This is a genomic window from Acidovorax sp. (assembly GCF_046339755.1).
Classification (GTDB): domain Bacteria; phylum Pseudomonadota; class Gammaproteobacteria; order Burkholderiales; family Burkholderiaceae_C; genus Acidovorax.
In genome coordinates, this window is the sequence record NZ_JBKDTZ010000222.1 from 1 (window position 1) to 40,813 (window position 40,813).

General features: G+C 68.5%; 40 protein-coding genes and 1 pseudogene. 31 read left to right on the forward strand and 10 right to left on the reverse strand.

The window, feature by feature from the left end; all coding sequences use genetic code 11:
- Positions 1 to 172: 172 nt before the first annotated feature.
- The 3 genes from ACK59X_RS18550 to flgA form a co-directional block, all read right to left on the reverse strand.
- Positions 173 to 559, reverse strand: coding sequence for a hypothetical protein (locus ACK59X_RS18550; RefSeq protein ID WP_409959570.1), 387 nt, complete (start codon positions 557 to 559; stop codon positions 173 to 175).
- Positions 560 to 610: 51 nt separating this feature from the next.
- Positions 611 to 940 (reverse strand): flagellar biosynthesis anti-sigma factor FlgM, encoded by a 330-nt coding sequence (gene flgM, locus ACK59X_RS18555; protein WP_409959572.1) that lies wholly within the window; start codon positions 938 to 940, stop codon positions 611 to 613.
- A 92-nt stretch (positions 941 to 1,032) separates the two neighbouring features.
- The gene (gene flgA, locus ACK59X_RS18560) at positions 1,033 to 1,773 is read right to left on the reverse strand and encodes a flagellar basal body P-ring formation chaperone FlgA (protein WP_409959574.1); all 741 of its coding nucleotides are present in this window, start codon (positions 1,771 to 1,773) and stop codon (positions 1,033 to 1,035) included.
- A 214-nt stretch (positions 1,774 to 1,987) separates the two neighbouring features.
- On the opposite strand from flgA, the gene ACK59X_RS18565 reads away from it, so the two are divergent.
- The 13 genes from ACK59X_RS18565 (at position 1,988) to ACK59X_RS18625 (ending at position 14,907) form a co-directional block, all read left to right on the forward strand.
- Positions 1,988 to 2,479 carry a flagellar basal body rod protein FlgB gene (locus ACK59X_RS18565; RefSeq protein WP_409959576.1) on the forward strand — a complete coding sequence of 164 codons (492 nt, stop codon included), beginning with the start codon at positions 1,988 to 1,990 and terminating at the stop codon, positions 2,477 to 2,479.
- Between the two features lie 32 nt (positions 2,480 to 2,511).
- Complete coding sequence (gene flgC, locus ACK59X_RS18570) at positions 2,512 to 2,916, forward strand: flagellar basal body rod protein FlgC (protein ID WP_409959578.1); 405 nt, start codon at positions 2,512 to 2,514, stop codon at positions 2,914 to 2,916.
- Between the two features lie 18 nt (positions 2,917 to 2,934).
- Positions 2,935 to 3,588 carry a flagellar hook assembly protein FlgD gene (locus ACK59X_RS18575; protein ID WP_409959580.1) on the forward strand — a complete coding sequence of 218 codons (654 nt, stop codon included), beginning with the start codon at positions 2,935 to 2,937 and terminating at the stop codon, positions 3,586 to 3,588.
- A gap of 60 nt (positions 3,589 to 3,648) precedes the next feature.
- Positions 3,649 to 4,929, forward strand: coding sequence for a flagellar hook protein FlgE (gene flgE, locus ACK59X_RS18580; RefSeq protein ID WP_409959582.1), 1,281 nt, complete (start codon positions 3,649 to 3,651; stop codon positions 4,927 to 4,929).
- Between the two features lie 31 nt (positions 4,930 to 4,960).
- Entirely contained in the window at positions 4,961 to 5,701 is a 741-nt protein-coding gene (flgF, locus tag ACK59X_RS18585; protein WP_409959584.1) for a flagellar basal-body rod protein FlgF, read from the forward strand.
- 30 nt (positions 5,702 to 5,731) lie between these two features.
- Positions 5,732 to 6,514: a flagellar basal-body rod protein FlgG gene (gene flgG / locus ACK59X_RS18590; protein ID WP_409959586.1), complete on the forward strand. Its 783-nt coding sequence runs from the start codon at positions 5,732 to 5,734 to the stop codon at positions 6,512 to 6,514.
- Between the two features lie 44 nt (positions 6,515 to 6,558).
- Positions 6,559 to 7,275, forward strand: coding sequence for a flagellar basal body L-ring protein FlgH (locus ACK59X_RS18595; RefSeq protein WP_409959588.1), 717 nt, complete (start codon positions 6,559 to 6,561; stop codon positions 7,273 to 7,275).
- An 86-nt stretch (positions 7,276 to 7,361) separates the two neighbouring features.
- Complete coding sequence (locus tag ACK59X_RS18600; RefSeq protein WP_409959590.1) at positions 7,362 to 7,991, forward strand: hypothetical protein; 630 nt, start codon at positions 7,362 to 7,364, stop codon at positions 7,989 to 7,991.
- A 144-nt stretch (positions 7,992 to 8,135) separates the two neighbouring features.
- On the forward strand, positions 8,136 to 9,290 hold the full coding sequence (locus ACK59X_RS18605; protein ID WP_409959592.1) for a flagellar basal body P-ring protein FlgI: 1,155 nt from the start codon (positions 8,136 to 8,138) through the stop codon (positions 9,288 to 9,290).
- A 2-nt stretch (positions 9,291 to 9,292) separates the two neighbouring features.
- Positions 9,293 to 10,222: a flagellar assembly peptidoglycan hydrolase FlgJ gene (gene flgJ / locus ACK59X_RS18610; protein ID WP_409959594.1), complete on the forward strand. Its 930-nt coding sequence runs from the start codon at positions 9,293 to 9,295 to the stop codon at positions 10,220 to 10,222.
- Positions 10,223 to 10,238: 16 nt separating this feature from the next.
- Entirely contained in the window at positions 10,239 to 12,167 is a 1,929-nt protein-coding gene (gene flgK, locus ACK59X_RS18615; RefSeq protein WP_409959596.1) for a flagellar hook-associated protein FlgK, read from the forward strand.
- Positions 12,168 to 12,345: 178 nt separating this feature from the next.
- Positions 12,346 to 13,605 (forward strand): flagellar hook-associated protein FlgL, encoded by a 1,260-nt coding sequence (gene flgL, locus ACK59X_RS18620; protein WP_409959598.1) that lies wholly within the window; start codon positions 12,346 to 12,348, stop codon positions 13,603 to 13,605.
- 69 nt (positions 13,606 to 13,674) lie between these two features.
- Positions 13,675 to 14,907 carry an HDOD domain-containing protein gene (locus ACK59X_RS18625; RefSeq protein ID WP_409959600.1) on the forward strand — a complete coding sequence of 411 codons (1,233 nt, stop codon included), beginning with the start codon at positions 13,675 to 13,677 and terminating at the stop codon, positions 14,905 to 14,907.
- A 129-nt stretch (positions 14,908 to 15,036) separates the two neighbouring features.
- On the opposite strand, the gene cls is transcribed toward ACK59X_RS18625, so the two are convergent.
- Both cls and ACK59X_RS18635 read right to left on the reverse strand, forming a co-directional pair.
- Positions 15,037 to 16,488, reverse strand: a complete 1,452-nt coding sequence (cls, locus tag ACK59X_RS18630; RefSeq protein WP_409959645.1) for a cardiolipin synthase — start codon at positions 16,486 to 16,488, stop codon at positions 15,037 to 15,039.
- Between the two features lie 98 nt (positions 16,489 to 16,586).
- On the reverse strand, positions 16,587 to 18,053 hold the full coding sequence (locus ACK59X_RS18635) for a PLP-dependent aminotransferase family protein (RefSeq protein WP_409959602.1): 1,467 nt from the start codon (positions 18,051 to 18,053) through the stop codon (positions 16,587 to 16,589).
- A gap of 138 nt (positions 18,054 to 18,191) precedes the next feature.
- Here ACK59X_RS18635 and ACK59X_RS18640 point away from each other — a divergent pair, with 138 nt between their 5' ends.
- The 11 genes from ACK59X_RS18640 (at position 18,192) to ACK59X_RS18690 (ending at position 27,030) form a co-directional block, all read left to right on the forward strand.
- Positions 18,192 to 18,806 carry a LysE family translocator gene (locus ACK59X_RS18640; RefSeq protein ID WP_409959604.1) on the forward strand — a complete coding sequence of 205 codons (615 nt, stop codon included), beginning with the start codon at positions 18,192 to 18,194 and terminating at the stop codon, positions 18,804 to 18,806.
- A complete protein-coding gene (locus tag ACK59X_RS18645) occupies positions 18,803 to 19,717 on the forward strand; it encodes a DMT family transporter (RefSeq protein WP_409959606.1) in 915 nt (304 codons plus the stop codon). Before ACK59X_RS18640 ends, ACK59X_RS18645 begins: the two co-directional genes overlap by 4 nt.
- A 34-nt stretch (positions 19,718 to 19,751) precedes the next feature.
- A complete protein-coding gene (locus ACK59X_RS18650; protein WP_409959608.1) occupies positions 19,752 to 20,081 on the forward strand; it encodes a DHCW motif cupin fold protein in 330 nt (109 codons plus the stop codon).
- Positions 20,082 to 20,166: 85 nt separating this feature from the next.
- Entirely contained in the window at positions 20,167 to 21,378 is a 1,212-nt protein-coding gene (locus ACK59X_RS18655; RefSeq protein ID WP_409959610.1) for a PLP-dependent aminotransferase family protein, read from the forward strand.
- 5 nt (positions 21,379 to 21,383) lie between these two features.
- A complete protein-coding gene (locus ACK59X_RS18660; protein ID WP_409959612.1) occupies positions 21,384 to 22,010 on the forward strand; it encodes a glutathione S-transferase in 627 nt (208 codons plus the stop codon).
- Between the two features lie 28 nt (positions 22,011 to 22,038).
- Positions 22,039 to 22,899 carry a PhzF family phenazine biosynthesis protein gene (locus ACK59X_RS18665; protein WP_409959614.1) on the forward strand — a complete coding sequence of 287 codons (861 nt, stop codon included), beginning with the start codon at positions 22,039 to 22,041 and terminating at the stop codon, positions 22,897 to 22,899.
- 141 nt (positions 22,900 to 23,040) lie between these two features.
- A complete protein-coding gene (locus tag ACK59X_RS18670; RefSeq protein ID WP_409959616.1) occupies positions 23,041 to 23,919 on the forward strand; it encodes a PhzF family phenazine biosynthesis protein in 879 nt (292 codons plus the stop codon).
- On the forward strand, positions 23,916 to 24,641 hold the full coding sequence (locus tag ACK59X_RS18675) for a VOC family protein (protein ID WP_409959617.1): 726 nt from the start codon (positions 23,916 to 23,918) through the stop codon (positions 24,639 to 24,641). Before ACK59X_RS18670 ends, ACK59X_RS18675 begins: the two co-directional genes overlap by 4 nt.
- Before the next feature lie 4 nt (positions 24,642 to 24,645).
- Positions 24,646 to 25,284, forward strand: a complete 639-nt coding sequence (locus ACK59X_RS18680) for a LysE family translocator (protein ID WP_409959619.1) — start codon at positions 24,646 to 24,648, stop codon at positions 25,282 to 25,284.
- Positions 25,281 to 26,270 (forward strand): threonine dehydratase, encoded by a 990-nt coding sequence (locus ACK59X_RS18685; protein WP_409959621.1) that lies wholly within the window; start codon positions 25,281 to 25,283, stop codon positions 26,268 to 26,270. Before ACK59X_RS18680 ends, ACK59X_RS18685 begins: the two co-directional genes overlap by 4 nt.
- 88 nt (positions 26,271 to 26,358) lie before the next feature.
- Positions 26,359 to 27,030, forward strand: coding sequence for a histidine phosphatase family protein (locus ACK59X_RS18690; RefSeq protein WP_409959623.1), 672 nt, complete (start codon positions 26,359 to 26,361; stop codon positions 27,028 to 27,030).
- Positions 27,031 to 27,057: 27 nt separating this feature from the next.
- Here the strand turns inward: ACK59X_RS18690 and ACK59X_RS18695 are convergent.
- From ACK59X_RS18695 to ACK59X_RS18705, 3 genes and pseudogenes are all read right to left on the reverse strand, one after another.
- Positions 27,058 to 27,515 (reverse strand): annotated as a pseudogene (locus tag ACK59X_RS18695) (N-acetyltransferase family protein).
- Positions 27,516 to 27,562: 47 nt separating this feature from the next.
- Complete coding sequence (locus ACK59X_RS18700) at positions 27,563 to 28,429, reverse strand: creatininase family protein (RefSeq protein ID WP_409959625.1); 867 nt, start codon at positions 28,427 to 28,429, stop codon at positions 27,563 to 27,565.
- Between the two features lie 19 nt (positions 28,430 to 28,448).
- Positions 28,449 to 28,961 carry a DUF1569 domain-containing protein gene (locus tag ACK59X_RS18705; RefSeq protein ID WP_409959627.1) on the reverse strand — a complete coding sequence of 171 codons (513 nt, stop codon included), beginning with the start codon at positions 28,959 to 28,961 and terminating at the stop codon, positions 28,449 to 28,451.
- A 52-nt stretch (positions 28,962 to 29,013) separates the two neighbouring features.
- Here ACK59X_RS18705 and ACK59X_RS18710 point away from each other — a divergent pair, with 52 nt between their 5' ends.
- From ACK59X_RS18710 to ACK59X_RS18725, 4 genes are all read left to right on the forward strand, one after another.
- Positions 29,014 to 29,766, forward strand: a complete 753-nt coding sequence (locus tag ACK59X_RS18710) for an alanyl-tRNA editing protein (protein WP_409959629.1) — start codon at positions 29,014 to 29,016, stop codon at positions 29,764 to 29,766.
- Positions 29,767 to 29,912: 146 nt separating this feature from the next.
- Positions 29,913 to 33,617 (forward strand): DUF748 domain-containing protein, encoded by a 3,705-nt coding sequence (locus ACK59X_RS18715; protein WP_409959631.1) that lies wholly within the window; start codon positions 29,913 to 29,915, stop codon positions 33,615 to 33,617.
- A 55-nt stretch (positions 33,618 to 33,672) separates the two neighbouring features.
- A complete protein-coding gene (locus tag ACK59X_RS18720) occupies positions 33,673 to 35,859 on the forward strand; it encodes a protein-disulfide reductase DsbD family protein (protein ID WP_409959633.1) in 2,187 nt (728 codons plus the stop codon).
- Positions 35,860 to 35,952: 93 nt separating this feature from the next.
- Positions 35,953 to 36,570: a thioredoxin family protein gene (locus tag ACK59X_RS18725; RefSeq protein WP_409959635.1), complete on the forward strand. Its 618-nt coding sequence runs from the start codon at positions 35,953 to 35,955 to the stop codon at positions 36,568 to 36,570.
- Positions 36,571 to 36,970: 400 nt separating this feature from the next.
- Here the strand turns inward: ACK59X_RS18725 and ACK59X_RS18730 are convergent, their stop codons facing one another.
- Positions 36,971 to 37,420, reverse strand: a complete 450-nt coding sequence (locus ACK59X_RS18730; RefSeq protein ID WP_409959637.1) for a hypothetical protein — start codon at positions 37,418 to 37,420, stop codon at positions 36,971 to 36,973.
- Between the two features lie 113 nt (positions 37,421 to 37,533).
- Here ACK59X_RS18730 and ACK59X_RS18735 point away from each other — a divergent pair, with 113 nt between their 5' ends.
- Positions 37,534 to 38,010 carry a CoA-binding protein gene (locus ACK59X_RS18735; protein ID WP_409959639.1) on the forward strand — a complete coding sequence of 159 codons (477 nt, stop codon included), beginning with the start codon at positions 37,534 to 37,536 and terminating at the stop codon, positions 38,008 to 38,010.
- A 31-nt stretch (positions 38,011 to 38,041) separates the two neighbouring features.
- Entirely contained in the window at positions 38,042 to 39,340 is a 1,299-nt protein-coding gene (locus tag ACK59X_RS18740) for an O-acetylhomoserine aminocarboxypropyltransferase/cysteine synthase family protein (protein WP_409959641.1), read from the forward strand.
- Here ACK59X_RS18740 and ACK59X_RS18745 read toward each other — a convergent pair.
- Positions 39,337 to 40,149 carry an IclR family transcriptional regulator gene (locus ACK59X_RS18745; protein WP_409959643.1) on the reverse strand — a complete coding sequence of 271 codons (813 nt, stop codon included), beginning with the start codon at positions 40,147 to 40,149 and terminating at the stop codon, positions 39,337 to 39,339. The genes ACK59X_RS18740 and ACK59X_RS18745 overlap by 4 nt on opposite strands.
- A gap of 154 nt (positions 40,150 to 40,303) precedes the next feature.
- On the opposite strand from ACK59X_RS18745, the gene ACK59X_RS18750 reads away from it, so the two are divergent.
- On the forward strand, positions 40,304 to 40,813 hold a 510-nt coding region (locus tag ACK59X_RS18750), incomplete at its 3' end, for an MBL fold metallo-hydrolase (RefSeq protein ID WP_409959048.1).

Consider the following 40,813-nt stretch of genomic DNA (forward strand, 5'->3'; position numbering starts at 1 on the left):
AGGGGGACGCAGCCAGTGCGGCGGGGCGGCCCGTGCACGGCGGCCCTGGCTTGGGCCGCGCGCTATCCACGGCCTGCTGCTCGCGCGCTTGCGCGCACTGCGCTTATGTACCAATACAAACCGAGAATTGTGGCCATACAAAGCCGCATTGCGGCGCCGTGGCGTGCGCGGATCAGCCGGCCGAGCGGTAGATCTTGGCGATGCCGGCGGCTTTTTGCTTGCCGCCCAGGCCGTTGCCGTAAGTGGCGTTGGCGGAGCTGTCCTGGGAGGGGACGAGCACGGCGGTCTGGCGGTCGGTGATGGCGGCCAGGCGGGCCAGGCTTTCGCGGTGCACCACCAGGGTTGCGGCGATGGCGTCCATGCGGGCCTTCAGGGCGGGGGTGATGCTGCTCACCTGCTGGCGGGAGAGGTCCAGCGCATACGTAAAACGGGCTGCGGCGTCGCGCAGCCCGGTGCTTGCTTGTTCGAGGGTGGGGGCATCGGCCTTGAGCAGGGCGGCAGACACCGCTTCGATATGCTGCTCTACGGTCTGCAAGGCATCTTCCAGAGGGGTGGTCACGGCAGGTCCTGGTGGATGCGGGCCTGTGACGCCTGGAAGAGGGAAGTCACGCTAGCCGCGCGAGCGGGAAAAGATCTCTTGCGCATTGGCCAGCAGCTTGTCGGCAATCGCGCCGGCGCTGACCGAGAAAGTACCCTTTTCGATGGCTGCACGCACGGCAGCCACCTTCTTCGTATCGAAATCGCTTGCTGCACGGGTGGTCTGGTCCAGGGCCCGGGCCGCAGTGGAAACCGTCACAGGCACGCCAGGGGCCGAGGCAGCCTTCATGCCTTGCGCCACTCCTTCGGGTGCCACCGGGGCTGCAGCGGGGGCCTTGGCCTGCTTGGCCTGCCCCGTCTGCGCCAGTGCGCCCGGAAGTTCCGGTTGTTGACCTATCTTCATCGCCTTCTCCAGCGCTCCGATGACACGGAGCTCGTAGCAATGTTTTCGACCTCTTGGCGCTGGACTTTAGCTATTTATGCAGGCGGGATGAATCAAAGGGTAACGTCGATCGTTCCATTTTCACCCACAATACCAGAGATTGTACGGCCATTGTCCATTCGGACTCGCACAGTCTGGCCTGCAGCACCCGCTGTGAGTGCCTGCCCCGCTGAGGTTACCGCAAAACCGGGCCCTTGCGCCACCACCCGCACCTGCGCCCCGGCCTTGAAGATGCTCGGTGCCCGAACCATGGGCTGGCGCAGGGCCTGGCCTGCCACCAGCGGGCGCGAGGCGATCTGGCCGACCCATTGGTCGGGATTGGCCACGATGGGGGCGGCATCGGCCGCCCAGTCCACCTCGGCCTCGGCGGCGTCGCTGGCGGCCAGCACCGCGCCGGAGGCGACGTTGCCCGTGAGCACCCAGGCCGGCCCCCAGGCCTTGACGGTGACGGGCAGGAACACGTTCCAGGCGCTTTGCCCTTCCACACAGCGCAGGCCCAGCCGGGTGCGGCCCCACAGGCGCGACCCCGCCGGCAGGTAGGGCTCGACCCGGGCACAGGGCGCCAGGCGCAGCCGGGTGTCCAGCGCACCGATGCTCACCTCCATGCGCAGCGGCAGGCCTGCGGGCTGGTTGCGCGCGATCGCGTCGTCCAGCCAGCGCTGGGTCAGGGCGGGCAGGTCCGCAGCCGGGTCGGCCACGGCCTGCGCCTGTGCCATGCCGGCCAGCAAGGTGCCGGCAAGGGCGGCCAGTGCGGCGCGGCCGGCGGTGGAAAAGGTGCGGAATGCGGGTGCCATGGGGCGTCTCCTGGTAGACCGGTGCGGCCCTGCAGCGCGCTGCACAGGCCAATTCTCGACCCTCACTGTAGGCCTTCGGGCGGCCGTCGATGCCCCGAACTGCGACCGCAAACGCGGGCTCTTCGCGCTTTAGAAAATCCAGGCGGTTTTCATAATCGAGCCACGCCAGAAAACCGTTTTCACTGGCGTTTCGCAACCTGGACGTGAGGCAGACATGCTTGACAAGATGACCAACCGGCTGGACTTCCACGGCAACGCACTGATACTGCGTGCCGAGCGCCAGCGCGCCATCGCCAGCAATATCGCCAACGCCGACACCCCCGGCTACGTCGCGCGCGACTTCAAATTTTCCGACGCACTGAGCAACGCCACGGGCGAGCGCTCCTCGTACACCGAATCGCCCCACCAACTGTCCACCACCACGCTGGGCAACTCCGGCTACACCAGCCAGCGGCCCACGGTCACCATCGGCACCGATCCGCGGCACATCACCGCCTCCACCGCCGACGAGGGCTCCTCGGCCGAGCTGGGGAACAAGGGCAAGCTGGCCTACTCCCTGCAGACCCAGCCCGCCCTGGACAACAACTCGGTCGACCTGGACCGCGAACGCGCCGCCTTCGTGGACAACGCCGTGCGCTACGAAGCCACGCTGCGCTTCATCAACGGCAACGCCAAGACCATGCTCAGCGCCATCCAGGGCCAGTAAGCGCCCCCGCATTCCCCAAAAGGCACACCACCATGTCCATGTTCTCCATCTTCAACGTCTCGGGCAGCGCCATCAGCGCGCAGTCCCAGCGCCTGAACGTCGTGGCCAGCAACCTGGCCAACGTCGATGCGGTGGCCGGCCCCGACGGCAATGCCTACAAGGCCCGCCAGGTGGTGTTTCGCACCACCAACATGGGCCAGGAAGGCTCGGACGGCGTGCGCGTGAGCGCCATCACCGAGAGCAATGTGCCCGGCCGCAAGATCCACGACCCCAGCCACCCCTCCGCCGACGAACAGGGCTACGTGACCCATTCCAACGTCAACGCCGTGGAGGAGATGGTGAACATGATTTCAGCGTCGCGCTCGTACCAGAACAACGTCGAGGTGATGAACACGGCCAAGTCACTTCTGCTCAAGACCCTGCAGATGGGCCAGTAACCCCGGGAGACCCTCACCATGATCCTCAGCGCCACCAATGCCGCCACGACCGCCGACACCGCCAATGCCAAGGCGACGGCGGCCAACGACCCCGCCGCCTCCCAGGACCGGTTCCTCAAGCTGCTCGTCGCGCAGCTCAACAACCAGGACCCGATGAACCCGCTGGACAACGCCCAGATGACCTCGCAGATCGCGCAGATCAACACCGTCACCGGCATCCAGCAGCTCAACACCACCATGCAGAGCATGGCCGCCCAGTTCAACTCCCTGCAGGTCATGCAGGGCACGACCCTGGTCGGACGCAATGTGATGACCGAGGGTTCGGGCATGACCGTTGTGGACAACGTGGGCAAGGCCGGCTTCGAGATCGCCTATCCCGCCACCAAGGTGGAGGTGGAAATCGTGACGCCTGGCGGCCAGGTGGTCGACACCGTGGACCTGGGCCCCAAGGAGATGGGCCGCCACAACTTCGACTGGGACGCCAGCGGCTACAAGGGCAGCAAGGAAGGCCTGCAGTTCCGCGTCAAGGCGGTCAACGGCGCCACCACGCTCGAATACACGGCACTCACCCAGTCCAAGGTCACCGGGGCGGGCGCCACCGATGGCCAGCTCGTGCTCACGCTGGCCAACGGCAAGAACATCAACTACGGCCAGATCAAGTCCATCGTCTGACGACGGACCCCGGCTGCCCCTCCCCCGATTCCCCGCACACGCCCTCTCAAGGAGAACACCATGGGTTTCCAGCAAGGCCTCTCCGGCCTGAACGCCGCCAGCAAGAACCTGGACGTCATCGGCCACAACATCGCCAACTCCAACACCGTGGGCTTCAAGGCGTCGCGTGCGGAATTCGCCGAAATGGTGGCCAATGCCATCGGCTCGGCCGGGGGCTCCAACGCCGGCATCGGCGTGGAGACGGCCGCCGTGGCCCAGCAGTTCACACAGGGCAACCTGACCATCACCGGCAACAGCCTGGACGTGGCCATCAACGGCAACGGCTTCTTCACGCTGCAGCTGCCCGACGGTTCGTCCGCCTACACCCGCGCCGGCAACTTCAAGCTGGACAAGGTGGGCAACATGGTGACCAATGACAACGCCAAGGTCATGGGCTACCCGATCGACCCCACCACCGGCCTGCGCACCGGCACCGACCCGATCCCCATGGTGTTCCCGACCTCGGAGCCGATCCCCGCCAAGCAGACCACCCGGATCGACGCCGCCTTCAACCTGGATGCGCGCGCCACCGATGCCGCCGGCGACCCGGCCGCCACCCCGCCCGTGCCCGCCACGCCACGCGCCACCTACGGCACCTCGATCAACGTGTTCGACAGCCAGGGCGTGGCCAAGCCGGTCAACCTGTACTTCCAGAAGACCGCCACCGACAACACCTGGGATGTGTACGACGCCCTGGACGATCCCACGGCCGTGCCGCCCGTGGTCGCCACGGCCATCGGCCAGATCACCTTCGACAACAACGGCGTGATCACCGGCCCGGCCGCCACGCCGCCCGCCACCGGCTTTGCGCTGACGCTGAACGTGAACCCCACGCCGCCCAACCCGAACAACCTGCCCGCCTACGACGTCGAGGTGAACCTGGACAACGTGACGCAGTTCGGCCGCAAGTTCTCCGTGTCCGACCTCTCGCAGGACGGCTATACCGCGGGCGACCTCACGGGCATCAACGTCGAGAACAACGGCATGATCATGACGCGCTACTCCAACGGCGTCACCCGCGCCGAAGGCCAGATCGCGCTGTCGAGCTTCCGCAACACCCAGGGCCTGGCCTCGGTGGGCGGCAACAACTGGGTGGCCACCTTCGAATCGGGCCAGCCCGTGATGGGCACGGCCACCGACGGCAACTTCGGTGCCCTGCGCTCGGGCGCGCTGGAGGACTCCAACGTCGACCTCACGGCCGAACTCGTGAACATGATGACCGCGCAGCGCACCTACCAGGCCAATGCGCAGACCATCAAGACGCAAGACCAGGTGATGTCCACCCTGGTGAACCTGCGCTGACACGCCCCTGACCCCCTGACCGGAAGCCGCCATGGACCGCATCATCTACACCTCCATGACAGGGGCCAACGCCGCTGCCCACCGGCAGTCGGTGCTGGCCAACAACCTGGCCAATGCGTCCACCAACGGCTTTCGTGCGGAGATGTCCACCTTCCGCTCCGTCCCGCTGCAGGGCGATGGCTCCACCACGCGCGTGTTTGCGCTGGAGGCCACCTCGGGCTACGTGGACAAGCCGGGCCCGGTGCAGCGCACGGGCCGCGCCCTCGATGCCATGGCCGTCGGCAACGCCTGGTTTGCCGTGCAGGGCCTCGATGGCCTGGAGGCCTACACCCGCAACGGCGGTTTTGAAGTCTCGCCCACCGGCGCCCTGCTCACGAACACCGGGCTGACCGTGCTGTCGGACGGCGGCGGCCCCATCGATGTGCCGCCGAACTCCGAGGTCTCGCTCGGCTCCGACGGCACCCTCACCGCCAAGACCGCGGGCCAGCCGCCCGCCGCCATCGGCCGCCTGAAGCTGGCCACACCCACCGCCGAAGACCCGCTCAAGCGCGGCGACGACGGGCTGTTCCGCGCCACATCGGGCGAACAGATCCCCAACGACCCCAATGCCCGCCTGCTCTCGGGGGCCATCGAAGGCTCCAACGTGAACGCCGTGGAAACCATGGTCGGCATGATCGCCGCCTCGCGCCAGTTCGAGCAGCAGATCAAGATGCTGCAGACCGCAGAAGCCGACGACAAAGCCGCCAGCCAGTTGCTGAGCATCAACGGCTGAACCGCCACCAGCCCCCTCTAGGAAATCGCCATGATCAACTCCCTCTGGATCGCCAAGACCGGCATGGAAGCCCAGCAGACCCAGCTGGACGTCATCTCGCACAACCTGGCCAACGTGTCCACCACCGGCTACAAGCGTGCCAACGCGGTGTTCGAAGACCTGATCTACCAGAACCTGCGCCAGGTGGGCGCCCAGACCACCGAGCAAAGCCAGCTGCCCACCGGCCTGCACCTGGGCCTGGGGGTGCGCACCGTGGCCACGGCGCGCAACTTCATGCAGGGCAGCATGCAGCAGTCCAACAACAACCTGGACGTGGCCATCAAGGGCAATGGCTTCTTCGAGGTCACGCAGCCCGACGGCACCATCGGCTACACCCGCGACGGTTCGTTCCAGCTCGACTCGCAGGGCCGCCTGGTCACCTCCAGCGGCCTGCCCATCGCCAACGGCATCACCGTGCCGGCCAACGCCACCAGCGTCTCCATCAGCGCCGAGGGCGCCGTCACGGCCACCGTGCCGGGCAACACCGCGCCGCAGCCGCTGGGCAACATCGCCATGTCCACCTTCGTGAACCCGGGCGGCCTGGAGCCGCGCGGCCAGAACCTGTTCGTCGAGACCGCCGCTTCCGGCCAGCCGCAGCAGGGCACGCCCGGCACCAATGGCCTGGGCACCATCCTGCAGGGCTACCTCGAAACCTCCAACGTGAACGTGGTGCAGGAGCTGGTGACCATGATCCAGACCCAGCGCGCCTACGAAATGAATTCCAAGGCCATCCAGACCTCGGACCAGATGCTGGCCAAGCTCAGCCAGATGTAAGCAGCAGACAGGCCACAAGCCCCATTCTTGCCAGGATTCTTCCCATGACCACGATCCTCCACGCCTTCCAGGGCGCCCGCGCGCGCCTCCTTGCTTGGCCCAGCCTGGCTGCCGCCGTGCTCAGCACCGGCTGCGCCAGCATGTCCCCGCCGCCGCCCGTGGACATCCTGCCCACCACGCCGCCGCCCCTGGCCGCTGTCGCACCGCGCACCCCGCCACCGGTCACCGGCGGCCTGTTCCACACCGCCAGCTACCGCCCGTCCTTCGAAGACCGGCGTGCACGCCTGGTGGGCGACAACGTCACCATCCAGATCGTGGAAAACGTGACGGCGAGCCAGAAGTCCTCGTCCACCGTGGATCGCACCTCCAAGGTCAGCAGCGGGGTGACCGCACTGCCATTCACCGGCCAGAAGTTCACCGACAAGCTGGGCGTGGGCGCGAATTCGGAAAATGCCTTCGAGGGCAAGGGCGGCACCGAAAGCGCCAACACCTTCCAGGGCTCGATCACCGCGACCGTCATCGACGTGCTGCCCAACGGCCACCTGATCGTGGCCGGCGAAAAGCAGATCGGGGTGAACCAGAATGTGGATGTGCTGCGCTTCTCGGGCACCGTGGACCCCCGCGCCCTGCAGCCCGGCTCCATCGTGGCCTCCACCCAGGTCGCCAACGTGCGCGTGGAATCGCGTGGCCGCGGCGCCCAGGGCGAAGCCCAGGTGACCGGCTGGCTGGGCCGCTTCTTCAACACCGTGACACCGTTCTGATACAAAATGTGACCGGGCGCCTGCGGATCGGATGCAGGCCATGCAGCCAGCGCAGCGCCCTTGTGCATTCAGACCCGAGGTTCACGATGTCCTTTTTTCGCAGCTCCCTGGCATGCGGCCTCACGGCCCTGGCCGCTGCATTTTCGCCCGTTGCCCAGGCGCAGCCCACCACCTACGCCTACTCCGTGGCGCTGAGCCTGGTGGCGCCCAAGGGCTCCGCCTCCGAGGCCGCCTCCAAGAACAAGACCCTGCCCGCAGGCATCAAGTTTTCGCCCTGCGACGCCACGGCGCTGGACCAGTTCGCCTTCACCATCAAATACGACGCCGGCAAAGCGGCGGTGGGGACCACCCCGGGCACGCTGCAGAACGTGTATGTGATCTTCCACCGGGACAACAGCTTCGTCTTTCCCCTGGTGCGCTCGCCGCTGATCACCACCGGCGCCATCTTCAAGGTCTACCTGGCACCGGGCAACATCCAGACGACGGACGCCTACACCGCCGTGGCCGACAACCTGGGCGGCGCCCAGACCGAGGTGATCCTGGGCGGCAACCTCACCCTGCAGGGGCTGGATTCCGGCGTCTGGATGGTCACGGCCATCATCGCGCCGGCGGCCACGGTCAATTTCGACGATCCGCGCACCTGGAGCGCCTGGGACACCCTGCCCTTCATGCTGCGCAAGCCCTGGAAGGGCTTCACGAACAACTACTGCGAATGATGCGCAGCGGCCTGGCACCACCGCCCGGCCGACAGCGGGGGCGCCGGTGCCGGCCAAGCCCGGAAAATGTAACCGGGCCCCACTCCCAAAAGACGGGTGAATTCGCCTCTTTTTGGGCATTCCCTTGTGCGGCGACAGCCCACAATGAAGCCCATGAAAGCCTTGCCCCTCCCCTTCCTGGCACACCCCCTGCGCACGCTGTGGCTGTCGGCCATCGCATTGGCCCTGGCGTGTGCGGCCTGGCCGGCGCATGCGCTGCGCATCAAGGAAATCGCGGCGGTGCAGGGCGTTCGCACCAACCAGTTGACCGGCTATGGCCTGGTCGTGGGCCTCGATGGCACGGGTGACCAGACCACCCAGATGCCCTACACCACGCAGGCCATGTCCAACTACCTGCAGCAGATGGGCATCAGCCTGCCGCCCGGCACGGCCTCGCAGCTGCAGCTCAAGAACGTGGCCGCCGTGATCGTCACGGCCCAGCTGCCCGCCTTCGCCCAGCCCGGCCAGCAGATCGACGTCAACGTCTCCTCCATGGGCAACTCCAAGTCGCTCAAGGGCGGCATGCTCATGGTCACGCCCCTGCGCGGTGCCGACGGCGAGATCTACGCCCTGGCCCAGGGCAACCTGGTGGTGGGCGGCGCCGGCGCCTCCGCTGGCGGCAGCAAGGTGCAGATCAACCACCTAGCCGCCGGGCGCATCCCGCTGGGTGCCCAGGTCGAACGTTCCGTTCCCACGCCCCTGAACGAGGGCGACACCATCAGCCTGGGGCTCAATGCCTCGGACTTCCAGACCGCCCGCCGCGTGGCCCAGGCCATCAACAGCCGCCTGGGCAACAACCTCGCCACGGCCCTGGACGGCCGCACGGTGCAGGTGCGCGCGCCCAGCGACCCCGGCGCCCGCGTCGGCTTCATCGCCGACCTGGAAGAGCTGCCGCTCGAAATGGCGGCCCCTGCCGCCAAGGTGGTGATCAATGCGCGCACCGGCTCCATCGTGCTCAACCAGGCGGTGACCCTGGGCCCCTGCGCCATTGCGCACGGCAACCTGTCCATCACCATCAGCTCGCGCCCCGTCATCAGCCAGCCCAACCCGCTGTCGCAGGGGCAGACCGTGGTCACGCAGCAAAGCGACATCAAGATCAACCAGGAGCCGGGCAACATCATCCAGATGCCGCCCTCGCCGCAGCTCGCCGACGTGGTGCGCGCGCTGAACACGCTGGGCGCCACGCCCGGTGACCTGCTCGCCATCCTGCAGGCCATCAAGGCCGCCGGCGCCCTGAACGCCGAGCTCGAAGTGATCTGACCATGGCCCTCACGCTGCCCTCGTCGTCCGCAAGCACCAGCACGTCGAACGCGCTGGCGGCCGACGTCAAGTCGCTGAACGCGCTCAAGTACGAGGCCGGCAACAACAATCCCCAGGCCGCGAAAGAGGCCGCCAAGCAGTTCGAATCGCTGTTCATGCGCGAGATGATCAAGAGCATGCGCGAGGCCACCATGAAGTCCGGCCTGATGGACGGCGCCCAGGGCGACCTGGGCACCGACCTGCTGGACCAGCAGCTGTCGGTGCAGATGGCCGGCCAGCCCGGCGGGCTGTCCGAAGCCATCGCACGCCAGCTCTCGCGCCAGATGGGCGGGCCCGACCCGTCCTTCTCCGTGCCTTCGACGATGAGCCTGTCGCAGGTCCAGCGTCCCGCCGCCGCCAAGGTGAGCGCCAGCCCCGCCAGCACCGAGGCCGTGGGCCAGGCGCCCAAGGGCCGCGATGGCTTCGTGCAGCACCTGAGCGGCACGGCCGAGAAGGTGGCGCAGGAAAGCGGCATCCCCGCGAGCTTCATGCTCGGCCAGGCCGGGCACGAAACGGGCTGGGGCAAGAGCGAGATCAAGAACGCCGACGGCAGCAACTCCTTCAACCTGTTCGGCATCAAGGCCGGCAAGGGCTGGACCGGCAAGGTCGCCGAGATCACGACCACCGAGTACATCAACGGCACGCCGCGCAAGGTGGTGGCCAAGTTCCGGGCCTACGACTCGTACGAGGATTCGTTCCGCGACTACGCGCGCCTCATCAAGGAAAGCCCGCGCTATGAAAAGGCGGAGTCCGTGGCGCAGTCCGGCTCGGCCATGGACTATGCCTCCGCACTGCAGAAGGCGGGCTACGCCACGGACCCCGGGTACGCCCGCAAGCTCAGCGGCGCCATCAACAGCGTGCAGCGTGCGCAGCAGCAGCGGGCGCAGGCCTGAGGACACGAGGTAAACCATGAGCCTGCTCAACGTCGGTGCCCGCGCCCTGCTCGCCAACCAGGTGGCCCTGCAGACCGCGGGCAACAACATTGCCAACGTCAACACGCCGGGCTATTCGCGCCAGACCGTGGTGCTGCAGACCGTGCAGGGCCAGTTCACCGGCGGCGGCTACATCGGCCAGGGCGTGGACGTGCAGACCATCCTGCGCAACCAGAGCGAACTGCTCACGCGCCAGTCGGCCGCGGCCGGTTCGGTGCAGAGCGGCGACATCGTGCGCGCAGAGCGCCTGCGCCAATTGCAGGACGTGTTCAGCGGCGGGGCCACCGGCCTGGGCGCAGCCATCAACGACATGATGAACGCCTTCTCGGATGTGGTGAGCGCGCCCACCGACATCACGGCCCGCACGCTGGTGCTCACGCGCATCGACGAGACCGCGTCGCGCATGCGCGCGGCCGCGGAACGTGTCGACGAGATCGAGTACACGGTGAAGGAACAGCTGCAAAGCAGCATCACCGCCATCAACAGCCTGGCCGGCCAGATCGCCGCCGTGAACGAGCAGATCGCACGCGCCAAGGGCAATGGCCAGACGCCCAACGACCTGCTGGACCACCGCGACCAGCTGATCCGCGAGGTCAACCAGTACGTGCAGACCACGCAGATCCCGGCCGACGACGGCACCGTGGGCCTGTTCGTGGGCGGCAGCCAGCCCCTGGTGCTGGGCACCACGCCCTCCGAGGTCTCGGTGGACGATGCCACGCAGTTCCCCGGCAGCGGCCAGCTCAAGCTGTTCTTCAACCGCCCCGGCGCGCCGGCCATCGAGGTGGACGAGAACATGATGGGTGGGGGATCGGTCTCCGGCCTGCTGCGCTTCAACAACACCGACCTGTCGGAGAGCCGCAACCTGCTCGGGCGCATGGCCATGGCCATCGGCATGACCATGAACGAGCAGCACAAGCTGGGCCTCACGCTGGACGGCCAGATGGGCAAGGACCTGTTCTCCCTGCCCACATCCATGCCCGGCCTGACCAACGGCGGCGGCGTGGGCAATGTGACCTTCACGGACCCCACCAAGTTCGCGGCGTCCGACTACGAGATCCGGTTCACCACCGGCACGGCCGGCCAGGTGGTGCGCCTGTCCGACGGCAAGGCCACGGCCTTCACCGACGCGGCCAACCTGGCCCCGCTGGACATCGACGGGATGACCGTCAACCTCACCACGCCCGGCGCGCCTGGCGAACGCATGCTGTTCCAGCCGTTCAACTCGGCAGGGGCCAACATCAACGCCCTGGTGTACTCGCCGCGCGACCTGGCGGCCGCCAACCCCATCAACGCGGCCATGGGCACGACCAATGGCGGCACGCTGCAGTTGGCGGGGCTCAAGTCCACCGATGCCCTGGTGACGCCGCCCATCCCCGGCGGCGTGACGCTGACCTTTGCCGCCGGCCCGCCGACCAGCTACACGGTGACGGGCTCGACCACGCCGCCTTCGGGCACGGCGGGCATACCCTACACCTCCGGCTCCACCATCACCGTCGATGGCTGGGAGATCAAGCTGCAGGGCTCGCCCAAGACCGGCGACACCGTTCGGGTGGGCAATGCGCTGGACCCGCAGTACGGCGACAACTACACGCGCAACGCCGGCAATGCCACCTCGCTGATGAACCTGCGCGACGTGAAGATGTTCGACGAGTCCACGATGGCAGACGGCTATGCCGGCCTGATGGCCCAGGTGGGCACGCGCACGCAGAGCGCCACCTTTGCCGCCGAGCTGTCGACCACCATCGCCGCCAACCTGGAGCGCGACCGCACGGCAGTCTCGGGCGTCAACCTCGACGAAGAGGCGGCCAAGCTGATCCAGTACCAGCAGGCCTACCAGGCTTCCGCCAAAATGCTGCAGATTGCACAGAGCATCTTCGATACCCTGATTCAAGGATTGACGCGATGACCTGCTCCCCCCTGAGTCGCTTCGCGCCGTCCCCCCAGGGGGACGCCCCCAGCGCGGCGGGGCGGCCCATGCGCGGGGGCGCTTGCCGTGGCCGCGCCGGTGTCGCAGGCCGCAAAGGGTGGTCGGCGCAAGGGAAAACTGAAATGACCACGTTGGAATACAGGTCCAGGAGTTCGACATGAGCAATACCCTCTACCGCCTTGGCACCGCCAACATGTACGACAACGCGCTGCGCAACCTGGGCGCGCGCCAGACCAACCTGTCCAACCTGCAGGAGAACCTGACCTCGGGCAAGCGCGTCGTGCGCGCCAGCGACGATCCGGTCTCGGCCGCGCAGGCCGAGCGCGCGCTCACCCGGCTCACCCGCATCCAGACGGAGCAGCGCGCCCTGGAGACCCAGCGCAACGCCATCGCCCAGGCGGAATCCTCGCTCGGCGACGCCATGGGCCTGGTGCAGAGCGCACGCGAACTCATGGTGAGCGCCGGCAGCCCCACCCTCACGTCCAGCGACCGCGCCACCATCGCCAACCAGTTGCAGGGCATCCGCGAACAGCTGCAGGAGGTGGCCAACCGCAAGGACACCAACGGCATTCCGCTGCTGGGCGCGCTGGGCAGTGCGCTGGCCCCCTTCCTGGGACCGCAGTCGGTCTCGCCGGACTACCTGTTCAACGGCCAGCCCGGGCAGACGGGCAGCACCGGCGTGGCCATTCCCAACACGCTGGATGGCGAGTTCGCCTTCATGTTCCAGCCCCAGCGCGATGGCGCCTACAACATCCAGGTCAACCCGGCCACCCTCAACAACAACCAGCAGCTCACGACGACCGGTGCCAAGCCGGTGGACCTGAGCCTGGTGACGGGTGACAACTACACGATCAACTTCACGTCGGTGGTCCCCGGGGCCACCATCGGCACCACCTCGGCGACCTACACCATCACCAACACCACCACCGGCGTGACGTCGGCGCCGGTGGTGGTGCCGGACTACCCGACCGACAAGCCGGTGACGATCGCCGTGACCGGCGTGCCCGGGCTGACCTTCGACATCAAGGGCAACCCGGCCACCGGGGACAGCATCACCATGGCGCCCGCCGCCAGCGTGTTCAGCACGCTGGACAGCGCGATCCGCGACATCCGCGGCGCCGTCAACAGCAACGCCGCGACCCAGGCCGTGGGGCAGGCCCTGACCAACATCGACATCGGCCTGGACCGCATCAGCAACACGCGCAGCTACGCGGGCGAACTGCTCAACCGCGCCGACCGCATCACGGGCGACCAGGAAAAGCGCTCGATCCAGCTCGAGGGCGACCGCTCGCGCGCCGAGGATCTGGATATGATCAAGGGCATTTCAGACTTCCAGAACCAGCAGGTGGGCTATGAGGCAGCGCTCAAGTCCTATGCCCAGGTGCAGAAGCTGTCCCTGTTCAATTTCATCAGTTAAAGCGGGCCTGCCCTGAGCCGCACTCCCTGGCGGGGGGACGGACCCCAACGAGACAACGCCTGAGAGCCCATGGTCCAATCCGTCCTCGGCAGCCTGATCCTGGGGTACCGCCCCCTGTGGAACCGTGCCCGCAAACTCGCTGCCATCCAGCTCTACGTCCAGAACGAATCCCCGGCCGCCGTGGTCGATACCGGCCACCTGCTGCGCACGCTGCAGGAGCTGTGGTCCGCCAGCTCGCCACCGCTGCTGCTGTCGCCCCAGACCCACCAGGTGCTGGCCGACATGCTCGAACATGCGCCCCGCGGCGCCCCCTGGATCGAGGTGCGGGGCGACTGGCTGCAGGACTCGGGCATCTATGCCCTGGTGAAGGCCGCGCACCAGCGCGGCCTGAAGCTGGTCTGGCGTGGCGACATCGGCAAGCTGCCCGAGCCCGCCGTGGCGCAGTGTTTCGACAACAGCCTGCTGAGCCTGACCCCGGCCGACGCGGTGGCCACCCTGCAGGCCAACCCCCGGCCCGGCAGCCCGGCAGCCCGGACGCCACCGCGGGCCGTGAGCCCCATCCTGGCCGGGCAGATGTACGAGAACATCCCGAGCCGCGCCCTGATGGAGCATTGCCTGGACAAGCACAATGCCCTGGCCCTGGCCGGCTGGCCGACGGAAGACGTGCTCTACAGCGTGCGCCACACGCCGCAGCAGCCCTCGCACGCCGTGATCGCCAAGCTGCAGAAGGCCATCGACGCGGAGCAGTCGCTCGAGACCTTCGAGGACATCATGGGCGAGGACCCGCTTTTGGCCTACCGCTTCATGGTGTACACCAATTCGGCGGCGCTGGGCCTGCGCACCGGCATCGACTCGCTGCGCCGCGGGCTGGTGATGATGGGCTACGGGTCCATCAACCGCTGGCTGTCGGACCAGTTGCCCCATTCCAACACCGACCCCAACATGCAGCCCGTGCGCGAGTCCATGGTGCTGCGCGCCCGGCTCATGGCACAGCTGCTGGATGCCGGCATCGAAAACGAACTGCGCCGCGAGATCTACCTGTGCGGACTGCTGTCGCAGATCGACGATCTGCTGCAGGAGCCCCTGGGCACCATCCTGCACCGCATCCCGCTGTCCGAGCGCATCTACGATGCCACCGTGCTGCGCACCGGCCCCTATGCCGCCAGCCTGCAGATGGCCTGTGCGCTGGAGAGCGGCGACGCGAGCGCCATCCGCCACCTGTGCGAGACGCAGGAGATGGACCTCGAAGAAGTCAACCGCGGCCTGCTGCGCGTGCTCTCGGACCTTGAGGTGGCACGATAACCATCCCCCTGAGGCGCTTTGCGCGGCGGTCACTGGCCTTGTGCGTGCCAGTTTCGCAGGTCAGCGGGTGAAAGCGAAGCGCTCCAGCGCATGCCATCGCCATGGCCACGGCCACATGGCCACAAGATCTCACAGCAACGGTGAGAACAGGCGCGCCGTGGCATCGCCCAGGCGCGGCAAAAAGGCCTGGCGGCGGCGCGTGGGCACGGCCCGGGCATGCCGCATGTCGGCCTCGAACTGGCGCGCCCGGGGCAGGGCCAGCGCCGGCCCGTAGACCACGGCGCAGACCTCGAAGTTCAGGCGGAAACTGCGGTTGTCGAAGTTGGCGGTGCCGATGAAGGCGCAGTTGTCGTCCACCAGCATGGTCTTGGAATGCAGCATGCCGGCCGTGTACTCCCAGACCTTGACGCCAGCGGCGATCAACTCGTCGAAGTAGGAGCGCGCCGCCGCGCTGACCACGAAGGAATCGCTGCGCCGGGGCACCAGCAGGCGCACATCCACCCCGCGCAGCGCCGCGCTGGTCAGCGCCATGAGCGCGGGCTCGCCGGGCACGAAATACGGCGTGGTGAGCCACACGCGCTCGGTGGCCACCTGGATGGCCGCCACGTACATGCGGTGGATGGCCTCGTTGGCATTGTCCGGGCCCGAGGTGAGGATCTGCACCGGGTGGTCACCGGGCTCGGTGGCGGGCAGCAGGTGCCGGCTCTCGCGCGCCACGGCTTCGGTGCCCTCGCCCGTGGTGTAGACCCAGTCTTCCATGAAGGTCATCTGCAACAGGCGCACGGCCCCACCCTCGATGCGCAGGTGCACATCGTGGTAGGCATCGCGCCGGGCGCGCTGGTCTTCCTCGTCGGTGATGTTGATGCCGCCCGTGAACCCCACGGTGCCATCGCAGACCACGATCTTGCGGTGGGTGCGGAAGTTGATCACGGGCCGCACACGCCGGCCGATGCGCGAGGCATGGAAGAAGGCCACCTGCACGCCGGCGTCGAGCAGCGGCGCCAGGAAACGCCGGCCCAGGCGCTTGGAGCCCAGTGCATCGACCAGCAGCCGCACGATCACGCCCTCGCGCGCCTTGGCCAACAGCAAGTCGCGCAGGGAAGTGCCGATGCCGTCGGGCTCGAAGATGTAGTACTCCAGGTGCACATGGTGGCGCGCGGCACGGATGGCGTCGAAGATCGCATCGAAGGTCTGGGCCCCGTCGACCAGCAGATCCACCTGCGACGCGGTGGAAACGCGCAGCTCGCAGCTGGCCTCGCCCAGCAGCACCAGCTGGCGCAGGGCCTCGGGTGCAGTGGCAGCCGTTTGGCGCAGGGCGGCGAAGTCGGCATGCGCATACAGCGCCGACTGGCTGCGCATGCGCTTCAAGCGCTGCTTGCGCAGGCGCTGCGGCCCGAAGAAGTAGTAGATGACATAGCCCACGAAGGGCAGCAGCGCCATCGACAGGATCCAGCTGAGTGTGGACACCGGGGGGCGCTTTTGCAGCACGATCCAGACCGCCAGCACCGCGATGTACAAGCTCCAGGTCACGGAGATCGCCGTCAGCAGCCCCTCGTGCCCGCCCGGAAAGAACTGCGCCATGGACTGCAGGCCCTCGGTCATGGCGGCCCAGCGCCCTTGTACGTCCATGGTTCCTTTGCGGTAGTGGGATCAGATGGCGATTGTAGGCAGTGCGCCCATCACCGGCTTTGCTTGACGATGCGCTCGAAGGTGCGCCAGAACGTCGCATCCTGCGTGGTCGCGAAGTTGATGCGCATCAGCGTGCTGGGCTTGCGCTCGGCATGGAACAAAGCGCCGGGCGCGAGCAGGTAGCCCTCGTCCAGCATGCGCTGCGACAGCGCATCGGTGTCCACGCCGGTATCCACCCAGCCGAACAGGCCCACCGGGTCGGCCGCGAAGGTGCAGCCCGCGCCCAGCGCGAGCTTGACGCTGCGCGCCCGGGCGGCATCGAGCCGCGTGCGGATGCGCTCGGCATGGCGGCGCAGCTGGCCCTGCTCGATGCACAGGGCCAGCGCCTTTTCCAGCAGTGCAGGCGTGGTCAGGGTGGCCAGCAGCTTGGTGTCCAGCAGCTGCTCCACCAGCCCTGGCGGCGCCGCCAGAAAGCCGATGCGCCAGTTCGGCGCGAGGATCTTGGCGAAGCCACTCACGTAGATGGTGCGCTGCAGGCCGTCGAGCGCCGTGAGCCGCGTCGCGTGCTCGGGCGCGATGTGGCTGTAGGTGTCGTCCTCGACGATGTGGAAATTGTGCTGGTTGGCCAGCTGCAGGATGCGGTGCGCGCTGCCCGGCGACAGGCAGTAGCCCGTGGGGTTGTGGAACACGCTCACGCTCACGTAGAGCTTGGGCTTGTGCACCTCGCAGTAGCGCGCCATGACCTCCAGGTCCGGCCCGTCGGCACGCCGCGGCACCGGCAGGATGTGCATGCCCAGGGCGGCCAGGCGCGCGAACTCCACCGCCCAGCCGGGCTCCTCCACCATCACCGGGTCCCCAGGGCGCAGCAGGGTGCGGCTCACGATGTCCAGGGCATGCGTGGCGCCCACGGTGGTGAGGATGTTCTCGGGCGCGGTGTGCACGCTCAGGGACGCCAGCTTCTTCACCAGCAGGCGGCGCAGGCCGCTGTCGCCCAGCGGCTCGCCGTACTGCAGCGAGTATTCCTGCAGCGCCCGGGTGCTGGTGACCTTGCGCACCGCGGCGGGCATGAAGGTGGATTCGAGCCACTGCGGCGGCAGCACGCCCATGCCGGGCTGGGGCTTGTCGCTGATCTTGTGGAACATGCCGCGGATCAGCGCCGTGGCGTTCACCGGCGGCGAACCGCGCCCGGCGCCGCGTGCCGCGAACCAGTGCGCCGTGGTCCAGTTGCCGCCCGCCGCCTCCATGGCCGCGACGTCCACGGCCTGCGGCGCCTCGGACCCCGCGGGTGCCACTTCGCGCACGAAGAAGCCGCGGTTCTTGCGCGCCTCCACCAGGCCCTGGGCCAGCAGCTGGTCGTAGGCCGCCACCACGGTCGAGGGGCTCACGCTGTGCTGCAGCGCGCACTGGCGCACCGAGGGCAGGCGCGCACCCGGTGCCAGCAGGCGGTTGCGGATGCGCTCGCCAAAACGCGCCGACAGCTGCTCGGTGAGCGACTGGGTGGGGGTTTTCATCAGCATGCCATGGCTCCGGTGTATTGCCGCTTCGGCCAGTACAGATGCACAACTGATCTGCCGTACTGTACTGGTCGTGTACTGGCGGTGAAGATTACAGTGAAGGCCAGACGCTGACAAGCCCACGATTCCAGAGACCGCCCCATGACCGCTGCCGAACTCACTGCCCTGCTGGTCTTCTGCACCGCGATGAGCTTTTCGCCGGGGCCCAATACCACACTGTCCACCGCGCTGGCCGCCAACCTGGGGCTGCGCCGGGCGCTGAATTTCTGCCTGGCCGTGCCCACGGGCTGGACCTTGCTGATGCTGGTGAGCGGCCTGGGCCTGGGCGCGCTGATCACCGGCGTGCCGGCGCTGCGCATGGCCGTGACCCTGCTGGGCGTGGCCTACATGCTCTGGCTGGCCTGGAAGCTCAGCCGTGCCGGCCAGCTGACCCAGGTGGACAGCACGCGCCTGTCCGTCACCTTCTGGCAGGGCGTGGGCCTGCAGTTCGTGAACATCAAGGCCTGGATGCTGGCGCTCACGCTGAGCGCAGGCTGGGTGGTGAATGCCGCCGGCCAGCCTTCGGCCAACCCGGGCGAGCGCCTGGCCATCATCTGCGTGGTGATGATGGTGTTCGCCTTCACGAGCAATTTCGTCTATGCCCTGGTGGGTTCGCTGCTGCGCCAGTGGCTGGCGCAGGGCACGCGCCTGCTCTGGTTCAACCGCGCGCTGGCACTGGTACTGGTGGTGACCGCCGCCTGGATGGTGACGCTATGAACCGCAACCAGGAGCGCGAAGCCCTGGTCTGGGGGCTGGTGGGCGTCACGCTGTTTGCTGCGACCCTGCCCATGACGCGCCTGGCGGTGGGCTCCACCGAGGCGCCCCAGCTCTCGCCCTGGTTTGTCACCTTCGGACGGGCGGCCGTCGCCGGCGTGCTGTCGCTGGCCTACCTGGGCTGGCAGCGGTCCCAGGGGCGCCTGCGTGTTCCCACGGTGCAGCAATGGCCGGTTCTGGGCGTCACGGCCTTCGGCGTGATCGTCGGCTTTCCCTTGTTCCTGGCGCTGGCGCTGCGCCACGTGCCCAGTACGCACGGCGCCGTGGTCACCGCCCTGCTGCCGCTGTCCACGGCCGTGCTCGGGGCCCTGTGGTACCGGCAGCGCCCCTCGGCCGGCTTCTGGGCCTGCGCCGTGCTGGGCAGCGGCCTGGTGCTGGCCTTCATGGCCTGGCGCGCGGGCGGCTTCTACCTGGGCGCGGCCAACATCTTTCTCATCATCTCCCTGACCACGGGCGCTCTGGGCTACATCGGCGGCGCGCGGCTCACGCCCAGCCTGGGCGCCGAGCAGGTGATCTGCTGGGTGCTGGCCTGTGCCCTGCCGCTGACCCTGCCCGTGACCTGGTGGTTCGCGCCGGCCGCACCTGCGGCCATCGGCACCATGGCCTGGCTCGGCTTTGCCTATGTGGCGCTGTTCTCGATGTGGATCGGCTTTTTCGCCTGGTACCGCGCGCTGGCCCTGGGTGCCGTGCGCGTCAGCCAGATCCAGCTGATCCAGCCGTTTCTGAGCCTGCTGTTCGCCGTGCCGCTGGTGGGCGAGCGCCTGGACCTGGTCACCGCGGCCTTCGCGCTGGGGGTGATCGCCACCGTGTTCGTGGGCAAGAAGATGCCTATTCACCAGCGCGCTCCCGCATGACGATCCTGCTGCCAACCCGAAAGACCGCCCCGCCATGCAGATGAACAACATCCCCTTCGCCGCCACCGACTGGAGCACGGTCGAACGCGTCGAAAAGAGCGCCCAGGCCGGTCAGGCCTTCTGGCAGACGCTGCAGTACGGCGCGTTGCGCGTGCGCAAGGTGGAGTACACCCCCGGCTATGTGTCGGACCACTGGTGCACCAAGGGCCATGTGCTGCTGTGCCTGACCGGCGAACTGCACACCGAGCTGCAGGATGGCCGCCGCTTCACCCTTACCCCCGGGATGAGCTACCAGGTGGCGGACAATGCGGAACCGCACCGCTCCACCGCCCCCTTGGGTGCCACACTGTTCATCGTGGACTGAAGGCACCAGGGCGCCGTGAGATGCCATTTTTTCTGATGACTTTGCAACATGGGAGGTCTTAGGGACCGCCCACAGGAGAACGAGAGTGAAACTGAACGACCTGCCCCACACCAGCCCCTGGACCCTGGCACGCCGCGCCGAGCGCATGAACCCCTCGGTGATCCGCGAAATCCTCAAGGTCACCGAAAAGCCCGGCATCATCAGCCTGGCCGGGGGCCTCCCCTCGCCCAAGACCTTCCCGGTCGAGGCCTTTGCCGCCGCATCGGCCGCCGTGCTGGCCAACGATGGCCCTTCGGCCCTGCAGTACGCCGCGAGCGAGGGTTTCGGCCCGTTGCGCGAAGCCATTGCCGAATTCCTGCCCTGGGACGTGAACCCCGACCAGGTGCTGATCACCACCGGCTCTCAGCAGGGGCTGGACCTGATCGCCAAGGTGCTGATCGACACCGACAGCCGCGTGCTGGTGGAGACGCCGACCTACCTGGGCGCGATCCAGGCCTTCACGCCCATGGAACCCAAGGTCGTGGCCGTGGCCAGCGATGACCAGGGCGTGCTGGTGGACGACCTGGTGGCCAAGGTCGGCACCGGTGCGGACAAGGCGCGCTTCCTGTACGTGCTGCCCAACTTCCAGAACCCCACGGGCCGCACCATGAGCGATGCGCGCCGTGCCGAGCTGGTGGCCAAGGCCGCCGAGCTGAACCTGCCGCTGGTGGAAGACAACCCCTATGGCGACCTGTGGTTCGACAGCCCGCCGCCCGCCCCGCTGACGGCGCGCAACCCCGAGGGCTGCATCTACATGGGCTCGTTCTCCAAGGTGCTGGCCCCGGGCCTGCGCCTGGGCTTCCTGGTGGCACCCAAGTCGGTCTACCCCAAGCTGCTGCAGGCCAAGCAGGCAGCCGACCTGCACACCCCCGGCTACAACCAGCGCATGGTGGCAGAGGTGATGAAGGGCGGCTTTCTGGACCGGCACGTGCCCACCATCCGCGCGCTGTACAAAGAGCAGCGCGACGCGATGCTGGCTGCGCTCACCAAGGAGATGCAGGGACTGTCGGTCGAGTGGAACAAGCCGGACGGCGGCATGTTCCTGTGGGTGCGCCTGCCCGAGGGCGTGAGCGCCATCGAACTCTTGCCCAAGGCCGTGGAGCGCAACGTGGCCTTCGTGCCCGGCGCCGCCTTCTACGCCGACGCGGCCGACCACCGCACGCTGCGCCTGTCGTTCGTGACCTCGACGGCCGAGCAGATCGCCACCGGCATCGCGGCGCTGGCCGCGGCCATCCGCGACCACCAGGCCAAAGGCTGAGCGGCATGCTGCACCTGTGGGGACGCATGTCGTCCATCAACGTGCGCAAGGTGGTCTGGGCCGCGCAGGAGCTTGGCATCAGCCTGCAGCGCACCGATGCCGGCGGGCAGTTCGGCCTCGTGCGCGAGGCGCGCTACCTGGCACTGAACCCCAACGGCCTGGTGCCGCTGATCGAGGACGAGGACACCGGTGTGGTGCTGTGGGAGTCGAACCCCATCGTGCGCTACCTGTGCGCCCGGCATGCGCCGGGCGGGCTCTACCCCGAGGACGTGGGCAGCCGCTTCATGGCCGAGCAGTGGATGGACTGGCAGCAGACCACGCTGAACCCGGCCGGGCGCGATGCCTTCCTGCAGTGGATACGCACGCCTGCGGAGCAGCGCAACGATGCACTCATCGCGGCCTCGGTGGCGGCCACCGAGCCGCTGCTGGAGATGCTGGACGCGCACCTGGCGCGCCAGCCCTACCTGGTGGGCGAGCGCTTCACCATGGCCGACATCCCCGTGGGCTGCGAGATCCACCGCTGGTGGGGTCTGCCGCAGGAGCGCCCGGCCCGGCCGCACCTGGAACGCTGGTACCAGGCGGTGAGTTCGCGCCCCGGAGCGCGCGGCGTGCTCGACCAGGCGTTATCCTGACAGGACCATCCGCCCGCAAGACCGCACCATGCAACCACGCCCCTTCAAACAGATCGATGTCTTCAGCGACCGCCCCGGCGACGGCAACCCCGTAGCCGTGGTGCTGCAGGCCGAGGACCTGGGCGACGCGGACATGCGCCGCTTCGCGGCGTGGATGAACCTGTCGGAAACCACCTTCCTGCTGCCGCCCACCGAAGCGGGCCGTGCGCAGGGGGCTGACTACCGGCTGCGCATCTTCAGCCCGCAGGGCGAGCTGCCGTTTGCCGGCCACCCCACGCTGGGCACCTGCCATGCCTGGCTGCAGGCTGGCCACCAGCCGCGCCAGGAGGGCCTGGTGGTGCAGGAATGCGCGCTCGGCCTGGTGCGCATCCGCCGCGAGGACCACACCCTGGCCTTTGCCGCGCCGCCGCTCACGCGCAGCGCGCCCAGCCCGGCGCTGGTGCCGCTGATCGCCAGCGCCCTTGGAGTGCGCCCGGCGCAGATCCTGGGCACGCAGCTGCTGGACAACGGCCCCGTATGGCTGGGCATGCTGCTGGACAGCGCCGAGACCGTGCTCGGCCTGGAGCCCGACCATGCGCGGCTGATGGACCTGGGCCAGTCGGTCGGCGTGGTGCACGTGGGCAAGGAGGCCAGCGATACCAGCCGCCCCGGGGTGGTGGTGCGCGCCTTTGCCGCCCCCATGGGCAACCGCGAGGATCCGGTGACCGGCAGCCTCAACGCCAGCCTGGCCGAATGGCTGATTGCCGAAGGCCTGGCACCGCACCACTACCAGGTGGCCCAGGGCGAATGCCTGGGCCGCGCTGGGCGCGTGCACATCCGCCAGGACGAGCACCAGGTCTGGGTGGGCGGGCGCTCCGTCACCTGCATCGAAGGGACGGTGCTGCTCTGAAACCGCCCTTGCCCCCGATCCGCGCCAGCGGCTGAACCGCCCGCCGGCCCACTGAACCTGGCCCAGGCCAGCCCCCTGGCGTGGCCGCGCCACCCACCACATTTTCTTGTTCAACCCACTACCTACCCGACAGGCTCTCCCATGAAACTGCGCCCCTTCCAGCAAGTCGACGTCTTCACCGCCGAGGCCTACCGCGGCAACCCCCTGGCCGTGGTGCTCGATGGCGAGGGCATCAGCACCGAGGCCATGCAGGAGTTCACGAACTGGACCAACCTGTCCGAGGCCACCTTTTTGCTGCCGCCCACGCCCGAAGGCCGCGCCGCGGGCGCTGACTACCGCGTGCGCATCTTCTGCCCCGGGCGCGAACTGCCGTTTGCCGGCCACCCTACGCTGGGCAGCTGCCATGCCTGGCTGGGCGCGGGCGGCCAGCCACAGACGCCGGGCCGCGTGGTGCAGGAATGCGGCGTGGGCCTGGTGCCGCTGCGCCAGGACGGCGCACGCCTGGCGTTTGCGGCGCCGCAGCGCCTGCGCAGCGGCCCGCTCGATGAGGCCGACGTGGCGCTGATCGCACGCGGCCTGGGCGTGGAGCGCTCCGACATCCTGCACCACGCCTGGTGCGACAACGGCCCCAAGTGGCGCGGCGTGATGCTCCAATCGGCCGAGCAGGTGCTGGCCCTGCGGCCAGATGCGGCCATCCTCGCGGGCCTGGACATCGGCGTGGTGGGCCCGCGCGGCAAGGTGGGCGTGATCGGTGCCAATGCATCGGGCGAGGACATCGCGTTTGAAGTGCGCGCCTTCTTCCCGGGCAACAACGGCCTGGCCGAAGACCCGGTGACCGGCAGCCTTAACGCGGCGCTGGCGCAGTGGCTCATCGGCGAGGGCCTGGCCCCCGCCCATTACGTGGCCAGCCAGGGCACTGCCCTGGCGCGTGCCGGCCGCGTGCACGTGGACCAGGAAGGCAGCGACATCTGGATCGGCGGCCATTCGGTGACCTGCGTGCAGGGCGAGGTGCTGCTGTGACGGCAATCGCTACGGCCTGCATAGACCACCTGGTGGTGCTGGCCCGCGACCTGGCCACGGGTGTTGCATGGTGCGAGCGCACGCTCGGCGTCACGCCCGCGGGCGGCGGCGAGCACCCGCTGATGGGCACGCACAACCGGCTGATCAACATCTCCAGTGCCGCGCATCCGCGCTCCTACCTGGAGATCATCGCCATCAACCCGCAGGGCACGAAGTCCATCCCTGCCACCGACCGGCGTTGGTTCGATATGGACGACGCCGCGCTGCAGCAGCAGGTGGCCGAGCACGGGCCGCAGCTCATCCATTGGGTGGGCTCGGTGCCCGATGTGGCGGCCAGCCTGGCCGCGCTCGCGGCCCTGGGCGTGGACCGGGGCCGTGCCATCGCCGCCAGCCGCCCCACGCCCCAGGGCTTGCTGCAATGGCAAATCACCGTGCGGGCCGATGGCCAGCGCCTGTGGGATGGCTGCCTGCCCACGCTGATCCAGTGGGGTGCCGTGCACCCCTGCGACCACCTGCCCGAAAGCGGCGTGCAACTGCAGTCGCTGCAGCTGCAGCACCCCGACGCGCAAGGCCTGCGTGCGGCCTGCAACGCGGCCGGCCTGCACGCGGTGGCAGCCCCCACGGAAGGCCCGGTGCCCCTGTTGCAGGCGCAGTTGCTCACCCCGCGCGGCGCGCTGGCACTGCAGTCGCGTCTTCTTCCCTCCACCGCTTCTCAGGAGTAGCCCTATGCTCACGCCCCAGGAACTGATGCTCTTTGCGCTCGCAGCACTGCTGCTCGTGCTCACGCCCGGGCCCAACATGGTTTATTGCGTCTCGCGCAGCCTCACCCAGGGGCCGCGTGCCGGCCTGCTCTCGCTGGCCGGCGTGCTGGCGGGCTTTGGCGTGCACCTGCTGGCGGCTTCGCTGGGTCTCACGGCCCTGCTGGGCGCCGTGCCCATGGCCTTCGATGCCATCCGCATCGCGGGGGCCGCCTACCTGCTGTGGCTGGCCTGGCAGGCCTTGAAGCCCGGCGGCACCGCGCCCGTCGAGGCGCGCGCCCTGCCGCACGACACGCCGCGCAAGCTCTTCCTCATGGGCTTCATGACCAACCTGCTCAACCCCAAGGTGGCCATGTTCTACCTCTCGTTCTTTCCGCAGTTTTTGCATCCCGAGCGCGGCCAGTGGCTGCTGCAGAGCCTCTCCCTGGGGGCCGTGCAGATCACCATCAGCGGGCTGGTGAATGCCCTGCTGGTGCTGTTCGCGGCGCGCGTGGCGCTGTTCATGAACCGCAGCCAGGGCTGGATGCTTGCCCAGCGCTATGTCATGGGCACGGTGCTGGGCCTGCTGGCCGTGCGCCTGCTCACCGAAAAGAGGCCTGCCGCATGAGTGCCCTGCCCTCCATCCCCCTGCCCTGGCTGCCGAGCCTGGCCGATATCGAGGCTGCTGCCGAGGTCGTTTACCGCGACTTCGCGCCCACGCCGCAGTACCGCTGGGGCCTGCTCAGCGAGCGCCTGGGCACGGACTGCTGGCTCAAGCACGAGAACCACACGCCCGTGGGCGCCTTCAAGATCCGCGGCGGGCTCACCTATTTCGACCAGTTGGCCCGGCGCGGCACCCTGCCGCGCGAGGTGGTCAGCGCCACGCGCGGCAACCACGGCCAGAGCATGGGCTGGGCCGCGCGCCGCCATGGCGTGGCCTGCACCATCGTCGTGCCGCGTGGCAACTCGGTCGAGAAAAATGCCGCCATGCGCGCCCTGGGCGTCACGCTGATAGAGCATGGCAGCGACTTCCAGGAAGCGCGCGAGCACGCCATGCAGCTGGCGGCCGAGCGCGGCGCGCACATGGTGCCAAGCTTCCATGCCGACCTGCTGCGCGGCGTGAGCACCTACTGGTGGGAGTTCTTGCGGGCGGTGCCGCAGCTCGGCGTAGCCTACGTACCCATAGGCCAGGGTTCGGGCGCGTGCTCGGCCATTGCAGCCAAGTTGGCACTCGGCCACGGCGTGCGCATCGTCGGAGTGGTGAGCAGCCATGCCACGACCTATGCCGATTCGCTGGCGGCGGGCCGCGTGGTCGAGGCGCCCGTGACCACCGAGCTGGCCGACGGCATGGCCTGCCGCGTGGCCGATGCGGACGCGCTGGCCCTCCTGGCGCCGCACATCGACCACATCGTGCAGGTCAGCGATGCCGAGGTGGCCGCCGCCATGCATGCGATCTACACCGACACGCACAATGTGGCAGAGGGTGCGGGGGCGGCCGCCCTGGCTGCGGCGCTGCAGGAACGCGACGCCCTGCGCGGCCTTGCAGTGGGCCTGGCGCTCACGGGCGGCAATGTGGACGCGCCCGTGTTCAGCCGCGTTTTGGCTGGCCGCTGACCCCTGCTGTCTCCAAGGCTACTGGCGCCCCGGTTCCGGTCGCTTGGGAGACAAACGGCCGGGCCGGTGCCTGCCCACAATCCGGCGCATGGGAACCCTTTACCTCGTGCGCCACGGCCAGGCCTCGTTTGGCGCAGACGATTATGACCAACTGAGCGCGCGCGGGCGCGAGCAGGCGGTGCGCCTGGGTGAGCACTGGCGTGAGCGCGGCATGGTGTTCGACGCCGTCATCACCGGCACCTTGCGCCGCCACACGCAGACGCTCGAAGGCATTGCCGAGGGCCTGCAGACCACCCCCGAGGTGCTGCAGATGCCCGGTCTCAACGAGTACGACAGCCATGCGCTGATCGCCGCCATCCACCCGCAGCCCCTGCCCAGGCCCGACACGCCCGAGCTGTACCGCCACCATTTCCGCCTGCTGTGCGATGCGCTCGCGCAGTGGATGGCGGGCGTCATCAGCCCGCAGGGCATGCCGAGCTGGAACGAGTTCAGTGCCGGTGTGCGCGCCGCGCTCGACCATGTGCGCCAGCACCATGTCGGGCACAACGTGCTGCTGGTAAGCAGCGGCGGCCCGATCTCGACCGCCGTGGGCCAGGTGCTGGGCACGGCGCCCGAGGTGACGATTGCGCTCAACATGCGCATCCGCAACAGCGCCGTGACGGAGTTCAGCATTTCCCCCAAGCGCCTGATGCTGCAGACCTTCAACACCCTGCCGCACCTGCATGCGCTGGAGCATGCCGACTGGCTCACCCATGCCTGACCGGCGGCAGGCCGCAGGATGGCACGGCTACAGGTCGAGCGCCAGAAAGCGAGTTCCCGGAACCGGGTTGAAGCTCACGGGCTCCGCGGGCAAAAACCCCAGCGATTCGTAGAGCCTTTGGGCCGCTACAAATTCCGCCAGCACATCCAGGCACATGCGCCGATAGCCCGCCTACCTGGCGGTACGCACCATCTGCTGGACCAATTGCCGCCCCAGCGCCATCCCGCGGGCCTGGGGCCGCACGTAGACGCGCTTGAGTTCGCAGGCGCAAGCATCGACCTGGCGAAGGGCGGCACAACCCACCACCCGGCCTTCGACGACGGCCAGGAGAATGCACCATCGGGCTCGGCATACTGACCGGGCAGCCCTGCGAACTCTTGCCCGTAGTCCTGGAAATCGGGATTGGCCGTCGGGCTTTGGACGTATTCACGAAAGATCGCGGTGACTTCAGCGAGATCGCTGGGGAACGTGGCGTGTCGGATCATGCTCGTTCCATGAATGCACGAGGCCGTGCACTGTGGGGCGACGGACCTCAGAAATCGGCTTGGTCACGCAAGGTGTCCAACGGCAACGCCGCCATTTCCTGCAGCAGTGCCACGAGCTGGGTGGCCGCCGCCTCCACCACGGTGCGGCCCTTGTCGGCCGTGGCAGCAGCGGCATTGCCCACGGCACCGGCGGGGTGGTAGTCCTGCATCTGCCAACCCAGCTTGGCGCTCTTGCCGTTGCCCAGGAGGGCGTACTGCTCCGAGCGGTCCTGCGAGGTGGAGCGAAAATCCTGCGCATGTTCCATGCGCACGGTGCCGGGCGCCAGGTGCAGCATCATCGAGGTCTCGATCTCGCCCGCATGGATGCCGAAGCGGTGCTCCTGTGCGCTGAACTGTCCGGCCACCGCGTCGGGTAGGGGCAGGCTGAACCAGCTGGCACTGTAGACCAGGAGGTCGCAGCGCGTGCGCAGCTCGCGCGCCACGATGTCCATCACGCTGACCTGGCCGCCATGGCCGTTGAACAGCAAGAGCTTCTTCACACCGGCGCGCGCCACGCACTCGCCCAGCTCGGTCCACAGCGCGATGATGGTGGCCGGCGAGAGCGTGAGCGTGCCGGGGTAGCGGATGTGCTCCGGGCTCAGGCCCACGTTCTGTGGCGGCAAGAACAGCACCGGCAGATCCGCCGGCAGCAGCGGCAGCGCGGCATCGATCACGCCCTGCAGCAGCGTGGCATCGACCGACAGCGGCAGGTGCGGCCCGTGCTGCTCGACGGCCGCCACCGGCAGCACGGCCACGGTCTGCGCCGCCAGGCCAGATGCCTTGCGCTGCGCGAAATCGCGCGTGCCGAGATCGGCCCACCAGCGCGGGGGCGTGGCGGCGGGCGGGGAAGAGGGAGGCACCGGTGGCTGCGTCATGCCCACCATGGTAGCGGTGTCAGCCCAGGACGATCTCGTCCTGGTGGTTCGCGATGTGGAAGGTGTGGGCACGCGCGAAGTCGGCCTTGTCCAGCGCGCCGTACGCGAAATGGGGGCGCAGCGCCCCCGTGTACGCCTGGAATCGGGCAATGGCGGACCGCAAACGCTGGGCCGCCGGCTTCCAGTCGCCCGACATGGTGAGCGCGGGCGCCGCAGGGATGGGTTCGGCCAGGCCATGCGACATGCGCCCGCGCCAGCCGAAGAAACTGAATGCCGCAGCTCCCAGGGTGCGCTGGAACAGGGCGCTGTTTTCCTTGGGAAAGCCGTCCATGCTCATCTCGATGCTCTGCGACAGGTGCTCCAGCACGGCCACCAGCGGCCAGGCGCCCGTGGTGCGGGACTGGGGCGTGGCCTCCAGCTTGTCGAGCCAGCGCAGCGCGCCCGACAGGTCGGCGACCTTGGGCTCATCGGCCCAGCCGAGGGCAGGAACCAGGACCAGGGGAGCGGCGACAAGTGCGGTGCGGCGTTTCATCCGCAGATGGTAGCGCCCTGCAGCCGCACGGCGCTGCCGCTACCATGCAGGGATGACCCACGATCTGTTCCGAGAAGACGGCTACCTGCGCGAATGCAGCGCCCACATCACCGCGATCACCGAGGCCGGCATCGTGCTCGACCGCACGGTGTTCTACCCTCTGGGCGGCGGCCAGGCCGGCGACATCGGCCAGCTGCTGCTGGCCGATGGCACGGCCATCGCCATTGCCGACACGCGCAAGGGCAAGGACGCCGACGGCAAGCCCACGGCCGACATCGTGCATGTGCCGGCCTCGGGCCAGGAAGAGCGCCTGGCCGCTCTGGCGGCCGGCATGCCCGTCACCGCGCGCATCGACTGGGAACGCCGCCACCGCCTGATGCGGCTGCACACCACCACCCACCTGCTGTGCCATCTGGTGCCGCAGCTGGTCAATGGCTGCTCCATCACGCCCGAGTACGCGCGCCTGGATTTCTCCATGACCGACCCGCTCGACAAGGACCTGCTGACGGCCGGCATCGCCGCGCTGGTTGCGGCCGCGCACCCGCTCACCGTGGCCTCGATCAGCGACGAGGAACTCGACGCCAACCCGGCCCTGGTCAAGAGCATGAGCGTGCAGCCGCCGCGCGGCTCGGGGCGCATCCGCACCATCCGCATCGGCGGCGAGGGCGATACCCCGCTGATCGACCTGCAGCCCTGCGGCGGCACGCAAGTGGCGAATACCGCGGAGATCGGGGCCATCGTGGTGACCAAGATCGAGAAGAAGAGTGCCACCACGCGGCGGGTGGTGCTGGGCTTCGGCGACTGAATCCCGAGGGCAGCCCTCGGCCAATCGTCAAAAAACATCAACCCAACCCCTGGATACACCGCGCCGCGCTGCGCGGTGGTACCTTGGGCGGCCTGCCGCCCTTGTCGGCAGGGCACTCCTGACCGCCCGCCTGTTTTCTGCTGCCCATGCCTGTTGCCAAGCTTTCCCTGACCCGCCCCTCCCTGGCAACCCTGCGCCAGCACTGCTGGGCGCGCCGTGCCACCATCGCCCTTGCGGCTTTGCTGGCCCTGTGGCTGCTGACCTGGCTGGCCGTGCCGCCCCTGCTCAAGGGGCCGCTGCAGCGCGCGGCCAGCGAGCAACTGGGCCGCGCGGTGACGGTGGGCGCCATCGATTTCCAGCCCTGGTCGCTGGAACTCACGCTGCGCGATATTGCCGTGGCCGGTGCCGGGGACGGCGCCACACCGCAGCTCACCATCGCGCGCGTGCATGTCGATGGCGAGCTGCAGTCGCTGCTGCGCCTGGCACCCGTGGTGGACGAATTCACCGTCGAATCGCCGGTGCTGCACATCGCCCACCTGGGCGAGGGCCGCTACGACGTGGACGACATCATCGCCAAAGTCACTGCCCCTCCCGCCGAGCCGAAGCCTGACACCGGCCCCGCACGCCTGGCCCTTTACAACCTGGCGCTCACCGGCGGCAGCATCGACTACGACGACCGCAGCGTGGGCAAGCAGCACACGCTGCGCGACCTGGCGCTCAAGGTGCCGTTCATCAGCACCCTGCCCTCGCAGCGCGAGGTGAAGGTGGAGCCGCACCTGGCCTTCACGCTCAACGGCAGCCGCTTCGATTCGTCCGCCCAAGGCACGCCGTTTGCCCAGACCGGCAAGACCGACGCCGCCGTGCGCTGGGAAGGCGTGGACCTGGCCCCCTACCTGGCCTACCTGCCCGCCAGCCTGCCGGTGAAGGTGCAGGGCGCGACGCTGGACGTGGACATGAAGATCGCCTTTGAGCAGGCGCCCAAGATGGCCGTGAAGCTCACGGGCAGCGTGCAGGCCAGCCAGGTGCGCGTGGCGGACCGCCAGGGCCAGGACCTGCTGGCCTACGAGCGGCTGAAGATCGACATGGCCGACGTGCGCCCGCTCGACCAGGTGGTGCGCCTGTCGCAGGTGGAGCTCATCGACCCGGTGCTCAGCGCCAGCCGCGATGCCGCAGGCCAGGTCAACCTGGCGCAGCTGGCGCCGGCCACGCCACCAGCGGATGCCGTGCCGGCCAGCGCTGCCTCCCGGCCTGCCTCGGCCAGCACCGGCAAGGCCGCTGCCGCCAAACCCTGGACCGTGGAGGTCGCCCACACCCTGGGGCGCGGCGGCACGCTGCGCTGGGCCGACCAGACCACCCGCCCCGCCGCGGCGCTGGAGGCGCGCGAATTCACCCTGGACGCCAAGGACCTGGCCCTGCCCTGGGACCACCCCGTCACCTTCGAGGGCGGCTTCAAGCTGCAGGATGGCAGCCTCGCTTTCAAGGGCGAGGCCACGGACCAGAAGGCCCAGGTGCAGGCGAGCCTGACCGCGCTGGCCCTGCCCCTGGCGGCGCCTTACCTCGCCCAGGTGCTGGAGCCCACCGTGGCAGGCCAGCTCACGGGCGACATTGGCGTGCAGTGGGCTGCGGCCGATGCGCCTGCGGCCACCGGCATCACGCTGACCGCCGGGCCGCTGGCGCTGGAACAACTGGCCCTGCGCCAGGGCAAGGTGCAGCTGGCCAGCCTGGGCCGGCTGGAGCTCAAGGGCCTGCAACTGCCGCTGGACAAGCGCAACGCCACGCTGGAGAGCCTGGCGATCACTCAGCCCAGGATCACGGTGGACCGCGATGCCGAGGGCCGCTGGATGTTCGAGCGCTGGATGAAGGCCCGGCCCGCAGCCGACGAAAGCACCGCCGCCGCGCCTGATGCCGCAGCCCCGTGGGTGCTGCGGGTGGCCGACTTCGCGCTGCAGGGCGGCGCCGTCTCCCTGGCCGACAAGGCCCAGGGCCGCCCCGTGGCGCTGGAGCTGTCGTCCCTGGGCATCATGGCCAAGAACCTGGCTACCGACGGCAGCAAGCCCGAAGCCCTGCAGCTCTCGGCCCAGGTGGCGGCGGGCGGCAAGGGCAATGCCGCTGGCAAGCTCGATTACCAGGGCACGCTGGCACTGCAGCCGCTGGCCACGCGGGGCAAGCTCAACGCCACGCGCCTGCCGCTGCATGCGCTCGACGGCTACCTGGCCAGCCAGCTGTCCATCGAGCTGCTGCGCGCCGACGTGGGTTTCCGCGGCGACCTGGCCTTTGCCCAGGGCGACAAGGGCCCCAGCCTGCGCCTGTCGGGCGATGCCGTCGTCGAGGACCTGCAGGCCAACAGCACCTCGGCCTCCACCCCCAAGACCGAGGCCCAGGTGGGCGAGGAACTGCTGGCCTGGAAGAGCCTGAACCTGCGCGGCCTGGCCCTGGCCACTGCCCCCGGCACGGCACCGCGCATCGAAGTCAAGGAAACCAGCCTGGCCGACTTCTTTGCGCGCATCACCATCAACGAGGCCGGGCGCATCAACCTGGGCGACATTGCCAAGACCCCGGCCGAAGCCCTGGCGGCCAATGCCGCGAGCGCCGCTAAATCGGTGCCGCCCGCGCCGGTACCCGCAGCATCCACCGCGTCGGCTGCCGTCTCGGCAGCGCCGGCCGATACGCTGGCACCGGTGGTGCAGTTCGGCCCGGTGAGCCTGGTCAACGGCAAGGTGCTGTTCTCGGACTTCTTCATCAAGCCCAATTACTCGGCCGACCTGTCGGAACTCACGGGCAAACTCAGCGCCTTTTCTTCCGAAGCGCCGGGCGGCGCCCCCGTGCTGGCCGACCTGGAGCTGCGCGGCAAGGCCGAAGGCACGGCCTCGCTGGAGATCACGGGCAAGCTCAACCCGCTGGCCAAACCGCTGGCGCTCGACATCGCGGGCAAGGTGCGCGACCTGGAGCTGCCGCCCCTGTCGCCCTATGCCGTCAAGTACGCCGGGCACGGCATCGAGCGCGGCAAGCTCAGCGTGGACGTGGCCTACAAGGTGCTGCCCAGCGGCCAGCTCACGGCCAGCAACCGGCTGGTGCTCAACCAGCTGACCTTTGGCGAGCCCGTGGCGGGCGCCCCCAACAGCCTGCCCGTGAAGCTGGCCGTGGCGCTGCTGGCCGACCGCCAGGGCGTGATCGACCTGGATCTGCCGCTCAGTGGCTCGCTCAACGACCCCGAGTTCCGCGTCGGCCCGGTGATCTGGAAGATCATCGTCAACCTGATCGGCAAGGCCCTGACCGCGCCCTTCAGCCTGCTGGCCAATGCCCTGGGTGGCGGCGACGAGCTGAGCAGCGTGGCCTTTGCCCCCGGCAGCGCCACGCTCACGCCCGAGGCGCAGCAGAACCTCTCCAAGGTGGTCAAGGCCCTGACCGACCGGCCCAACCTGCGCCTCACCGTGACCGGCCAGGCCAGCCTGCAGGCCGAGCGCGAGGGCCTGCAGCGCGAGCACCTGCAGCAGCTGGTGCTGGCCGAAAAGCGCCGCGCCAGCCCCGCAGACACCACGCCCGTGCAGGCCGCCGAATACCCCGCCCTGCTCAAGGAGGTGTACCGCCGCGCCGACATCCCCAAGCCGCGCAACCTGGTGGGCCTGGCGCGCGAACTGACGGTGCCCGAGATGGAAGCCCTGCTGCTGGCCAACCAACCGGCCACCGAGGCCATGGCGCAGGAGCTGGCCACCCAGCGCGGCCAGGCGGTGCGCAGCTACCTGCTGGCGCAGAAGCTGCCGGTGGAGCGGCTGTTCCTGGCCGCGCCGCGGACAGGAACCCAGCCGGAAAAATGGTCTCCCCAGGCACAGATGACCTTGGCGACACAATAGGGGCTGAATCCACGCCCAGGAACCAAATGGTTCGTGGGCGCTCACACCCTGCAACATGTTCCATCGCCCGCCCTCCCTGCTCGCCAAAGCTATTCTTTTCATAGCCTTCCTGCTGGCCGGTGCAGGCAGTTGGGCCCAGTTGCCCACGAAGAGTGCCAGCGCCGCCAGCGCGGTGGTCACTACCCCCCATGTGCGCGCCGAGCTGATCGCCCACGCCCCTCAGGGCATTGAGCCCGGCCAACCCCTGTGGCTGGGCCTGCAGATCACGCACCAGCCCGAGTGGCACACCTACTGGAAGAACCCGGGCGACTCGGGCCTGCCCATCGAGATGGCCTGGACCCTGCCGGCCGGGCTGGACGCAGGCGAGATCGCCTGGCCCCTGCCCAAAAAGATCCCCATCGGCACGCTGGCCAACTACGGCTACGAGGGCACGGTGCTGCTGCCCGTGCCCGTCACCGTGGCCAGCAGCTTTGCGCCCAAAGTGCTGTCGGGCGACGCCACGGTGCGCCTGCACGCCACCTGGCTGGTCTGCCGCAAGGAGTGCATCCCTGAAGAGGGCGACTTCACGCTCACCATTCCCGCGCGCAGCACCACGGCCATGCACGGCGCGGCTTTCGACGCGGCCCTGGCGGCCCAGCCCAAACCCGTGGAGACCCAGGACAGCCAGGCGCGCATCGAGGGCAATGCCTTGCAATTGAGCGTGCACGGCCTCCCCGAGGCGCTGCGCGGCAAGGCGCTGGAGCTGTTCCCCGAGACGCCCGAGGTCATCGAGAACGCCGCCGCCTGGACGCAGGCCTGGAAGGGCGCCGTGTGGACCGCCGAGGTGCCGCTGTCAGCCCAGCGCAGCAACAGCCCCGACCCCATGCCCGTGGTGCTGGCCGCCGATGGCCAGGGCTACCGGGCCGAACTCAAGGTGGCGGGCGCATGGCCTACCGTGGCCGCCGCGGCCACCGTGTCGCCCGCACTGGAGGCGGCTCTCAAGGCCAATGCCGCCGCTGCCCCGCCCTCAGCTACCACCACCGCGGCACCCACCGCCACGCTGGTCGCGGCCCTGCTCGGCGCGCTGCTGGGCGGGCTGATCCTCAACCTCATGCCCTGCGTGTTCCCGGTGCTGGCCATCAAGGTCGTGGGCTTTGCCCAGCATGCGCAGGACCGGCGCGCCCACCGCCTGAGCGGCATCGCCTACACGGCGGGCGTGGTGCTGTCCTTTGTGGCGCTGGGCGGGCTGATGCTGGGCCTGCGTGCGGCGGGCGAGGCCATCGGCTGGGGCTTCCAACTGCAGTCGCCGGCCGTGGTGGCGGGCCTGGCAGCCCTGTTCACGCTGATCGCGCTGAACCTGGCAGGGGTGTTCGAGTTCGGGCATTTCCTGCCCTCGTCGGTGGCCAGCCTGCAGGCGCGCCACCCGGTGGCCGACTCCTTTCTCACGGGCGTGCTCGCCGTGGCCGTGGCCTCGCCCTGCACCGCTCCGTTCATGGGCGCCTCGCTGGGCCTCACGGCCACGCTGCCGGGGCCGCAGGCGCTGGCAGTGTTCGCGGCACTGGGCCTGGGCCTGGCCCTGCCCTACCTGGCGGCCGCCTTCGTGCCTGCCGTGGCGCGCGCCCTGCCCCGCCCCGGTGCGTGGATGGACACGCTGCGCAAGTTCATGGCCTTCCCCATGCTGGCCACCGTGGTCTGGCTGGTCTGGGTGCTGGGCCAGCAAAGCGGCATCGATGGTGCGGGCGCGCTGCTGATCCTGCTGGTGGCGCTGGGCATGGTGGCCTGGGCACTGTCGCTCGCGGGCACGGCACGCCGCTTCATGGCCCCCGTCTCCGTGCTGGCGCTGGCGCTGCTGGCCTGGACTTTTGCGCCCCACATCACGAACCTGGCTGCCGCTCCTGCCGCGCAAGCCACGGCCGGCAGCACCGCCCAATGGCAGGCCTGGACCCCGGGCGCGGCCGAGCAACTGGTGGCCAGCGGCCGCCCGGTGTTCGTGGACTTCACGGCCGCCTGGTGCGTGACCTGCCAGTACAACAAGAAGACCACGCTGGCCGACGCCGGAGTGCAGGCCGACTTCGCAGCCAAGAACGTGGCCCTGCTGCGCGCCGACTGGACGCGCCGCGACCCGGCCATCACGGCCGCGCTGGCCCAGCTGGGCCGCAGCGGCGTGCCAGTCTATGTGCTGCACGCGCCGGGCAAGGCGCCCGTGGGGTTCTCCGAGATCCTGGGCGAGAGAGAGCTGCGCGCCGCCGGAGCGGGGATGTAAGACCAGCCGGTCGGCAGGGGTTCCGTCTGGAAATCCGGGGCCGCATCACCCATACTGCCCCACCACCGTCCCTCACCTGGAGATCTTTCATCCATGTTGCTGCTTCGACGTACCCTCTTCGCCCTGCCCCTGCTGCTGGCCGCGGCCGGCGCCCAGGCCGCTGCCACCGTGGGCCAGCCGGCCCCCGAGATCACCCTCAAGGACACCACGGGCAAGACCGTGCGCCTGTCGGACTTCAAGGGCAAGCACGTGGTGCTCGAATGGACCAACCCCGGCTGCCCCTTCGTGCGCAAGCACTACGACAGCGGCAACATGCCCGCCACGCAGAAGGACGCCGCGGGCAAGGACGTGGTGTGGCTCGCCGTCAACTCCACCGAAAAGGCCAGCGGCGACTACCTGGAGCCCGCCAAGCTCTCCGGCTGGCTCAAGGAGCGCCAGTCGGTACCCACCGCCATCCTCATGGACGAGGAAGGCACGGCCGGCCGCGCCTATGGCGCGCGCACCACGCCGCACATGTACATCGTGAACCCGCAGGGCCAGCTGATCTACGCGGGCGGCATCGACAGCATCGCCTCGGCCAAGGTCGACGACATCCCGCGCGCCACCAACTATGTGAAGACCGGGCTGGCAGAGGCGCTGGCCGGCAAACAGCTCACTGCATCCACCACGCGCCCCTACGGCTGCAGCATCAAGTACAAAGACCCGGCATAGAAGCGCCCCTTTGACCGCACTAACCTTGGCGTTGCCGTCGGAGGCGACTGCAGCCTCTTTCGCGTGGCCAAGTCGGTGCCGCACACCCGGGCCAGGCTCTTTTGGCTTTCCGCAAAATTCTTGGTGGCAGGCTCCACCTCCCTGGGCGCCTTTTCTCCGCCTTTGTCGATCCGCACCAAGCCTTGACGACCCTCCTGACGCAACCCCTTCGGATGTCGCCGAGGCTCTTGATCGAACGCTCCGCCGTGGCGACATCGGCCTCAACGCGAGCCACAGCGGGGGTCAGGGCAATTTGTGATGCTGAGTCTTCGTTGATGGTGCCCCAGAAATTCGAAGGGCCCGCCGAAGTAAGCCCATAACAAGAAGCCGCCCGAAGGAAGCTGAGGTGTTGAACTGACGGCTACTTCACATCAGCAATTTTGTTGCGGCAGTAACTTGCGTATAGCCTACCGAAATTTTGGTCGTCATCGCCGTCCTGCGTCACGCCGCCGATTGCATCGGCAAAGAACTTGCGGTAGCCGACATGCCCGCCAAAACCATTGCGCGGGTTAATTTCACCGCACAGAACCAGCTTTTTCTCCACAGTGTCCATGTGCACAGTCAATTTGCGAAACCTGGCACCCTCAGGGTCGTACATTCCCTCAGTGATCACGGCTTTGGACTTGGCTACAAAGGACGCATATCGCCCGGTCTGGGCAGCCGCCGGAAGCACGACCAAGGCAGACGCAATGAACAGACCGAAACAACGAAACATCGCACATCCTCTATGGAAGACCCCATGGTAGCCGCTCCTTGCTTCGGCAAGCGAGGGGGCAAAATATGTCAGGGGATGAAACGCTACCGTTTCCATCTACTACTTGGCAAGCATCTGTCAGATTGCTGCCACGGAGGACTCGTCGTCAAGCCGCGCTGGAACGCAGCCACGTCATAGACCACTCGATTGCCGTCTCCTACACTGGTGGCATGAGCACCATCAGCGAACTGCGCCACATCCTCGGAACCTGCCGCACCATCGCGGTCGTGGGCCTGTCGCCGCAATGGCACAGGCCCAGTTTCTTTTCGGCCAAGTACATGCAGGCCCATGGCTACCGCATCGTGCCGGTGAACCCCATGGCGAGCGAGATCCTGGGCGAGCGCTGCTACCCCAGCATCACCGCCGCGGCTGCGGACCACCGCATCGACATGGTGGACTGCTTTCGCAAGAGCGAGGACATACCGCCCCTGGCCGAGGAGGCCATCGCCATCGGCGCCCAGTGCCTGTGGCTGCAGCTCGGTGTGGTTCATGAGGAGGCGGCGGCGCGGGCCCGTGCGGCAGGCCTGGCGGTGGTGATGGACCGCTGCGTGAAGATCGAGCATGCGCGCCTGTTCGGCGGGCTCAACTGGGCCGGTGTGAACACGCGCGTGATCTCGGCCAAGCGCCCGCAGCAACTGCCCTACTGAACAACAGGAACACCAGCGAAACATCCACCCCATGGAAAAGGACAGAGACTACGGCTTCGGCACGCGCGCCATCCATGCGGGCGCCATCCCCGACCCGGTGACCGGCGCGCGCGCCACGCCCATCCACCAGACGACGAGCTTCGTCTTCGACAGCGCCGAGCACGCCAGCAGCCTGTTCAACCTGCAGACCTTCGGCAACGTCTACAGCCGCATCAGCAACCCCACGGTGGCTGTGTTCGAGGAGCGCATCGCCAGCCTGGAGAACGGCCGCGCGGCCCTGGCCTGCGCCAGCGGCATGGCCGCGCAGATGGCCGCGCTGCTGGCCATCCTCAAGACCGGCGACCACATCGTGGCGGCCAGCACGCTCTACGGCGGCACGGTGGGCCAGCTCGGTGTGGGCTTTGCGCGCCTGGGGATCGAGACCACGTTCGTGGACCCGGCCAACCCCGAGAACTTCGCGCGCGCCATGCGCCCCAATACCCGCGCCATGTACGGCGAGACCATCGGCAACCCGCTGGTCAATGTGCTCGACATCGCGGCCGTGGCCGACGTGGCGCACGCCCACGGCCTGCCCCTGGTGATCGACAACACGGTGGCCAGCCCCTACCTGTGCAACCCGCTGGCCTTCGGCGCCGACATCGTGGTGCACAGCGCCACCAAGTACATCGGCGGGCATGGCACGACGATGGGCGGCGTGGTGGTCGAGGGCGGCAAATTCCCCTGGGACAACGGCCAATTCCCCGAGATGGTCGAACCCAGCCGCGCCTACCACGGCGTGAAGTTCTACGAGACCTTCGGCGACTTCGGCTACACCATGAAGGCGCGCATGGAGATCAACCGCACCTTCGGCGGCGTGCTCTCGCCCATGAACGCATGGCAACTGCTGCAGGGCGCCGAGACCCTGCACCTGCGCATGCGCGAGCACTGCCGCAACACGCTGGCCGTGGCGAAGTTTCTGCAAAGCCACCCCAGGGTGGCCTGGGTGAACTACCCGGGCCTGGCCGATTCGCCGTACCACGCGCTGGCGCAAAAACAATTCCGCGCGGTGGACGGCGCACCGGGCGCGTCGGGCATCCTGACCTTCGGGATCCAGGGCGGCGCTGCGGCGGGCGAGAAGTTCATCGACGCCTGCGAGTTCCTGAGCCACCTGGCCAACATCGGCGATGCCAAGACCCTGGTGATCCACCCGGCCTCGACCACGCACCGCCAGCTCAACGACGAGGAACTGGCCCGCGCCGGTGTGAGCGCCGACATGGTGCGCCTGTCGGTGGGCATCGAGGACCTGAACGACATCCTCTGGGATATCGACCAGGCGCTCTCGAAAACCTAGCGCTCGCCGGCCTGTGCGGCGCCCAGCCGCTGCGACAGGCTGCGTGCCGTGTCGCGCAGGTGGCCAGCCGCCGCACTGTCCGGTCCGGTGCGCAGCGTGGCACTGGGGCCGATCACGGCCAGGCACAGCACCAGCTGGCCGAAGCCGTCGAAGACCGGCGTGGCCAGGGCGCTGATGCCGGGCAGCAATTGGTCGGTGACCTCGGCCACCTGGTGGGTGCGCACGGCCTCCAGCTCCGCGGCGAAGGCGGGATCGTCGAGCGCCCCCGCATGGCCGTCGGCCACGAGGGCCGCCGCGATGCGCTCGCGCGGCCCGAAGGCCGCAAACACCTTGCCCGTGGCTGTGTGCCGCACCGAGGCGGTGGTGCCATGGCGCATGGCCACGTAGACGGTGGTCGGCCCCTCCTCCACGCGGATGATGGTGGGCCCGTTGTCCCCCCAAACCGAGGCCGACACGGTGTAGCCGATGCGCTGTGCCAAGCCCGGCAGCTCGGCAATCGCCAGCCGCACCGGGTCCACCTGCTGAAGGCTGATGAGGCCCAGTTGCATGGCCAGCGGCCCCAGGCCATAGTGGCCGCTCACGGCGTCCTGCTCGATCAGGCCCAGCTTGCCGAAGCTCACGAGGTAGGGATGGGCCTTGGCAGGCGTCATGTCGGCAGCCCGCGCCAGGTCCTTGAGCGCCATGCGCCGGCCTGTGCGCGCCAGCACCTTAAGCAGCTGCCCGCCCACCTCCACGCTCTGGATGCCGCGCGGCGTGCGCGGGCTGTCTTCGTCGTCAGCAGGGGAAAGGTCACGGGAGAGGTCGTCCATGGTGCCATTGTCCACCGAGCTCGCAGCCATCCTGGCCGCCCTGGGGTTTCCACTTAAACAAATGAATTAGACATTGACGAATTTATTGCCTATGATCAAAGCATTCTGTTTAGATGAATTCATTCCACTAAACCAAATCAACCGGTAACCACCCATGACCACCAAGACCTTCGCCTCCGCCGCCGACCTGGAAGTCAAGAAGGTGAGCTTCGACAAGCTCTCCGACCACGCCTACGCCTACACGGCCGAGGGCGATCCCAACACCGGCATCATCATTGGCGACGACGCCGTGATGGTCATCGACACCCAGGCCACCCCGGTCATGGCGCAGGACGTGATCCGCCGCATCCGCGAAGTCACCGACAAGCCCATCAAGTACGTGCTGCTGTCCCACTACCACGCGGTGCGCGTGCTGGGCGCCAGCGCCTACGGGGCCGAGCACATCATCGCCAGCGAGGACACGCGCGATTTGATCGTCGAGCGCGGCCAGTTCGACAAGGACAGCGAGATCGGCCGCTTCCCGCGCCTGTTCCAGAATGTGGAGAGCGTGCCCGAGGGCCTGACCTGGCCGACCATGACCTTCAACAGGAAGATGACGCTGTGGCTCGGAAAGCTCGAAGTGCAGATCCTGCAGCTGGGCCGCGGCCACACCAAGGGCGACACC

Bases quoted from the DNA above. Each gene is read 5' to 3' on its own strand.
- flgM (WP_409959572.1), bottom strand. From the start codon at position 940: ATGAAGATAGGTCAACAACCGGAACTTCCGGGCGCACTGGCGCAGACG.
- flgA (WP_409959574.1), bottom strand. From the start codon at position 1,773: ATGGCACCCGCATTCCGCACCTTTTCCACCGCCGGCCGCGCCGCACTG.
- ACK59X_RS18565 (WP_409959576.1), top strand. From the start codon at position 1,988: ATGCTTGACAAGATGACCAACCGGCTGGACTTCCACGGCAACGCACTG.
- flgC (WP_409959578.1), top strand. From the start codon at position 2,512: ATGTCCATGTTCTCCATCTTCAACGTCTCGGGCAGCGCCATCAGCGCG.
- ACK59X_RS18575 (WP_409959580.1), top strand. From the start codon at position 2,935: ATGATCCTCAGCGCCACCAATGCCGCCACGACCGCCGACACCGCCAAT.
- flgE (WP_409959582.1), top strand. From the start codon at position 3,649: ATGGGTTTCCAGCAAGGCCTCTCCGGCCTGAACGCCGCCAGCAAGAAC.
- flgF (WP_409959584.1), top strand. From the start codon at position 4,961: ATGGACCGCATCATCTACACCTCCATGACAGGGGCCAACGCCGCTGCC.
- flgG (WP_409959586.1), top strand. From the start codon at position 5,732: ATGATCAACTCCCTCTGGATCGCCAAGACCGGCATGGAAGCCCAGCAG.
- ACK59X_RS18595 (WP_409959588.1), top strand. From the start codon at position 6,559: ATGACCACGATCCTCCACGCCTTCCAGGGCGCCCGCGCGCGCCTCCTT.
- ACK59X_RS18600 (WP_409959590.1), top strand. From the start codon at position 7,362: ATGTCCTTTTTTCGCAGCTCCCTGGCATGCGGCCTCACGGCCCTGGCC.
- ACK59X_RS18605 (WP_409959592.1), top strand. From the start codon at position 8,136: ATGAAGCCCATGAAAGCCTTGCCCCTCCCCTTCCTGGCACACCCCCTG.
- flgJ (WP_409959594.1), top strand. From the start codon at position 9,293: ATGGCCCTCACGCTGCCCTCGTCGTCCGCAAGCACCAGCACGTCGAAC.
- flgK (WP_409959596.1), top strand. From the start codon at position 10,239: ATGAGCCTGCTCAACGTCGGTGCCCGCGCCCTGCTCGCCAACCAGGTG.
- flgL (WP_409959598.1), top strand. From the start codon at position 12,346: ATGAGCAATACCCTCTACCGCCTTGGCACCGCCAACATGTACGACAAC.
- ACK59X_RS18625 (WP_409959600.1), top strand. From the start codon at position 13,675: ATGGTCCAATCCGTCCTCGGCAGCCTGATCCTGGGGTACCGCCCCCTG.
- cls (WP_409959645.1), bottom strand. From the start codon at position 16,488: ATGGCGCAGTTCTTTCCGGGCGGGCACGAGGGGCTGCTGACGGCGATC.
- ACK59X_RS18635 (WP_409959602.1), bottom strand. From the start codon at position 18,053: ATGCTGATGAAAACCCCCACCCAGTCGCTCACCGAGCAGCTGTCGGCG.
- ACK59X_RS18640 (WP_409959604.1), top strand. From the start codon at position 18,192: ATGACCGCTGCCGAACTCACTGCCCTGCTGGTCTTCTGCACCGCGATG.
- ACK59X_RS18645 (WP_409959606.1), top strand. From the start codon at position 18,803: ATGAACCGCAACCAGGAGCGCGAAGCCCTGGTCTGGGGGCTGGTGGGC.
- ACK59X_RS18650 (WP_409959608.1), top strand. From the start codon at position 19,752: ATGCAGATGAACAACATCCCCTTCGCCGCCACCGACTGGAGCACGGTC.
- ACK59X_RS18660 (WP_409959612.1), top strand. From the start codon at position 21,384: ATGCTGCACCTGTGGGGACGCATGTCGTCCATCAACGTGCGCAAGGTG.
- ACK59X_RS18665 (WP_409959614.1), top strand. From the start codon at position 22,039: ATGCAACCACGCCCCTTCAAACAGATCGATGTCTTCAGCGACCGCCCC.
- ACK59X_RS18670 (WP_409959616.1), top strand. From the start codon at position 23,041: ATGAAACTGCGCCCCTTCCAGCAAGTCGACGTCTTCACCGCCGAGGCC.
- ACK59X_RS18680 (WP_409959619.1), top strand. From the start codon at position 24,646: ATGCTCACGCCCCAGGAACTGATGCTCTTTGCGCTCGCAGCACTGCTG.
- ACK59X_RS18685 (WP_409959621.1), top strand. From the start codon at position 25,281: ATGAGTGCCCTGCCCTCCATCCCCCTGCCCTGGCTGCCGAGCCTGGCC.
- ACK59X_RS18690 (WP_409959623.1), top strand. From the start codon at position 26,359: ATGGGAACCCTTTACCTCGTGCGCCACGGCCAGGCCTCGTTTGGCGCA.
- ACK59X_RS18700 (WP_409959625.1), bottom strand. From the start codon at position 28,429: ATGACGCAGCCACCGGTGCCTCCCTCTTCCCCGCCCGCCGCCACGCCC.
- ACK59X_RS18705 (WP_409959627.1), bottom strand. From the start codon at position 28,961: ATGAAACGCCGCACCGCACTTGTCGCCGCTCCCCTGGTCCTGGTTCCT.
- ACK59X_RS18710 (WP_409959629.1), top strand. From the start codon at position 29,014: ATGACCCACGATCTGTTCCGAGAAGACGGCTACCTGCGCGAATGCAGC.
- ACK59X_RS18715 (WP_409959631.1), top strand. From the start codon at position 29,913: ATGCCTGTTGCCAAGCTTTCCCTGACCCGCCCCTCCCTGGCAACCCTG.
- ACK59X_RS18720 (WP_409959633.1), top strand. From the start codon at position 33,673: ATGTTCCATCGCCCGCCCTCCCTGCTCGCCAAAGCTATTCTTTTCATA.
- ACK59X_RS18725 (WP_409959635.1), top strand. From the start codon at position 35,953: ATGTTGCTGCTTCGACGTACCCTCTTCGCCCTGCCCCTGCTGCTGGCC.
- ACK59X_RS18730 (WP_409959637.1), bottom strand. From the start codon at position 37,420: ATGGAAACGGTAGCGTTTCATCCCCTGACATATTTTGCCCCCTCGCTT.
- ACK59X_RS18735 (WP_409959639.1), top strand. From the start codon at position 37,534: ATGAGCACCATCAGCGAACTGCGCCACATCCTCGGAACCTGCCGCACC.
- ACK59X_RS18740 (WP_409959641.1), top strand. From the start codon at position 38,042: ATGGAAAAGGACAGAGACTACGGCTTCGGCACGCGCGCCATCCATGCG.
- ACK59X_RS18745 (WP_409959643.1), bottom strand. From the start codon at position 40,149: ATGGACGACCTCTCCCGTGACCTTTCCCCTGCTGACGACGAAGACAGC.